General features: G+C 61.0%; 58 protein-coding genes and 3 pseudogenes (1 of these 61 running past the window's edge). 24 read left to right on the top strand and 37 right to left on the bottom strand.

Features of this window, described 5'->3' with window-relative positions; genetic code table 11:
* The 9 genes from DLM46_RS19925 to ansP form a co-directional block, all read right to left on the bottom strand.
* A protein-coding gene (locus DLM46_RS19925) for a hypothetical protein (protein WP_115102889.1) crosses the window boundary here: on the bottom strand, positions 1–170 show its 5' portion. It extends 82 nt beyond the left edge of the window; the window shows 170 of its 252 coding nt (coding positions 1–170); the start codon lies at positions 168–170; its stop codon lies off the left edge, out of view.
* Positions 171–344: 174 nt separating this feature from the next.
* Positions 345–839, bottom strand: a complete 495-nt coding sequence (locus DLM46_RS19920; RefSeq protein WP_115102886.1) for an SRPBCC family protein — start codon at positions 837–839, stop codon at positions 345–347.
* Positions 836–1174 carry an ArsR/SmtB family transcription factor gene (locus DLM46_RS19915; protein WP_115102884.1) on the bottom strand — a complete coding sequence of 113 codons (339 nt, stop codon included), beginning with the start codon at positions 1172–1174 and terminating at the stop codon, positions 836–838. Before DLM46_RS19915 ends, DLM46_RS19920 begins: the two co-directional genes overlap by 4 nt.
* Before the next feature lie 4 nt (positions 1175–1178).
* Positions 1179–1640: a VOC family protein gene (locus DLM46_RS19910; RefSeq protein ID WP_115102882.1), complete on the bottom strand. Its 462-nt coding sequence runs from the start codon at positions 1638–1640 to the stop codon at positions 1179–1181.
* Positions 1641–1826: 186 nt separating this feature from the next.
* Entirely contained in the window at positions 1827–2102 is a 276-nt protein-coding gene (locus DLM46_RS41125) for an ElaB/YgaM/YqjD family protein (RefSeq protein WP_115102879.1), read from the bottom strand.
* Positions 2103–2183: 81 nt separating this feature from the next.
* A complete protein-coding gene (locus DLM46_RS19900; protein ID WP_115102877.1) occupies positions 2184–3014 on the bottom strand; it encodes a transglutaminase family protein in 831 nt (276 codons plus the stop codon).
* Positions 3015–3022: 8 nt separating this feature from the next.
* The gene (locus DLM46_RS19895) at positions 3023–3964 is read right to left on the bottom strand and encodes an alpha-E domain-containing protein (RefSeq protein WP_115102875.1); all 942 of its coding nucleotides are present in this window, start codon (positions 3962–3964) and stop codon (positions 3023–3025) included.
* 129 nt (positions 3965–4093) lie between these two features.
* On the bottom strand, positions 4094–5509 hold the full coding sequence (locus DLM46_RS19890; RefSeq protein WP_115102872.1) for a circularly permuted type 2 ATP-grasp protein: 1416 nt from the start codon (positions 5507–5509) through the stop codon (positions 4094–4096).
* A gap of 70 nt (positions 5510–5579) precedes the next feature.
* Positions 5580–7076 carry an L-asparagine permease gene (gene ansP / locus DLM46_RS19885; protein WP_115102870.1) on the bottom strand — a complete coding sequence of 499 codons (1497 nt, stop codon included), beginning with the start codon at positions 7074–7076 and terminating at the stop codon, positions 5580–5582.
* A 465-nt stretch (positions 7077–7541) separates the two neighbouring features.
* On the opposite strand from ansP, the gene DLM46_RS19880 reads away from it, so the two are divergent.
* From DLM46_RS19880 to DLM46_RS19865, 4 genes are all read left to right on the top strand, one after another.
* A complete protein-coding gene (locus DLM46_RS19880; RefSeq protein ID WP_115102867.1) occupies positions 7542–8495 on the top strand; it encodes a LysR substrate-binding domain-containing protein in 954 nt (317 codons plus the stop codon).
* Positions 8496–9138: 643 nt separating this feature from the next.
* Positions 9139–9510 carry a YciI family protein gene (locus DLM46_RS19875; protein ID WP_115102865.1) on the top strand — a complete coding sequence of 124 codons (372 nt, stop codon included), beginning with the start codon at positions 9139–9141 and terminating at the stop codon, positions 9508–9510.
* Positions 9507–10775: an RNA polymerase sigma factor gene (locus DLM46_RS19870; RefSeq protein WP_115102863.1), complete on the top strand. Its 1269-nt coding sequence runs from the start codon at positions 9507–9509 to the stop codon at positions 10773–10775. The genes DLM46_RS19875 and DLM46_RS19870 overlap by 4 nt, the downstream gene beginning before the upstream one ends.
* A gap of 242 nt (positions 10776–11017) precedes the next feature.
* A complete protein-coding gene (locus DLM46_RS19865; RefSeq protein WP_115102860.1) occupies positions 11018–11476 on the top strand; it encodes an MEKHLA domain-containing protein in 459 nt (152 codons plus the stop codon).
* Between the two features lie 527 nt (positions 11477–12003).
* On the opposite strand, the gene DLM46_RS19860 is transcribed toward DLM46_RS19865, so the two are convergent.
* On the bottom strand, positions 12004–12138 hold the full coding sequence (locus DLM46_RS19860; RefSeq protein WP_115103172.1) for an entericidin A/B family lipoprotein: 135 nt from the start codon (positions 12136–12138) through the stop codon (positions 12004–12006).
* A 334-nt stretch (positions 12139–12472) separates the two neighbouring features.
* On the opposite strand from DLM46_RS19860, the gene DLM46_RS19855 reads away from it, so the two are divergent.
* Positions 12473–13147 carry an SOS response-associated peptidase gene (locus tag DLM46_RS19855; protein ID WP_165848019.1) on the top strand — a complete coding sequence of 225 codons (675 nt, stop codon included), beginning with the start codon at positions 12473–12475 and terminating at the stop codon, positions 13145–13147.
* 124 nt (positions 13148–13271) lie between these two features.
* On the opposite strand, the pseudogene DLM46_RS40390 reads toward DLM46_RS19855, so the two are convergent.
* The 4 genes and pseudogenes from DLM46_RS40390 to DLM46_RS19840 all read right to left on the bottom strand — a co-directional run.
* Positions 13272–13469 (bottom strand): annotated as a pseudogene (locus tag DLM46_RS40390) (Crp/Fnr family transcriptional regulator); the annotation flags it as partial.
* On the bottom strand, positions 13421–14836 hold the full coding sequence (gene gor, locus DLM46_RS19850) for a glutathione-disulfide reductase (RefSeq protein WP_115102855.1): 1416 nt from the start codon (positions 14834–14836) through the stop codon (positions 13421–13423). The pseudogene DLM46_RS40390 and the gene gor, both read right to left, overlap by 49 nt.
* A gap of 53 nt (positions 14837–14889) precedes the next feature.
* Positions 14890–16287, bottom strand: coding sequence for a phospholipase D-like domain-containing protein (locus DLM46_RS19845; protein ID WP_244306303.1), 1398 nt, complete (start codon positions 16285–16287; stop codon positions 14890–14892).
* Positions 16288–16599: 312 nt separating this feature from the next.
* Complete coding sequence (locus tag DLM46_RS19840) at positions 16600–17535, bottom strand: hypothetical protein (protein ID WP_115102853.1); 936 nt, start codon at positions 17533–17535, stop codon at positions 16600–16602.
* Between the two features lie 545 nt (positions 17536–18080).
* Here DLM46_RS19840 and DLM46_RS19830 point away from each other — a divergent pair.
* From DLM46_RS19830 to DLM46_RS19810, 5 genes and pseudogenes are all read left to right on the top strand, one after another.
* Positions 18081–19418: pseudogene (locus tag DLM46_RS19830) on the top strand (cation:proton antiporter).
* A 165-nt stretch (positions 19419–19583) separates the two neighbouring features.
* Positions 19584–19979, top strand: a complete 396-nt coding sequence (locus DLM46_RS19825) for a type II toxin-antitoxin system HicB family antitoxin (RefSeq protein WP_115103170.1) — start codon at positions 19584–19586, stop codon at positions 19977–19979.
* Positions 19980–20295: 316 nt separating this feature from the next.
* Positions 20296–20544: a hypothetical protein gene (locus DLM46_RS19820; protein WP_244306302.1), complete on the top strand. Its 249-nt coding sequence runs from the start codon at positions 20296–20298 to the stop codon at positions 20542–20544.
* Positions 20545–20605: 61 nt separating this feature from the next.
* Positions 20606–20752, top strand: coding sequence for a DUF3096 domain-containing protein (locus DLM46_RS19815; RefSeq protein ID WP_115102851.1), 147 nt, complete (start codon positions 20606–20608; stop codon positions 20750–20752).
* Between the two features lie 204 nt (positions 20753–20956).
* A complete protein-coding gene (locus tag DLM46_RS19810) occupies positions 20957–21730 on the top strand; it encodes a PRC-barrel domain-containing protein (protein WP_115102848.1) in 774 nt (257 codons plus the stop codon).
* Between the two features lie 147 nt (positions 21731–21877).
* On the opposite strand, the gene DLM46_RS19805 is transcribed toward DLM46_RS19810, so the two are convergent.
* The 4 genes from DLM46_RS19805 to DLM46_RS19790 form a co-directional block, all read right to left on the bottom strand.
* Positions 21878–23116: a DUF2252 domain-containing protein gene (locus DLM46_RS19805; protein ID WP_115103169.1), complete on the bottom strand. Its 1239-nt coding sequence runs from the start codon at positions 23114–23116 to the stop codon at positions 21878–21880.
* Positions 23117–23251: 135 nt separating this feature from the next.
* The gene (locus DLM46_RS19800) at positions 23252–23407 is read right to left on the bottom strand and encodes a DUF3309 family protein (protein ID WP_115102845.1); all 156 of its coding nucleotides are present in this window, start codon (positions 23405–23407) and stop codon (positions 23252–23254) included.
* A gap of 335 nt (positions 23408–23742) precedes the next feature.
* Positions 23743–24141 (bottom strand): hypothetical protein, encoded by a 399-nt coding sequence (locus DLM46_RS19795; RefSeq protein ID WP_115103168.1) that lies wholly within the window; start codon positions 24139–24141, stop codon positions 23743–23745.
* A gap of 71 nt (positions 24142–24212) precedes the next feature.
* On the bottom strand, positions 24213–24695 hold the full coding sequence (locus DLM46_RS19790) for a Spy/CpxP family protein refolding chaperone (RefSeq protein WP_244306301.1): 483 nt from the start codon (positions 24693–24695) through the stop codon (positions 24213–24215).
* 312 nt (positions 24696–25007) lie between these two features.
* On the opposite strand from DLM46_RS19790, the gene DLM46_RS19785 reads away from it, so the two are divergent.
* Entirely contained in the window at positions 25008–25223 is a 216-nt protein-coding gene (locus DLM46_RS19785; RefSeq protein WP_115102841.1) for a glycine zipper 2TM domain-containing protein, read from the top strand.
* Positions 25224–25492: 269 nt separating this feature from the next.
* Complete coding sequence (locus DLM46_RS19780; protein ID WP_115102839.1) at positions 25493–25669, top strand: CsbD family protein; 177 nt, start codon at positions 25493–25495, stop codon at positions 25667–25669.
* A gap of 91 nt (positions 25670–25760) precedes the next feature.
* Here the strand turns inward: DLM46_RS19780 and DLM46_RS19775 are convergent, their stop codons facing one another.
* Positions 25761–26957 carry a DesA family fatty acid desaturase gene (locus DLM46_RS19775; RefSeq protein ID WP_115103167.1) on the bottom strand — a complete coding sequence of 399 codons (1197 nt, stop codon included), beginning with the start codon at positions 26955–26957 and terminating at the stop codon, positions 25761–25763.
* A 577-nt stretch (positions 26958–27534) separates the two neighbouring features.
* Between DLM46_RS19775 and DLM46_RS19770 the strand changes: the two genes are divergently transcribed.
* Entirely contained in the window at positions 27535–27981 is a 447-nt protein-coding gene (locus DLM46_RS19770) for a hypothetical protein (RefSeq protein WP_115102836.1), read from the top strand.
* 580 nt (positions 27982–28561) lie between these two features.
* Here DLM46_RS19770 and DLM46_RS19765 read toward each other — a convergent pair.
* Positions 28562–29149, bottom strand: coding sequence for a BPSL1445 family SYLF domain-containing lipoprotein (locus DLM46_RS19765; RefSeq protein ID WP_115103166.1), 588 nt, complete (start codon positions 29147–29149; stop codon positions 28562–28564).
* 493 nt (positions 29150–29642) lie between these two features.
* Between DLM46_RS19765 and DLM46_RS19760 the strand changes: the two genes are divergently transcribed.
* The 4 genes from DLM46_RS19760 to DLM46_RS19745 all read left to right on the top strand — a co-directional run bounded on the left by DLM46_RS19760 (position 29643) and on the right by DLM46_RS19745 (position 31867).
* Entirely contained in the window at positions 29643–30149 is a 507-nt protein-coding gene (locus tag DLM46_RS19760) for a phasin family protein (protein ID WP_115102833.1), read from the top strand.
* Positions 30150–30415: 266 nt separating this feature from the next.
* Entirely contained in the window at positions 30416–30688 is a 273-nt protein-coding gene (locus DLM46_RS19755; RefSeq protein ID WP_115102831.1) for a hypothetical protein, read from the top strand.
* Between the two features lie 170 nt (positions 30689–30858).
* On the top strand, positions 30859–31071 hold the full coding sequence (locus tag DLM46_RS19750; protein ID WP_115102828.1) for a hypothetical protein: 213 nt from the start codon (positions 30859–30861) through the stop codon (positions 31069–31071).
* 448 nt (positions 31072–31519) lie between these two features.
* Positions 31520–31867, top strand: coding sequence for a hypothetical protein (locus DLM46_RS19745; RefSeq protein WP_115102826.1), 348 nt, complete (start codon positions 31520–31522; stop codon positions 31865–31867).
* Positions 31868–31875: 8 nt separating this feature from the next.
* Here DLM46_RS19745 and DLM46_RS39500 read toward each other — a convergent pair whose 3' ends face one another.
* From DLM46_RS39500 to DLM46_RS19720, 5 genes are all read right to left on the bottom strand, one after another.
* Positions 31876–32031 (bottom strand): hypothetical protein, encoded by a 156-nt coding sequence (locus DLM46_RS39500; protein WP_165848018.1) that lies wholly within the window; start codon positions 32029–32031, stop codon positions 31876–31878.
* 268 nt (positions 32032–32299) lie between these two features.
* Positions 32300–33973: a phosphoglucomutase (alpha-D-glucose-1,6-bisphosphate-dependent) gene (gene pgm / locus DLM46_RS19735; RefSeq protein ID WP_115102822.1), complete on the bottom strand. Its 1674-nt coding sequence runs from the start codon at positions 33971–33973 to the stop codon at positions 32300–32302.
* 299 nt (positions 33974–34272) lie between these two features.
* Positions 34273–34992 carry a Crp/Fnr family transcriptional regulator gene (locus DLM46_RS19730; protein WP_115102821.1) on the bottom strand — a complete coding sequence of 240 codons (720 nt, stop codon included), beginning with the start codon at positions 34990–34992 and terminating at the stop codon, positions 34273–34275.
* Positions 34993–35236: 244 nt separating this feature from the next.
* Entirely contained in the window at positions 35237–35458 is a 222-nt protein-coding gene (locus DLM46_RS19725; protein WP_115102818.1) for a hypothetical protein, read from the bottom strand.
* A 170-nt stretch (positions 35459–35628) separates the two neighbouring features.
* A complete protein-coding gene (locus tag DLM46_RS19720) occupies positions 35629–36000 on the bottom strand; it encodes a hypothetical protein (protein ID WP_208866305.1) in 372 nt (123 codons plus the stop codon).
* 517 nt (positions 36001–36517) lie between these two features.
* Here DLM46_RS19720 and DLM46_RS19715 point away from each other — a divergent pair.
* Complete coding sequence (locus DLM46_RS19715) at positions 36518–37204, top strand: Crp/Fnr family transcriptional regulator (protein ID WP_425274006.1); 687 nt, start codon at positions 36518–36520, stop codon at positions 37202–37204.
* A gap of 79 nt (positions 37205–37283) precedes the next feature.
* On the opposite strand, the pseudogene DLM46_RS19710 reads toward DLM46_RS19715, so the two are convergent.
* The 5 genes and pseudogenes from DLM46_RS19710 to DLM46_RS19690 all read right to left on the bottom strand — a co-directional run.
* Positions 37284–37730 (bottom strand): annotated as a pseudogene (locus DLM46_RS19710) (NADP-dependent oxidoreductase); the annotation flags it as partial.
* A gap of 24 nt (positions 37731–37754) precedes the next feature.
* Positions 37755–38096 (bottom strand): hypothetical protein, encoded by a 342-nt coding sequence (locus tag DLM46_RS19705; RefSeq protein WP_115102813.1) that lies wholly within the window; start codon positions 38094–38096, stop codon positions 37755–37757.
* 3 nt (positions 38097–38099) lie between these two features.
* Positions 38100–38897, bottom strand: coding sequence for an alpha/beta hydrolase (locus DLM46_RS19700; RefSeq protein ID WP_115102811.1), 798 nt, complete (start codon positions 38895–38897; stop codon positions 38100–38102).
* A gap of 28 nt (positions 38898–38925) precedes the next feature.
* Entirely contained in the window at positions 38926–39213 is a 288-nt protein-coding gene (locus DLM46_RS19695) for a GYD domain-containing protein (RefSeq protein ID WP_115102808.1), read from the bottom strand.
* A gap of 153 nt (positions 39214–39366) precedes the next feature.
* Positions 39367–39693: a hypothetical protein gene (locus DLM46_RS19690; protein WP_115103165.1), complete on the bottom strand. Its 327-nt coding sequence runs from the start codon at positions 39691–39693 to the stop codon at positions 39367–39369.
* A gap of 298 nt (positions 39694–39991) precedes the next feature.
* On the opposite strand from DLM46_RS19690, the gene DLM46_RS19685 reads away from it, so the two are divergent.
* Positions 39992–40411, top strand: coding sequence for a DUF1810 domain-containing protein (locus DLM46_RS19685; protein ID WP_115102806.1), 420 nt, complete (start codon positions 39992–39994; stop codon positions 40409–40411).
* A 71-nt stretch (positions 40412–40482) separates the two neighbouring features.
* On the opposite strand, the gene DLM46_RS19680 is transcribed toward DLM46_RS19685, so the two are convergent.
* Both DLM46_RS19680 and DLM46_RS19675 read right to left on the bottom strand, forming a co-directional pair.
* Positions 40483–41526, bottom strand: coding sequence for a Vgb family protein (locus tag DLM46_RS19680; RefSeq protein WP_115102803.1), 1044 nt, complete (start codon positions 41524–41526; stop codon positions 40483–40485).
* Positions 41527–41693: 167 nt separating this feature from the next.
* Positions 41694–42632, bottom strand: coding sequence for a LysR family transcriptional regulator (locus DLM46_RS19675; protein ID WP_115102801.1), 939 nt, complete (start codon positions 42630–42632; stop codon positions 41694–41696).
* A gap of 132 nt (positions 42633–42764) precedes the next feature.
* Here DLM46_RS19675 and DLM46_RS19670 point away from each other — a divergent pair, with 132 nt between their 5' ends.
* From DLM46_RS19670 to DLM46_RS19660, 3 genes are all read left to right on the top strand, one after another.
* A complete protein-coding gene (locus DLM46_RS19670) occupies positions 42765–43619 on the top strand; it encodes a class I SAM-dependent methyltransferase (RefSeq protein ID WP_115102798.1) in 855 nt (284 codons plus the stop codon).
* Complete coding sequence (locus DLM46_RS19665) at positions 43616–44452, top strand: MFS transporter (RefSeq protein WP_115102796.1); 837 nt, start codon at positions 43616–43618, stop codon at positions 44450–44452. The genes DLM46_RS19670 and DLM46_RS19665 overlap by 4 nt, the downstream gene beginning before the upstream one ends.
* A 192-nt stretch (positions 44453–44644) precedes the next feature.
* A complete protein-coding gene (locus DLM46_RS19660) occupies positions 44645–45148 on the top strand; it encodes a hypothetical protein (RefSeq protein ID WP_115102793.1) in 504 nt (167 codons plus the stop codon).
* A gap of 237 nt (positions 45149–45385) precedes the next feature.
* On the opposite strand, the gene DLM46_RS19655 is transcribed toward DLM46_RS19660, so the two are convergent.
* The 3 genes from DLM46_RS19655 to DLM46_RS19645 all read right to left on the bottom strand — a co-directional run bounded on the left by DLM46_RS19655 (position 45386) and on the right by DLM46_RS19645 (position 48510).
* Positions 45386–46522 (bottom strand): MFS transporter, encoded by a 1137-nt coding sequence (locus tag DLM46_RS19655; protein ID WP_115102791.1) that lies wholly within the window; start codon positions 46520–46522, stop codon positions 45386–45388.
* A gap of 42 nt (positions 46523–46564) precedes the next feature.
* A complete protein-coding gene (locus tag DLM46_RS19650; protein WP_115102788.1) occupies positions 46565–47344 on the bottom strand; it encodes a DeoR/GlpR family DNA-binding transcription regulator in 780 nt (259 codons plus the stop codon).
* A gap of 158 nt (positions 47345–47502) precedes the next feature.
* Positions 47503–48510, bottom strand: a complete 1008-nt coding sequence (locus DLM46_RS19645; protein WP_208866304.1) for a phosphatase PAP2 family protein — start codon at positions 48508–48510, stop codon at positions 47503–47505.
* Between the two features lie 242 nt (positions 48511–48752).
* Between DLM46_RS19645 and DLM46_RS19640 the strand changes: the two genes are divergently transcribed.
* Positions 48753–50150 (top strand): sulfite oxidase, encoded by a 1398-nt coding sequence (locus DLM46_RS19640; RefSeq protein ID WP_165848016.1) that lies wholly within the window; start codon positions 48753–48755, stop codon positions 50148–50150.
* A gap of 140 nt (positions 50151–50290) precedes the next feature.
* Here the strand turns inward: DLM46_RS19640 and DLM46_RS19635 are convergent, their stop codons facing one another.
* Positions 50291–50728 (bottom strand): MerR family transcriptional regulator, encoded by a 438-nt coding sequence (locus DLM46_RS19635; protein ID WP_115102781.1) that lies wholly within the window; start codon positions 50726–50728, stop codon positions 50291–50293.
* Between the two features lie 70 nt (positions 50729–50798).
* On the opposite strand from DLM46_RS19635, the gene DLM46_RS19630 reads away from it, so the two are divergent.
* Positions 50799–52034, top strand: a complete 1236-nt coding sequence (locus DLM46_RS19630) for an NADH:flavin oxidoreductase/NADH oxidase family protein (protein WP_165848015.1) — start codon at positions 50799–50801, stop codon at positions 52032–52034.
* 146 nt (positions 52035–52180) lie between these two features.
* Here DLM46_RS19630 and DLM46_RS19625 read toward each other — a convergent pair whose 3' ends face one another.
* On the bottom strand, positions 52181–54328 hold the full coding sequence (locus DLM46_RS19625; RefSeq protein ID WP_165848014.1) for a S53 family peptidase: 2148 nt from the start codon (positions 54326–54328) through the stop codon (positions 52181–52183).
* Between the last annotated feature and the right edge of the window lie 675 nt (positions 54329–55003).

Raw genomic sequence — 55003 nt, 5'->3', positions numbered from 1 at the left:
GTGGCGACAAGTTCATCGAAGCGAATGCTCTGCCCGACCAGGTGGGCATCGGCACCGTGGCGACAGATGTACGCCGAGTAATGCCACAAGGTGGCTGGAGCCGGCGGACCGTATGCAAGGATCGGCAGGACCCAGACTTCGTACCCGTCGTGTTCGATTTTGTCCCACATGACAGTCTCCATCCAGAACTTGAAGGAATCGTAGCATGAGCGAGAACAGCAAAATCGAATGGACCGACCACATGTTCAATCCATGCGTTCAGAATCACCCACCGCGCCAGCGCCACGCTCACGGCGTGAGTGGCAACTGCCATCGCGACGCGCCGACGCTGGTTCCGGCCGCGCTCATGGTGCGCAGCCTTGCAACGCCGCCGCACGCATCGACGCCAGCAAGGCCTGCCACCATTCGCCGTGCCGCAGCAGAAAGACGCGATCGGGGAAATGATGGCGCGCCACATGGTCTTTCGGCACCGTGTCCCAGCCTCGATGCTCGACTGTCACGCGCGTTTCGTCGCCGATCGCTTCGAATCGCACCTCCACATGCGTGTGCTGCGCATCGGTGAAGCTGGCCTGAGCCCAGCCGAACGCCAACAGCCGGCCCGGCTCCCAGGCCGTCACGCGGCCGATCTCGAACACGCTGCCGTCCGGCTGCGTTTCGATCAGACGGCCAGGCTCGCCGGGCGCGAGGGGCAGTTCAAACGACAGCACGCCCGCGCCTTGCGGCGTGAACTGAAACAGCCCGTTCGGCCGCCACCATGTGCCGATCTCGCGCGTGAATACGTCGAACGCGCGTAGCGGCGAGACCGCGACGCGTAACGACACCTGCACGCGCGAACTCATGCTTGCCGCTCCGCATGCGCCTTGAACGACAGCAATTGCGCGGACCACATGGCTTCGGTCTGTTCGAGCCAGGCCTTCAGTTCGCTCATCGGCGCCGACCTCAATACGTAGAGGCGCACACGCGCGTCGACGCCGTCGTGCGATTCTTCGATCAACTCGCTCGAACGCAAGACCCGCAAATGCCGGCTCATCGCTTGCGGGCTCAGGCCGGCGGCTTGCGCGAGTTCACCGGCGCGCATCGGCTGCCGGCTGAGCAGATCGACCACCTGACGCCGGCTCGGATCGGCTAACGCGGCCAGAGTGCGATCAAGCGATGCGCTGACAGACAGTCCCATGCGCTCACACCCATCCTTCGATCTTCAGGCCGCTCACCTGCTCGGCTTCCTCGCGCGACACCCTGCGCACGGTTTGGCCGAAGCTCCAGACGTGCCCTTCCGGATCGCGCGCCGCATACACACGGTCGCCATAGAACTGATCCGCCGGCTCGCGCGTGATGACGGCCCCCGCGGCGCGCGCCCGTGCGCAATGCTCGTCGATGCCTGCGTGCAACTGCACATGGATCGACTGCGTGTTCTTGCCGCCGATCGAGGCTGGACTCGCCGCATCGTCCGACCACTCGCGGCAGACCATCAGGTAGCTGTCGCCGAAACGCATTTCCGAGTGACCCAACTGGCCATCGCTGTCCGTGACGACCATCTGACGCTCGAAACCGAAGGCCTTCTCGAGCCAATCAAGCGCGGCAAACGGGTCCTGGTAGTACACCGACGAACCCAGCGAAGGACGATGAAACGAATCGCTCATGACAGTCTCCTTTTGTAAACCTACTGGTTGATATTTAACATAGTAGTTAAACAAATGGAAAAAGCAAGCTGAACGGCGTCGCGAATCTCAAGACGCACCGAACCCTGCAGCCGGAGGTGCCGAATCCGGCTCCCTTCAGTTGCATCGAGGCCCAGCCGTGTCTCTATGTGCCGGTGACCCGGCGAACTATTTTCGACCGATCAACAAACCGATCAGCACGCCGATACCCAAGGCCACGCCGGCCGTCGTCCATGGACGGTCATGAGCATAGTCGTTGGCAGCCCGAGCAGACTTGCGCCCCGTCTCGACGACGATGACCTGCGCATCGGCCGCCTTCTGTCGCGCGCGCTTAAGACGCGCGCGCACCTTGCCGGACGCCGGCTCCGCGTCCACGCTGGAAGCGTGTGCAACGTCTTCCGACGAGCCATTGATATCGCTCACTGCGCTACCGAAATTTGACATACTGCCTCTCTGCAAGCGTGGTTAAGAACATCTACGCATACCTCACCAGCGCAACCGCTGATAAGGCGTTACATCAGTCCGTCAGCTTTGACTCTGGCGCTGGCTTTGACCTTGGGCCGGCAAAACGCTGATCTCGACAGCCAGCGTCTCAGCACCCTGGCCGGTGCGAATCCCGGATACGGGCATCGCGTCGCGATAGTCGAGGCCGGTGGCGATGCGCACATAGCGCTCGTCCGGACACGTGTTGTTGGCCGCATCGAAGCCGACCCAACCGAGTCCGTCGAGATACGCCTCCGCCCAGGCGTGGCTCGCCGTCTGCTTCGCGACACCGTCCATCAGGAGATAGCCCGAGACGTAGCGGGCCGGCACATGGAGCGCTCGCGCCACGGCGATAAAGACGTGCGCGTGGTCCTGACAGACCCCCTGGCGGTTGAGCAAAGCCGTCTCTGCGTCCGTGCTCACCTCGGTCGTGCCGGGCTCATAAGCGATCCGGTCGTGGATCGTACTCATCAACGCATGCATCGACTGAAGCTGCGCGCCTTCGGCGCGCAGGTCGGCAGCCAGTGCTTTGACTTGCTCGCCGGCCCGGGTCAGCGGCGTCTCGCGCTCGAAGATCCAGGGCGGCGCAACGCCGTCGTCCGTGCCGAAGATTCCAGCCCGGTCCTCCGTGTCGACCGTGCCCGCCGCCACGATGACAATCTCGCGCGCGTTGCGTTCGTACCGCACGAAATCGACACGGTTACCCAGACCGTCCACGTAAGAGATGTTCGGCTCGACGCCGTCGACCGTGACCTGCCAGTCGATAACGGTCTGCCCGGGACAAGACTGCGGACGCAACCTCAGGCGTTGCAACGCGTAAGGAACCGGCTGATCGTACTGATATTGCGATGTGTGGCGAATAGCGATACGCATGGCCGGTCTCAATCGAAGTTGTAGGTTTCGGCGATTTCAAAACCAAGCCGGTTGTTCTGCCCGATGAAGCCCTCGAGAAACTCGTGCAGACCCTGTGCAAAGATCTGCTTGACCGTGTTGTCCCGGAGCGTGGCGAGCGTAATGTCGGCGGTCTTGTGACAAGCGTGCGTGACGCCATAGTCTTGCGCCAGATACTCGAGGTTCTCGACGATGTTCAGGTAGCAGAAGTTCAGCGAGCGCGGCATGCGGCCGTTGAGGATCAGATAGTCGGCGATATTGGTCGGCTTGTACTGGACGTCGTAGACCCAACGGTAGGATCGATGCGCGTCGACCGAGCGCAGGATCGATTCCCACTGGTAATTGTCGAGCGTCGTGCCCACATAGGACACCGCGGGCAGCAACAGGTGGTATTTGACGTCGAGAATGCGTGCGGTATTGTCGGCGCGCTCGATGAAGGTGCCGATACGGGCGAAATCGAAAATCTCGTTTCTGAGCATCGTGCCGTGAAAGGTGCCGCGAATCAGAGCGGCCTGGCGCTTGATCTGATCGAGCACGACCGGCAATTCACTCGCCGCCACAGGCGTTGCCAGCACCCGCTTGACCACCATCCAGGCTTCGTTCACGCTCTCCCACGCCTCGCGGGTGAGCGCCGTGCGCACCATGCGTGCATTCGAGCGCGCCGCCTCGATGCACGACAGGACGCTCGACGGATTGTGATTGTCGCGCAGCAGATAGTCGGAAACGGTGTCGGCGGTATAGGTGTCGTGTTTCTCCCGGAAGCCCTCTTCCGTGCCGGAGGTCACCACCACGGACGACCACGTTGCCTGCACGTCGGAGGTCCGGGTCAGCGCCATACGCAGCCCAGCGTCGACGATCCGTGCAATGTTTTCCGCGCGTTCGATATAGCGATGCATCCAGTAGAGCCCGCTTGCTGTGCGTCCAAGAAGCATGTCCTGTCCAACTCCAGTGTCTGTTTTTTGCGATGCGCCAGCCCTGTATCAGGCTGACGGTCTTCCGGGTTCTTGCGCGTCCAGTCTCTTCGAGCGGACTTCGGACGATCTGCGGCCCTCGGCCGAACCTCAATCGGCCAGCACCCAGGTATCCTTGGTGCCGCCGCCCTGGCTCGAATTGACCACCAGCGAGCCTTCCTTCAAGGCGACGCGCGTCAAGCCGCCGGGCGTGATGCGAATCCGGTCCGACACGAGCACAAAGGGCCGAAGATCCACGTGGCGCGGCGCGAGACCCATTTCGGTCAGGATCGGCGTGGTTGAGAGCGCCAGGGTCGGTTGCGCGATGTAGTTGGTCGGACGGGTTTTGAGCTTGGCAGCGAAATCCTCCCGCTCCTTCTTCGACGCGGCGGGCCCGACCAGCATGCCGTAGCCGCCTGATCCGTGGACTTCCTTCACCACCAGTTCGTCGAGATGGTCCAGCACGTATTTCAGGCTGCCCGGTTCGGAACAGCGCCAGGTCGGCACGTTCTCCAGGATCGATTTGCGGCCCGTGTAGAACTCGACGATTTCCGGCATATAGGAATAGATCGCCTTGTCGTCGGCGATGCCGGTGCCCGGTGCGTTGGCGATCGTGATGTTGCCCGCACGGTAGACGTCCATGATGCCGGCGACGCCAAGCACGGAATCGGGCCGGAAAGTCAGCGGATCGAGGAAGGCGTCGTCGAGCCGGCGATACAGCACGTCGATGGCGCGGAACCCTTCGGTTGTGCGCATCGCCACGCGGCCGTCCACGACCTGGAGATCGCTGCCCTCGACCAGATGAACCCCCATCTGGTCGGCGAGGAACGCATGCTCATAGTAGGCGGAGTTGTGGATGCCGGGCGTCAGCACCGCGATGGTCGGATTCTCCTGGTTGCCACCAGGCGGGCACACGGCGGCAAGCGACTCGCGCAGCAGTTGCGGATAGGCTTCGACCGGCCGCACCTTGACCTGCTGGAACAGCTCAGGGAAAAGCTGCATCATCGTCTCGCGGTTCTCCAGCATGTAGGAGACACCGGAGGGTGTGCGGGCATTGTCTTCCAGCACATAGAACTCGTTTTCGGCCGTGCGCACAATGTCCACGCCGATGATATGCGTGTACACATTGCCCGGCGGCCGGAAGCCGATCATCTCCGGCAGGAAGGCCTCGTTCTGGGCAATCAGTTCCTTCGGGATACGCCCGGCGCGCACGATCTCCTGACGATGATAGATATCGTCGAGAAAGGCGTTGAGGGCTATCACGCGCTGTTCAATGCCTTGCGACAGGCGCGTCCATTCCTGACTGGAAATGATGCGCGGGATGATGTCGAACGGAATCAGACGCTCGGCGGCCTCTTCCTCGCCGTACACGGCAAACGTAATGCCCGTCTTGCGGAAGACGCTTTCCGCGTCATCCGCTTTCTGCGCGAGATTCGCAGGATTCTGCGCATCGAGCCATTGCTTGAGCAGTTCATAAGGCGCGCGGACCCCGTCAGCGGACGTCAGCATCTCATCGAATGGCTTCACTTCAGTTCTCCGTCGTTGTCGCTGTTGTCGCTGTTGTTGTCGATGCAATTGGGAGGAGCGGCACGCCGAGTTAGCCTGCGTTGTCCTCGAGCACGCTCTGGGTCAGGGTGACCGACGGGATCGTCGGCTTCAGTAGCGTACGGGCGCGGCGGCGCACCCCGTACCACCCGGCGACCAGGATCAGGGCCACGACCGGAATCGAGACAACCGTCCACGTACCGTTCGGATAGTCGAATGCCATCAGTACCAGCACGCCGACCAGAAACGCCAGCGTCAGCCAGGACGTCACCGGCGCGCCGGGCATTCTGAACGTCACCGGCTCAGCCTCACCACGGGCCACCGCCTGGCGGAACTTCATCTGGCAAACCACGATGAATCCCCAGGTGCTGAGAATGCCGAGCGACGCCACATTGAGCACGATTTCGAACACGCTCGACGGCACGAAATAGTTCAGCACGACGCCCACGACGTAGATCGCCACCGTCACCAGAATGCCGGCGTACGGAACCGACTGCGAGCTCATGCGGGAAAGGAAATGCGGCGCGGACCCGCCCATCGACAGCGCACGCAACACCCGCCCGGTCGAATACAGCCCGGAGTTCAGGCTCGACAGCGCCGCCGACAGCACGACGACATTCATGACCGAGCCGACTCCCGGCACGCCGAGTGCCGCGAAGAACGTGACGAACGGGCTCTGCCCCGCCTTGTAGGCACTCCACGGCAACAGACAGACCAGCAACACAACTGCGCCCACATAGAACACGGCGATGCGCCAGATCACGCTGTTGATGGCGCGCGGCAGCACCTTGTGCGCGTCCTTGCATTCGCCCGCAGCCGTGCCGACCAGCTCGACGCCGGCGAACGCGAACACGACGCCCTGCACGAGCACCAGCGCGGGCAGCAAACCATGCGGGAACAGCCCACCGTTCTCGCTGATCAGATGCACCCCCGTGGTGTGCCCGCCAACGTGCACCCCTGTACCCAGAATGATCGAACCGATCACAAGGAACAGCGAGATCGCAGCAACCTTGATGAGCGCGAACCAGAATTCCATTTCAGCAAACCATTTCACGCCGATCAGGTTCATTGCCGCGACGATACACAGCGCAACCAGCGCGAATATCCATTGCGGCACGGACGAGAACGCGGCCCAGTAATGCATGTACAGCGCGACGGCAGTGATGTCGACGATGCCGGTCATCGCCCAGTTCAGGAAGTACATCCAACCGGCGACATAGGAGGCTTTTTCACCAAGGAACTCTCGGGCGTACGATACGAAGCTGCCGCTGCTCGGCCGATGCATCACCAGCTCACCCAGCGCGCGCAGGATCAGAAACGAGAACACGCCACAGATCAGATAGACGACGGCAAGCGAAGGACCCGCTATTTGCAGGCGTGCGCCCGCGCCGAGAAACAGGCCCGTGCCGATCGCCCCGCCGATGGCAATCATCTGAACCTGACGATTACCCAACGTTTTGTGATATCCCGCTTCGTGCGATGCCAGCCAGCTTTTCTTATCCACTTCACCAGTGGATGTTTGGGGATTTGGGTTACGCAGTGTGGACATAATCAATTCAATCCTTTAAATGCGAGCACTTGACTTCGTAATCCCGGGGACATATACCGAGCGGCTTATGCGCGATGGCGTATCGACTAAGCTACAAATCAACAGCGGGCATCGCGGAATCGTCGTTCGGTCTGGTGCACCGGACTGGTGTTCCTTTCAGGAAATTTCAAACGCCCGGGCATCGCGGGTGACCCGGCGACCCTTGCCTGCGAACACGCATCCGTGCGATCACCGATGTTTAAGCCTTTCGAGACCAAAGGCGGTTTTTTGTTAAGTCAACAGTTCGTTTTGCATGGGCAGACAGACGAAAGGTATGTAGCCCAATTTATGGGGGCAACGCTCATGCATATTTCGACTAACACCTATCGAAAAAAAACATCGGTATTCTTGCAATGAGTAACGGTAGGCTAGCGTTGCCGCGTCGCACAGACGCGGCTGTCGATTTACCCAACACAAGTGATAAATATGGAAGCAAAGTGGTTGGAAGACTTTCTCAGCCTCTCAGATACGAAGAGTTTCTCCCGGTCGGCGCGCAGCCGGCACCTCACCCAATCAGCTTTCAGTAGACGAATTGTGGCGCTCGAAACGTGGATGGGCACGAAGCTCGTCGATCGCAGCGTCAATCCGATCACCCTCACGCCAGCCGGACGGATGTTTCGCAGTCTCGCGGCGGACATCCTGCGCAGCATGCATGCGGCGCGCAATCTGGTGGGCGGGTATGAACAGTTCGCCGAAAACGACCATGTGGTTCATTTTGCTGTTGCCCATACCCTTGTCTTCACGCTTTTCCCTGACTGGCTCAAGCGCCTGACCAGCGAGTTCGGTCACATCATGGCCCGAGTTCAGGCGGTCAACGTGCCCGAGGGTGTGCAACATCTCGTGGCAGGCGACTGCGACCTGCTGATCGGCTATCACCACCCGCAATTGCCGATCGCTCTCGATCCCAATCACTTTCCGTTCCTGACACTCGGTGTCGAGCGCATCGTGCCTGTCTCGGCAGTAGGCAAGGACGGCAAGCCGCTCTTCGAACTTCCTGGCAAGAGCAGCAGACCGCTGCCCCTGCTTGCCTATTCATCCGGCGCATTCCTTGGCAACGTCGTCGAAATGCTCTTGATGAACGCGACGGAGCCGTACGCCCTGTTCCGCTGCTTCGAAACCCACATGTCAGAGGCATTAAAAGGCATGGTCGTGGCCGGCCACGGGATCGGCTGGCTTCCCGAGAGCTGTATCGTCAAAGAGTTAAGCGAAGGAAATCTGGTTCGAGCAGGCTCGGACGTCTGGGCAACCGAGCTGGAGATACGCCTGTACCGCCCGGTCAAAGAGCGGGGCCAGGCAGCCGAACAGCTTTGGGCTTTCATCAGCAACCAGTTGGTCGAGCCGAGAATTGACAGATTACCGGACATCATGACTGCGGCGTGAGCCGCGATCGCAACGGGTCGCCTTAAAACTCGGCGAATACGAAACGCTCATCTGCGACGCGCAAACTGCGCGATTCGTGGCATGGCGCCAATTTGCCGGACTCGCCCAAAATCCGTCGACCGTTTTCTGAGCGGTAAACCCGAGCGGTAAACCCCGATGTCATCGCTGCTCCTCAAGCTCAGCAACTGGACAGCGCCGAAGTTTCGTCCCCGGAACGGACCGCGGGCCGGGTGCCACCCAATCGACAGCTTCAAGCTGTAGTCATCTGCTCTTTCGAGTCACTCGGCAGGTCATCGACCGTGCGACCGCTGGAAAAGTCGGGCGCTTCTTCTCGAACCTTTGTGAGTGTCGAGACTGGGACCGTTGAAAGTCGGATTTCTTCGCCGAGATTGTTGCGATACCTGCGGGAACCGGACTTTAATGGAGTCTGCAATGGTGCGATGAACTTGATAGCCGCGCAGAGGGGACGGCGGGCTCGCCCGAATTGACCGCGCGCAGGGTCCTCTACGGGGGCGAACGATTAAGGCGGGTGCGCCGTCCGCGATTTTTTCGACGCCGCCTGTCCGTCAGCGTTCGGCTCGAGCGTCATTGTGATGGCGGCCCGATGTAATTCACCCGCCTTAACCCCATGACGGAGGCTCACATGCAATACCTGTTGATGATCTATTCGGAAGAAAACCGCTGGAACCAGATGACCGACAGCGAGCGGCAGCAAGGGGCTGCCGCCTATCAGGCGTACACCGAATCGTTGAAGAAAGCGGAGGCGCTGGCGGGCGCCAACCGGCTGCAGCACACGAGCACGGCCACCACGGTGCGGCTCGTCGACGGCAAGCCGCAGGTGCTTGACGGACCGTTTTCCGATTCGAAGGAGCAGCTCGCCGGCTACTACCTGATCGACGTGCCCAACCTGGACGCGGCGATCTCGTGGGCGTCGCGTTGTCCCGGCGCGGGACACGGCATCATGGAGGTGCGTCCGGTCTGGACCGCCCCCAGCGATGCGCCATCTGCTGCATGAATCCGTCCGGCGGCGGCCGTCCCGCTGACGGCGCCGCGCGTTCGATTGCCGAGGCGGTCGCTCGCCGCAGTTACGGCAAGCTCGTCGCGCTGCTGGCGATGCGCACGCGCGACGTCGCCGCGGCCGAGGACGCGCTGGCCGACGCGTTTGCGGCCGCGCTCGCAGACTGGCCGGAGCGCGGCTGCCCCGCGAATCCCGAAGCGTGGCTGATGACGGTTGCGCGCCGCCGGGCGCTCGATGGCGCGCGTCATCGCCGTGTCGGCGACGAAGTGGCGAACCAGCTCGCGATGCTCGCCGACGAGATCGACGAGCGCGAAGCAGGCAGGTTGCCCGACCGGCGGCTTGCGCTGCTGTTCGCGTGCACGCACCCTGCGCTCGAGGCCGCGATTCGCACACCGCTGATGCTGCAGGTGGTGCTGGGGCTCGAAGCGAAGACGATTGCGTCCGCGTTCCTGATGTCGCCCGCCGCAATGAGCAAGCGCCTCGTGCGGGCGAAGAACAAGATTCGCGAAGCGGGCATTCCGTTCAGCGTGCCGGAACGCGAGGAGTTGCCCGGCCGGCTCGATGCGGTGCTGGAAGCGGTCTATGCGGCGTATGCGGAAGGATGGACCGATCCGGTCGGCGGCGATACCTGGCGGCGCGATCTCGCCGGTGAGGCGCTGTTTCTTGCACAACTGCTCGTCGAGCTGCTGCCCGAGGAGCCGGAGACGCTGGGTCTGCTCGCGCTGATGCTGTATGCGCAGGCGCGGCGCGATGCGCGACGCGATGCGGCCGGCGACTACGTGCCGCTGTCGGCTCAGGATCCGGCGACATGGGACGCGCCGATGATCGACGCAGCCAACGCACTGCTGCGGCGCGCGAGCGCATTCAACGCAATCGGACGCTTTCAGCTCGAGGCCGCGCTGCAGTCGGCGCACATCCACCGCTGCCTGTCGCATCGCCCGAACTGGGACGAGGTCGTGCAGCTCTACGATGCGCTGCTCGCGATTGCAGCGTCGCCGGTGGTCGCGGTGAACCGCGCGCTCGCGCTGGCGGAACGGGACGGCCCGCAAGCGGCGCTCGACGCGCTCGAGCCGTATGCGGACGATCCGCGGCTGGCCGACTACCAGCCGTACTGGGCCGCGCGCGCCGATCTGCTCGCGCGTGCCGGCGCGACGGCCGAAGCGCTCGGTGCGTACGATCTCGCAATCGGACTCGAGCGCGATCCGGCCGTGCGCCGGTTCCTGCAGCGCAAGCGCATCGAGCTGTCATCGGCAGGAAGTTAGATTGGCGCCTTGCGTTTGCCACGCGGAGTTGCGCGGTCCGGACCGTTCCCAGCGGAATTGGGTTGAGTCCGTATGATTCCAACCTCCGTTCTGTAGAACGCTCATGGAACTGGTTCTGTCGGCCACGGCTGGCCGCCAAAAAACCAGGAACCTCCGCAGGAACCTTCGCCTGCCGATGCTGTATCGTGAGAGCCTCCGCCGTCGCGCAGACAGACCCCACGATCTCCGTCGAGATGTCTCAGATGATCCCACTCCACCGCGATCCAGCCTTCTATCAGCTCCTTGCCGACAGCTACGCCCAGCTGCTTGGCAGCCCCCTGGTGCCGCCGGCCATGCCCGTGGCCGAAGCTACCGAATGGCTCTATGAGCGTGCCCCGTTCGCGGTACTCGCGCACAACACCGATCCCGACCCGCTCTTTATTTACGGCAACAAGGCCGCGCAGCGCCGCTTTGGATATAGCTGGGATGAAATCACCCGACTGCCGTCCCGACTCTCAGCTGAGGCCCCGAATCGCGAAGAGCGGCAGCAATTCCTCGCGCGCGTACAGCGGCTCGGCTACGAGGCGGGCTACAAGGGGGTGCGTGTCACCAAGTCAGGCCAACGCTTCATCATCGAGGAAGCCACGCTGTGGCAACTTCTCGACGCGGACGGCAAACTTCACGGTCAGGCGGTTGTCATCCCGCGCACACGCGACATCTGATCGCGCATATCAATCGTTTATGCGTGCGCCCTACGGAGGTAATAAGTGGTGGCGATACGCGCGATAGAAAGTACGCTGCTTCCATCGGTGCGTCGCCCGCGAAGTCATCGTCATCGACAGCAATATGTACGAGCAAGGCAACAAATTCAGGCGAATGTAGCGCGGCCTCAATTTGACTTACCGCCTCGGTAGACGACTGACATGAGGCGATGAGCAGTTGGCGCGTTTCATGTTCGGATAGCATCGGTTTCTCTTGAGAAGCAGTCCATCGGCAAAACGACAGGGAGAAGAAGTTGAAGGAAGCGCAGGATCGGCGACATTACACCGGGTGACATTCACATCCTTCTTGCCCAAGGCGGCGATGCGGATACCTCGGCAATCGAGCTCACGGCAAAATAAGACGATCACCGCGCGCAATTGAAAACGCGGCACCATCACGGCGCCGCGTCTGCTGCGATGATTGGCAGCGAATGGGCTTGTTACCCTCGGCTCTTGACTTCGTTGGCGCGCTCCCTTAGCTGGCTCCCTTACTTGGACTCTTGTGCCTCATTCTTGATCGCCTGGCCGCCCTTCGAAATGTCCTGGCCTGCGCCCGCCATCGTGCTGCAGCCGGCGAGAACTGCGGTACCAGCAATCAGCATCCATACAATCAATCGAATCATCATCTTCCCCTTGTTCAAATCAGGATCGGAGCAGATTAATTTTAGGCGATTTTGCTGTCGGTCCTGTCTGCTTCGCCTGTCGGCATCGACTGACGCGGCATCGTGACATCGATCTGAGTGTCGCCGCTCGCAATCGCAGCGTCCTGGACGCAAACCGAAAAGCGGGACAGCGACTCTGATTGCGGCGCGCCGCGTCGTCGCGCCAGGAAAGCAGACACCCATTGGCCGGCCAGCTTGATGGAAATATGACACCGTACAGACGACAGTTTCAGATAGTGCGATGCTTGAACGATGCGCTTTTGAAGCCCTCTGTGTCCACGTCAGGGAGAACATTATGTGCGTTCGCTATGTCCGAACCGGCTCCGGACCCGGATATGTCGCCCCTTTTTCGACCGACAACGGCCAATCCCTCGAACGACTCGACATCTATTCGCCGACGTGGAACGCCGCGCCGGGCACGCGACAGCTCGTCATTTACCCCGACTGCATCATTCGTAGTCTCAATTGGGGCTGTCGTCCACCCGGGTTCGTGCCCCTGCGTCTCCCCAAAATCGTCACCTCACGCGCGGAGAATGTCGCATACAGCCCGTTTCTGAAAGCGCTCTGGCGCTCGGGCCGTGTGATTGTGCCTGCGGACTCCTGGTACGAGTGGATCGGGACAGACGACGGTGTGAGGCAACCCTATGCGATATTGCCGAAAAGGTCGGGGCCACTGTTCCTCGCCGGAGTGGCCAACCTGCAACCGGACAATGAAGCACACGATGATGACGGGTTCATCGTCATCACATCAGCGGCCAGATCAGGCCTGTTCGATGTGCATGGCAGGAGTCCACTGATATTCGCGGTCGACGCCGCCCGCAAGTGGCTGGACCCAGCGGCATCCGCTCGGGAGATCGAAGATATCGCGCGCAACGGGGCAGTGCCCGCCGAAGAATTCGAGTGGTTTCAGGTTAGTCCGGCAGTCAACCGCGTTGGGAACGACGGCGCGGAATTAGTCAAACCAGTTTGACAGGCGCGTCGCCAAGAGAAAACAGACTGCCCGGGCGGTTGCGTTGACGCGCAGTTAGCGTGGCGAAGTCGTCCGGGTTTCGCTCACCGACTCACTATCGCCAATGCACACGAACGGCGCTCTCTTATAGCGCCGCTAAATTAGGTAAGAGCCTGTCGAACTCGCGCCTCACCACGGCATGGCATTCGCACTCGCGCTTTTCGAGCCCTGGCCGCTCCGACGCCGCGATATGGCTGCAGCGATGGTCACGAATCGGTCAGGCATCCTGCAGTTTCATCGCGGTGTCTGTAACCCCGGATCGCCGGACACCGGGCATGTTGGCAAAGCGGGCGGCGCCCACGGGGCCCTCATCGTCACGAATTCCTCGGCCGAGGTCGGGTGAACGCCGACCGTCATGTCGAACTGCGCCTTGCTCGCGCCCATCTTCACCGCGATCGCGACGCCCTGGATGATTTCGGCCGCATCGCGTCCCACCATGTGCGCGCCCACCACTCGCTGGCTCGCGCGCTCGACGACCAGCTTCATAAAGGAGCGCTCGTCGCGCCCGCTCAGCGTGTGGCGCATCGGCCGGTACGACGTTTTGTACAGGTCGAGCTCGCCGAACGCAGCGCGCGCCTCGGCCTCGGTCATGCCCACGGTGCCGACTTCCGGCTGGCTGAATACCGCCGATGGCACGTTGTCGTGATCGGCCGGGGTTGGCCGTCCGCCGAACAGCGTCGCCGCCAGCGCGGCACCTTCATTGATCGCGACGGGCGTCAACGGCACCCGGTTGGTTACGTCTCCGATCGCGTGGATCGACTCGACGCTGGTCCTCGAAAACGCGTCGACCACCACCGCGCCCTTGGGATCGAGCGCGACGCCGGCGGCCTCCAGTCCGAGGCCGCCCGTGTTCGGCGCGCGGCCGGTCGCGAACAGCACCGCGTCATAGTCACCGCGGCCACTGGAATCGAGCGTCGCGTGTAACGTGCCGTCGGCCGCCTTCTCAAGTGCGAGCACGCTGGTCCGGTTCCGGATCGCGATGCCTTTTTTCGCCATCTCGTCCGCCAGCATCTGCCGCACGTCGTCGTCGAACCCGCGCAGGATCTGCTCGCCGCGATACAGCAAGTCGACCTGCGAGCCGAGCCCATTGAAGATGCCGGCGAACTCGACCGCGATGTAGCCACCGCCGACAACGGCGATGCGCCGCGGCAGCTCGCGCATTTCAAGCGCTTCGTTCGACGTGATGGCGTGCTCGACGCCCGGAATCGACGGCAGTGCCGGCCATGCACCGGTCGCGACGACGATATGGCGGGCAGTAATGCGGCGCCCGTCCTGCGTGATCACCACGGTGTGCGGATCGGCAATGACGGCGCGGCTTGGGCAGAGCGTGACACCGGCGTTCTCCAGCATCCCGACGTAGGCCGCGTTGAGCCGGTCAATCTCGCGGTTCTTGCGCTCGATCAGCGTTTCCCACGAAAAGCCTCTCGTCTCGACTTGCCATCCATAACCGGCGGCATCGACCAGGTCCTCGCCGTAGCGGGACGCGTAGACCAGCAGTTTCTTCGGCACGCAGCCGCGGATCACGCAGGTTCCGCCAACGCGGCTTTGCTCCGCGACCGCCACTTTGGCACCGCTGGCGGCAACCATCCAGGACAGCCGGACGCCGCCCGATCCCGCGCCAATGACAAACAAGTCGTAATCGAAGTCCATGGCAATCCTTGGTGATGGGATCGGCTTCGCGATCAGGAACGCGCCTTGCACAGCTAAAGAAGCTGCCCCCACAATCGGGCGGTCCACTCCTTCAGGCGCAGCAGCAAGGATCGATGCTTCCAGCTCGCCACGTCGATCTCATCGGATCCCGCCATGTCCTCCGTAAATGCAGCTTCCATTTGCCGTGCGAAGGTCCGGCCTAGCATGACGGCGTTGATCTCATCGTTGTCCAGCGCGCTGCGCCAATCCAGGTTGCTGGAGCCGACGCACGACCAGACGCCATCCACGATCGCCGTTTTGGCGTGCAGAAGGGCACCACGTCTCTCGTAGATCTTCACGCCCGCTTCCAGCAGATCTTCGTAGTGCGAGCGGCCCGCATAAAACGCGGATGCCGAATCGGAGTGGCTGGGCAGAATCAGCCGGACGTCGACGCCTCGCTTTGCCGCATCGACCAGCGCTCTGACGAGTTGCGGGTCGGGGACGAAGTAGGCGTTGGTCAAGTACACGTACTTTTCCGCATCGCTGATCGCCGCGATGAGCGTCAGATAAATGAGACTGAACGGATCGTCGGGCGTACTGCCGACGGCGCGAACGATCTCGCTGCCCTGAGGCAACAGATCGGGAAAATAGTGCCGCTGGGCCAACGGTTTTCCGTTCTGCGTGTTCCAGGTTTGAATGAACAGTTTCTGGAATTCGGCGACGACCGGGCCGCTGATTTGCACGTCAGTGTCGCGCCACCCGCGCGCCCCGCCTGACTTGTCTGTCGAGTCCGACCGCCCCCTGACGGAAGAGTCGCTCGAATAGACGCTGCTGATGTTGATGCCGCCAAGAAATGCCGTGCGCCCGTCGACGATCAAGAGCTTGCGGTGATCGCGATGGTTCAGCGCCCAAGGTTTGCGCGTCGCCAACGGATTTACTGGATTGAATTCCAGCACCTGTACACCGGCCGCCCGCAACCGATCGAAATAGGTGCTGGCCGTGCCGAGTGCGCCGACGCTGTCGTAGATCAGGTTAACCTGGACACCACGGGACTGCTGGGCGATCAGCAGATCGGCGAATTGTCGCCCCACTTCGCTGTCGTCGATGCCGAAGGTCTCAAGGTTGATATGGTCTTTCGCCGCGGCCATGACGGCGAACATGGCTCGGTAGGTCGCCGGCCCATCCTGCAATAAGCTGACCTCGTTGCCGACTATGAGTGGACTGCCGCCGATGTCTTGTTCGAGCGCGATCTGCTTGTCCAGAAGATCGGTGTCGCCGGCGTTGTGCTTGAGATTGGAGACGATGGCCGAGCTGCGCTTCGCCGATAGCGGGCCCCAGGCGTTTTCAAATCGCGCGGCCTGGGTGGCGTAGCGGCCGGTCAGGAACTGGGTGTCGGGCAGGCTTGCGCAACCGGCTCCGATCGACAGGCAGCAGGCCGCTGTCGCAACCCGTTTCAGCGCACGAATCATCATCGGCGTCCCCGAAAAACAGGATCGGCGGCACGGCGCGGCGAACGCAGCGGCCGGATTCCCCCACGCGGTGGCGCTTGCGCGGCGTATCCCGAGTACACCGATCACGATCCGGCCGGTTCGCCGGGCGCCAGGGCATGCGCCACCATCCCGCCAAATAGGCGTGCACGCAAAAGGATTCGAGTAGCCTGGTGTCGTTGCGTGACCCAAAAAAGCGCCGTGCTCACGATCCTCATGTTTGCGCGCGTATTTCCATATCGAATCGCGTTGCGCCCAAGCCCAGCGTCGGCGTGTCGCTCCGGCTCGATTCCCCAACTACTGCTTCGTCTGCTGCCGCTGGTATTCGTCATATTTCATCTGCATATACTGCTGCTGATCCATTTCGTGCAGCTGTCGCGGATATTGCTCGCTGGCGTCGAACCAGTTGCTCAACCGTTGCTCCAGCCGTTTGTCGGGCGGGCTCGACAGCGCGCCGAGATAGGCATCGATGGCCAGGTAGTAGCGCATGGTGTTGCGCTCCACGAGACCGCGCACCCCGCTGACGTATTCCGGCTGTGCCGCTGACGGATCAGCGATTTCGGTGAAGCCGACCTTGCCGCGTCCGAAGGTGGCCAGATAAGCTTTCATGGCAAGACGCCCGATCACGCCGTAGCTGTAGGCATAGGTCAGATGCAGGAACGTGCGGTCGCCGTTGAGGGCCACCGCTTCCAGAACGATCCGATAATCCCGGGTGTTCAACGGTCCGCTGTCGGCGTGGAGCTTCACCTGCAAGTATCCCGTGCTGGTGGTCGCTGCGTCGTAATCGAATTGCACGCGGTAAGTGGTCCCGATTTCTTCGGCGACTTCCTTTTTGCTGACGTTCACGATCAGCGTGTTGCCGTTGCTGCCGCCGGAGGCATGGCAATACTTGATATTGGGATGCAGGATCAACGCCTCGCACCAGTTCACCGGGCCTAGCGACGGGTCATTGAGTGCGCCGTCGACAGTCGGGAATGGGTAGTCCATCACGGCGTAGATTTCGCCTTTGAGCGTGGATGGCGACTCCTCCGACTCAAGATACAGCCGTCGTTGAAACTGGTTATGGTCGAGCCTTGGAATCAGGCTCTGATACGTCTCGAGCAGCCTGTCAGCATCGTCCGACCCATTCGCCGCCAGGCTCTGGTACAGCAGACAGCATGCCACCAGAATGGCCTGTATTCGCCCCCGCCTGCTTCGCTGGCCGGTGGCTGGATTTCTGGCAGGCGCGCTCATCAACTTGCTCCGGCTGGTCTCTCCAGATGGGTGCGGCCTGTCGTGGACAGTCACCTCGTCCGTCGTTGCGTGTCGACATGTCGTCGCGCGTCGCGGCAGCACACGGCATCGCCACCCCGGTCAATTCATAATAGGACCCGTGTGGCGGAGAAAACACTAGGGCTTCATCGGATCTTTGGTCGAAAGCGGTCGGTCTGAGCCGATGATTGACATGCCGAGCGCAGCGAATGCCAATTCGCGTCCATCCAAGCGAACAGAAAGGGCGCGCTCAACGCCTGAAGGAACTCGCTGCCGGGCTGTATTGAAAGGACGTGCCCGCAACGCAGTGAGCAGCAAATCTCAGGCCGCATAGGCTGCGCGTCGGTGAGCCTGGACGCGGCTATCTTCCAGGGCACCCCCGCCGAGGCTATACCTCGATGATTACCTTCAACGCTTGCGTATGCGCCGCGTGTGCAAAGATCTCATAAGCATCGAGGATATCGTCGAGCCCGGTTGGCGTGTCGAGTGCTAGTGTAGTGCCACTTCACAACTTCGGGATATCTGCCGTGGTCGACGCGATATGGTGCCTCATTGTGGGCAGCCTACTGATGTTCATGGGCCTCGTCGGGTCGACACTCAAGCGGCTGCCGCTCAGTGCGGCCATGGTCTACCTGGGGATCGGCTTCGTGCTCGGGCCGACAGGCGTCGGCCTGTTGTCGTTGCGTTTGCCGGATGACGTAACCCACCTGCGCATGATTGCGGAAGTTGGCATCCTCGTGTCGCTCTTCGCAATCGGCTTGCGACTACGCGTGCCGCCGTTGGACCCGAGGTGGGCACTGCCGCTTCGGTTGGGCGTCGTCGCGACGATGTTCACAGTGGCATCGCTCGCCCTGTTTGGTGTTCTGGCGTTTCATCTGAGCATCGGCGCAGCAGTCCTCCGGGGGCGATGATGGCGCCCACCGATCCCGTGCTGGCGCATGACGTCGGCGTGCGGGATGCCGGGGATGTCGAGCTTGTGCGCTTTACGCTATCCGGAGAGGGTGGACTGAACGATGGGACGGCCTATCCGTTCGCGTTGCTCGGTCTTCTGCTGTGTGGCACAGCAGAGCATAGCGGTGCGCCGGGCATTTCATGGGCCTTCGTCGGGAGCGGCGCGTGGGGAGTCATCGGAGGAATCGGCGGCGGCTGGCTGCTCGGCGTCGCCACAGCCCGGTTCGTTGCTTTCATGCGCAGCCGTTATGGTCAGGCGCTCGGCCTCGAGGGTTTCTTCACGCTTGGCTTGATTGCCTTGTCGTACGGCGTCGCACTGATCACGCACGGATACGGCTTCCTGGCCGTCTTCGCGGCCGGCGTCGCGATGCGGCGAGTCGAACATCAGTCGAGTGGCGACAAGTCGTCGAAAGAGGCCGTAGGGACTGTCGATACGCAAGACGTCGAAGCGACGGCCACTGATCCCGACCGGGCGCATGCGTTCATTGCGGAATCGGTGATGGGATTCACCATCGAACTGGAGCACATCGCAGAAGTTGCCTTGATGCTGCTGATTGGCTGTCTCGTCTCACAGTACTGGGTTGCCGTGCTCACGTGGCGCAGCGCGGCTGTGGTCACCACATTGCTGATAGTCATACGACCGCTGGCCACCCAGATCTCGCTGCTCGGTTCTTCCGTCACGCACGCAGCGGTGGCTCATCGGCTGGCTCGGTATCCGCGGTGTCGGGTCCGTGTACTACCTGATGCTTGCACTTGAGCACGGACCGCGCGCGGAGCTGGCCCCCGTTATTCCATGGGTGCTGGCAACAATTTCCGCATCCGTGGTGTTGCATGGCATCTCGGCCACGCCGCTCATGCGCCGCTATGGTCGAGGTACTGCTCGCGTTCAGGAAGACATCGACGCACGGTTCTAGCAACGTGGCTAACCGCTACAGTGAGAAAGTGGTTGCGCATTCGTACATTGCGCGTCTAATGAGACATACGAACACAGCGGACTGACGCCCACTCGCCCAGGAAACAACCGCGGCGCGAAGGCATTGGACAGAGATCCGCAGTGCTCAGTTCAGATGGAGCAGATCATGCAATATCCGCTGTATGTCCGTCGCGACCACAATGACACTCTTTACGCCAGCTTCCCGGATTTTCCTGGCGCCGACGCGACCGGTGCATCACTGGCAGAACTGGAGCGCAATGCACTGGAAGCAGTAGAACGGATGTATGACCGCAGTGAGCAAGTCATCCCCGCACCCACAGCTGATACATCGGAACTGCGCACGCTTGAAATGGACGACGGCGAGGGAATCTGGGTATTCGTGGACATCAATCTGGCGCGTGTGACTTCGAAGTCCGTCAACCTTCAGTTCAGTCTGCTGGAGAGCCTTTTGCGGCGGGTCGATGCTGCGGCGAAGGATCGTCATATGACGCGCTCTGCGTTTATGACGCTGGCTGCCGTACATGAGTTGGCGAAACGATAACGATTGCAACCGTCTTCCGGCGCCCCGATCGCGCTCGATGAAATCCGGTCGGCCACATCGCTACCCGCGCTCGCGCCGGGCGATAGTGGAACAGCGCACTTGCGCGCGTCGCGGATGAAGCGGCACCTAAAACCGCCAGCGCCAGGGCATTGCTCAGACAATTCCCGTGAAAGAACGCGAAGCCAGTCGGAACGATCGTCTACCCGGTCACGACGCACGAATTGAAACCCGTTGCACGTTTTGTACGGTTTCGTACCGCATTCGCGTCCGCCTGCGCGTAGCGTCAGGGACATCCAGGAACAACCTGGGGAAAATCATGCAAGGACGAACATTCATATGGGGTACGCCGGGATCGATCCTGGCTATTGGCCTCGCGGTCTCGGGCTGCATGACGACCGGAACAACCGATGCCTGTGGCCACCAGGTCGACAAGCGTCACACCATCGATGCGGGCGTCGACTCGACCCTTGCACGCCTTTACACCACAGCCAACGGCTCGCGTGAACTGTTGATGGCCTGCGTGACGCTCGAAGGCACGAAGGTCACGAGGCTCAAGACGCAGTAACGAGCGACGCAGGCGGGGCAAGTTTGTGTCTGTTTTTCGATTTCAATCTTACGGAGGGGGCATGCACATTCTCACGAACGCGGGCCCGCTGGTTTCGCTGATTGCCGGCATTCTGATTCTCGTGGTGCCTCGCCTGCTGAATTACATCGTTGCGATCTACCTGATCGTGATCGGGCTGCTCGGGCTGTTCGGGGGACATCTCCACTGACCCGAAACCACCCATAAAAAACACGTTTCGAACGTCGGTCTTTTTAAACGGCGGTTTCAGGTCATCAAGGCATCTATCACCCTGGCGCGCAGGCTAACCCGCGCATGCCATAGAGACCAATTACTGGCACCCGGCGAGATCCCTGCACGCGCAAAATTGGAAGCGAGCGCATTGACCGCCGGAGGCTGAGAAGGAGTATCGAACATGTTGCGAAGCATAAAGAGTCTTCATGGATGCGCCGTCGCGGCACGTGACGGCGACATCGGAAAGGTCGACGAGGTTTATTTCGATGACGAAGCTTGGGGAGTGCGCTATCTCGTGGTCGACACGGGAAACTGGATGCGTGAGCGGCAGGTACTGATCTCACCGTATTCGGTCAAACACATGGACCGGGAATCAGGTACCGTCCACGTGCATCTTACGCGGCAACAGGTACTGGACTGTCCGAACATCGATACGCATAAGCCGGTGTCGCGTCAGCACGAAACCGAGTACCTCCTTTACTATGGCTATCCGACGTACTGGGGTGGTCCAAACCTGTGGGGAATGGGCGCCTACCCCGCATTCGACGTACAGGACGTCTCGCCAGATCCAGCACCGGAGGCACTCCCGTGCCCCGACCTGAACGTACATCAGGCGCCCGCGGACGTCCATCTGCACAGCACAAATGCCGTAGAGGGCTATCACATCGAGGTGGCCGACGGCAGCATAGGCCACGTCTCCGGTTTCATCTTCGACGATGTTACCTGGGCCATTCGCTATCTGACCGTCGATACGCGGAACTGGTGGCCCGGTGGCAAGGAGGTGCTGGTGGCAACGCGCTGGATCGACCTGATCGACTGGGTTGGTTCGACCGTTTCTACCAGACTCAGTCGCGACGCGATCAAGAACAGCCCTGAGTACGACGACTCCGTTCCGCTCAACCGCGATTACGAAAAGCGACTCCACGATCTCCATGGCAGGGACGGATATTGGTAAGGATAGTGCGACATCACGGCGTATTCGCGCGTGAACACAGCCGCCAGGGTCAGTGTGATCGCGGCGCGATGATCGCGTCAGGCGGCATGCGCGGTCATCACACAGAGGGTCGGTAGCCATGCCTATCTGTAGGGTGTGTTGTGCGCCCTATCTTGTAGCGGAGTCCATTGCATATCTGCGGCAGTGCTCGAGATAGCCCCGTTCGTGCCGACCCACAAGTTCGACGATACTGGTCCACAGCCAAGACGGGGCATCGAGCGTTTTTGAGCGATTGCGCTGCAGTTCCAGCCGCCAACTCGCGCACGTTGACGCGTCCATTTGCCTGGCGTGGGCCCTTCCGACGACCAGCGCCAGGAATCTTGCGACTTTCATTGCTTCGTCACGCGTGAGTTGGTTGATTTCCACTTTCAGGTCTTGAGGAAGCAGTTCGCGCAGGACCACCGACCGGTCGAGAAAGCGTGACGCGCGCATGCGTTCGCCCAGGAATGGCGCCAGGTGGCGCGCTCCCTCGACGATGCGTTCGCCGTTGTCTCGCGGCATCTTGACCGCCGGGTATCGAGGAGCGGCAGCCTGGATGGCTTCTTTGATGTCCATCAGACAGAGGTCATTCCCGCTGGAAGAGTCACGTCCGATGTCGAGCAGTACCGCAACGCGCAAGCGGCCCAGTGAACTGCAGCCTTTTACCCAGTAAGCGGCATCAAGCACCTCGACCGACGCGCCCTCGTCGCGCGAACGCAATAAGGTAGCTAGGCGTGCAACGGCCTCATCTGCAAACAACTGCTTGACCGCGCGTTTTTCTTCGCTGGACAGGGGCCAGAATATCTTGCCCAAAGGAATCGTTGGCTTTGTGTTCTCGATGCGTTCCCTGGCCAGATTTTTCCACGTCCGCTTCCATGCCTGTCTCATCATTACCCGGGCACACTCCGGACTTTCAATGGTTCCGTCGGCATCCTCACGCGCGTTGCCGAAGGCGCGCTCGTAGCCTTCCATCATCTGTTCCATCATGGTCGCGACAATCACACCCGACAAATCGGACCCACGGGCTGCGGTCGCCAGCGACAATCCGAGGCGGATTAGGTCATGAACGGGGTTGCCGACAACCGTTTGGTCCAGGTCGCGAATCTGTATCTCGACGTGTCCCCGCGTGCTCGCGATAGGCCCCAGATTGCCTACGTGACAGTCGCCGCAAATCCAGATCGGAGGTCCTTCGGGTAACGTGTGACTCTCAAGGCTGTCAAGCCATTCGTAAAATCTGGTGGTATTGCCCCGGACATAGGCATGTGCTGACCGCGCCATCTTCAAGTTCCGGAGCGCAATGAGTGCTGCCGGCCGCCCGCGTGCGGGCGTCGGTCTGTAAGCGGCCTTCACGCCAGATCGAGTGGCCATGGCACCCATGCCTCGTAGTCGTCGGCAAACTCACGCAATGCCTTCAGGGACTCCCTGGTCGCGTTCGGCAATCGCTGATGGGACGGCCCGGCAACGGCTACCCGCGAAGGGATCATCCAGACAGGTTTTTTGCACCTATATCCTGCCCAGAAGCAGCAACGCAAGCACAACGACCAACACAACGCCTAACAGGCCGCTGGGCATATAACCCCACGAACGGCTGTGCTGCCAGGTCGGTATCGCACCGAGCAACACGAGCACCAGCACGACTATCAATATTGTTCCCAACATGGAACTTCTCCTTTCGACTCCGTGTTTCGACAAGCGCCGTCGGCGCTCTCTCGCCAGGTGCCCGGAACCTTCACGCCTTTCGCGAGATATCTCCGCAACGTTCAATTTCATGCAAGCGCGCATACGCACTACTCGGGACGGACCTGCCCCGTAGCGTAAGGATGAGCTCGATTTTCCCAGCAGTCGGTACGGTCGTGTACATCGAGATATCCTGATGACGGCCTCGCGTTCGCGAACACCGCGTGCCTGCGTGAAGCCCCGGGGACTGGTGCCGCTCAGTCAAGTGCGACCGCGCGGCGGTCGGCCGGAAAATCGCTTTCGGGCAGTCATGCGTTCTACCGGAACTGGAGCGGTATAAACAGAGTTATGCCTGGTGCCGACTCGGGAGCGTAGACCACAGGTGGTGGCGCATATACATAGCCCTGGTTGCCGTAGTAGTCGCCGCGACGGTAGTCATTGCTGGGGTGTTGATAAGCCTGACGATTGCCGTGATCCCACTGACGTCCCTGGTTCTGCCGGGAACCGTTTTCCATGCCATGTTGCTGTCGATGGCCGTGGTTACGCTGATAGCCCTCATTCGCTCCGCGCTGCTGTTGGTCTTCGCGATTGCCGTCGCCTTCGCCAAAGGCTGGCGCCATGGACATGCCGCCGATGGCCAATGCCAGCCCCACAGCCGTCATGATTCTGGTCCTCATCGAGCCCATGCACGCGGCTCGCACTCCTTGGGTTTTCATGATGTTCTCCTGTCTGCGTTCCGGGACCTGACTGCGGTGCCAGTCCGCTTCCCGTTGCGGGTGTCCCAAGATCACCCCTTCTTTGCGGAGTGGTGATGGTCAGTCTGGAAAATCAGATCGGCATTCTTCTTCTGGACGTCGGACATGCTGTCGTACAACGCCTGAAACGCCGGAGTGAGCTTTCTGATGCCGTCCGCATGGGCGTCGGCGATCTGGCCATAGGACTTGAGATCGTCGACAGCGCTCATGCTGTTGGCATGACTGGTCCGCGCCTGTCTGAGCGAGTCCATCGTGCTCGCATTGTCGCGCATGACCTGCGTGACCTTTTGCCAGAGTTCTTCCTGCGTCGCGGTGATCTGAAGCCTGGCGTGAAGTCCACTGATGCGCGTATCGATCCGGTCGTGGGCCGCAACGGCCATCACGCTTGCAGGTGGTTGAGTCTGGGTGGGGGAGGCAGCGCTCGCAGGGTTGGCGAAGGCCGTTATTGCGAGAAAAACCGCTATCGCGAGCGCCGGTGCAGTTCGCAGTTGGGATGGGGGGCCAACGAGTCTCATGATCGATCTCCAAAGGAATTCGATGGACTCACTAGGGGACTACCGTCATTGAGGGCGAGCTCGATCGAACAGGTCATCTGTGCGCCGACTCCCGACCGGCGTCTGTCCGGTGCCGGACACTTGCGCGCTGCAGACGTTCTTCCGAAAGTTGCACTGCTACGCCTGATTCGATCCGGTGTACGGTGGCGGACCGATTGTGACTTTCCGTTCAGATAGCATCGTATTGGCTGCTGCAGGCGATAAGGCTTTGCATCCTGACTGCCATCGGGCCGGCCGCGCCAGATCGCCTCATTGGCGAACGGGAGAAACAACATGAGAACCACGCACGCTTTTTTGATGAACACGACAATCCTGATCGTCGTGATTGGCATGATGGGGTGTGGTGATATGTCCCGGCGAGGCACGGATACCGTGATCGGCGCCGGGGTTGGGGGCGTCGCAGGCGCTGTGCTGACCGGCGGGAGTGCCTTGGGCACGGTTGGCGGAGCTGCCGTCGGTGGCGTCGTTGGGAATCAGGTCGGGAAATAGATGCGCCTTCGCGCCAATATGCAACAGCGCTTTTGGGCAACGCAGGCATGCTTGAACCAGATGCCACCGCACGTAGGACGCGGAGGATGGACGCGAGGCAGATCTTTCGATCCAACCGTGTGTGCCGACGGCGTGAGACGGCTTCACCGCCGTGTTCAGCCGCAGAAAAAACACTCAGGAGCGACTTGCGATGGATTGCTTCCGTACCGACTGCCAAGCCCATCGACGTCATGCTGTTCCGATCGAAGCAACGCTGAAGGAGACAGGTGATGAACAAGGACCAGATACAGGGTTGGATTAGAGAAATCGCCGGCAAGCTACGGACAGCCCTCGGCAAGACCATCGGAAACCGGACGGTCACGTGGAGGGGGCGCGTCGAGCAGCTCATAGGCAAGACGCAGGCATCGTATGGCGATGCCAAGGCGCGTCTCAGGAAACGCTCATAAACCACTGATGCACCGCTCGGCGTAGTACGTTGTTGAGCGGCGCATCCGGCTCCGCATGTCAGGATCGTTGTCCGGGCTAATACACCTTACGTCAAGCATACTGGCGAAGGCGCAATGAAAATTCCTCGAGTGCATTGATCCCGCTATGCTCCGCACGGCGACACCATTCCTGCAACTGGTACAGCAACTGCTCGCGCGATCTATTCGACCGTTCCCAGATTGCCGACAGATCGTCGCGCAACTCGACGTAGGTGCGCAGCTTCTGGTTGCGGTTGTATATTTCTGTCAGCTGCCTTTGCCACCGATTGCCTTGCGCTGCGTATGCGCCGCGAAACCACGTCCTTACACCGCGCATAAGCAGGAACCTTTCATGGCGGCTGATGTGTCCCATACGCTCCAGTTCCTGCCGGAACGCGCGTTCGGCCGTTCTTGCGTAGTTCGCCATCACCTCGTAGCGGTTGCGAAGGATGGCTTGCACCGTCTCGTCGTCGAGCACCATCTTGCCTTTGACCAGATGCGGTGTCGGCGCCACTTTCCTTACCTTCGCCAATCCCAGTGCAGAGAGGATGCGAATGTACATCCAGCCGATATCGAACTCGTACCACCTGCTCGACAGCCTGGCGGATGTCACATAGGCGTGGTGGTTGTTGTGAAGCTCCTCCCCACCGATAAGAATGCCCAACGGAATAACGTTCGTACTCGCATCGGCAGAACCGAAGTTGCGATAGCCTAGAAAATGTCCTACGCCATTGACAACGCCGCCCGCCCAGAACGGAATCCACATCATCTGCACGGCCCAGACCGATACACCGACGACACCGAAGAGTGCAACATCAATCACCACTAGCAGGCTGACGCCCAGATTCGGGTACCTCGCATAGATATTCCGTTCGATCCAGTCGTTCGGCGTGCCGTGGCCGAACCGACGCAGCGTTTCTTCGTTCTTCGCTTCGACGCGATAAAGTTCAGCGCCCCCCAGCAGCACCTTCCAGATGCCACGTATTTGCGGGCTGTGTGGATCTTCAGCGGTCTCGCACTTCGCGTGGTGCTTACGGTGAACCGCCGCCCACGGTCCAGTCAGCATGCCCGTCGTCATCCACAACCAGAAACGAAAAAAGTGGCTGGCGACGGGATGCAGGTCAAGCGCGCGGTGTGCCTGGCAGCGGTGGAGGTAAACCGTCACGCTGACAATCGTGACGTGTGTCAATACCAGTGTCGCCAGTAGAATCTGCCACCACAACAGGGAAAGAAGGCCGTGGGAGAAGAATGCAAGTGAAGTAGTAAACAAATGGACCTCCTTGATAGAGGCAATCTCAAGCACATCGGGATGACGCGTGGCAACCACCCGTAAACTCACAAGGGTTCCGTATGCCCTCAGATGCTCCGCTGCGCAGCGGATTCAGACCGAGCCGACTTCCAGAAATCGAGCAACGCGAATACAAACGCAACGAAAAGAAACAGCGTTAGTGGGTTCATATTTTTATCCCATCCGAGACGGATTACAGCCATTGTGCCGGGCGAAATCGGGCGTGATTGTCGCATCTACGTCTGAATCGCCTCACTGAGTCGAGGCCAGACGATCGCTTACACGATATATGCGACTGCGGGGAATGTCGGTACGGTCCCGTACCGGGGGGGAAAGCGTCCACACAATGGCGAGTGTGCCTTCATCGGGAACTGCTGGCCGCTGCTGCCTGTCGTGATGGACAATTGTCGTCCCAGAGGCGACGTCTGAGCGCAGCACACCCGATCGAACAGGCACAGCGGCCGGGCATATCGAGTCAAGGACATGGGCCGCTAGCGTACAGACATCCCCCGTCTGACATGAGAAGGTGGGTTGGCATAGAACCTGTTGCACCACCATCATGACCAAGGCCGCCCTCTACACGCTAACCATAGCTACTGCAATTGGCACGGGGCTTACTCCAGTGCCGTGCTGCGCCTACGCGCTCGATGCGCAACTCGACTGCAAATCGAACGCGCACGCGTTCATCGCCCCGCTCCTGACCGATCAATATATCGATCCGAAGCCAATGCGTGTCGAAGCGAACTCGGTCAACGCATTTCGACCGGCGCACGGTAGCAACCTGACGGCTTTCGGGTTTCGTGTCTACGCTGTTCTCGGCTACAAACACGGCGACAAGATGTTCAAGCAGGGAAGCGGTCAGCCCATTACGGACTCAGCGTATGGCGCGGTAGTAGCTGGATCCGCCGAGGACGTAGAAACGCGCGTACGCGAGGCCGGCAGCGACGCTGTCGTCCGGCAAGTCATCCCGCTCCTGCTCACGGTCATCTTCTGCAACCGACAATGACGCGCTAAGCGCCTTCAGAATCGCGGGTTCTGGTCAAAGCGCCGATTTTTCCGTCCCGATCGTTCCTTGCAGTCGCCGCATCCTGCTGCTTCGGAGCGATGGTCATGCTTTCGATCGCTCCGGTAGCTACGGCTGCCGCGTTGGCACGTTGCCGGCGGCACCACGGTTGTCAGACGCCGGTTCGGACACTCCTCGACCTGACCCACGGCCCTGACGCGCACTGGCGTCGCTCGAAGCGTTGTTGTTCTTCGCCGCGGCATCTGCCGGCGGACGATTTACGGCTTGTGATTGAAGCAGTTTTTTAATCCGGTCGTTCGGCTCGGCATGGCCCGTCCAAGCGAGGCAACATGTGCATATCATCGCAAGCGTCAGCATCCATCTGGTCATTAGCGTCTCCTCACGCGCGGCGAACCGTTTGGCGGTCAGTACGCAGGCGGCCAATGCCCTTGGCTCGATATCGCAATCGAAAGCAACCCTTGCAAAAGCTGTAAGTTTCGCAACATGTTCGATACTCCCTTCTGCTTCGAGCCGCCGGCGACAGCCGCCCGCGTTGCCGAAGGACAACGCAGGTAGGGTCGCGTTACAGCGTCTTGAGCCGGCTGACCTTCGTGCCCTCGAGCGTTGCCCCGGCCATCAGCCCCGAATTGGTCAACACAAATGCATCCACCTGTCCGGTTGCCGTGGTCGTGTCGACATTGCCATTCGCGCCGACCTTCAGCAACGCAACCGACGCGTCGCCGCCCGCCGACCAGCCTTCGCTGCTGCGGAATTTTTCGAGCGCTTGATCCGTCATGAACAGGAACACGATCGCTCTCGACTGCGCACCGATTTGCCATCCGATCGACCCCGTTGCCGTGCTGTAGTACCCGACCGTGTGTCCGCCGACACGCAGCGCCCCCTCTCCATACTGACCGCCAATGCCGAAGCCTGCGTCGATGACCGACGGGAATACCAGCACCCCACGCGCCTTGCCGACCAGTTCGCGCGATCCGTTAGCCGCGTTGTACAGGCGTCCCAACGTCGAGTCCACGCCAGCATCAATGCTGTGGCGCTTGTCCATCTGCTGACTACTGGCATCGGATGAGCCCGTCATCGTGCAGCCCGACATCGCTAACGCGACCGCGAGAATCGACCCGGGTGTACTCAAGATAAATGACCGTCGAAGCATGTTGACCTCCGTTTGTTCGATAATGTCCCCGACACTACGCGAGGTCGAATCCGAATGCAGTACGTCAGCGTACAAACTGCCGACCGGCGCTCACCCATTGTGCCTACAAACGACACGGGGGCATCTGAACAGCGCCAGTCCATTCGGATTCCGATTCAAATTGACGATGGGCAGATGATCCAGAGGGGGACTGACTTGCGCTCTATCTTACGAATCGTTTTGGTCCTGCCGCCGATCGGCGAGAAACAAGGCGGCACTTTCATACGATCATGGATCGATACTGCATGTGTCGCTGGTGCAAAGCACCGGCTTCAATCAGTACTTCGACAGGAATCTGTTTCACGGAATCGCTGTACATTCCACCGGAAAGGTATACAGTCATCAATGTTGCGTCGCAGCAAATCACGCTGGGCGCGCAGACCTGCAGGTCTTTAGCGAGACACTCGCCTCCGAAATCCCTTGGACGCATGTGCCGGGTCGATTAGGAGCATTTATGAACAATCGCGCCATTGAACAAACCGCCGATTTCGGCCTACACTCGTTCCCCGCACTGTTTGATTTCCAGCGCGATGTACTCGAGAGCCTGCGGAAGCTGACTGAGTTGAATCTGGCGGCGCTGAAAGCCACCGTAAACGAAGGGAAAAGTGCCGTGTCATCGTGGCAATTCAGTCTGACCCCGGTCGCGGGGGCAGCCTTGTCGCAGCAGCAGTTTGTTGAGCGGGCCTTGTCCTACGCGCATCATGTCAAGGATATCGATACGCAGTTCCAGGCCGCACTGATAAAGGCGGGTAAGGCCCTGCGCGATCAATACGCTGACGCGTGGACCCGGTTCGGCTCGAACATGGGCAACGGTGCGCCGTTTGGTGCGGACGCCGCAGTGGGCGCAATGCAATCTGTCATTGCTACGCTGGAAAAAGCAATCGACGAAACGCCCGAGTACGTCAAGCGCACGACTGGCGCTGGCAGCACCGACCGTACCGCGGTAACTGACATCGCCTAGCCCATCGCAACTGCCGCCTGGGCGGCACAATCCCGGGTGGCACAACAACAACGACCCACACAAGCGGGTCGTCTGGCGGACTCACCGCCTGAATGGAAGGCTGGCGAAACGCCAGCCTTTTCTCCCCTACGCCGTTGTGAATCTATCTGCTTTGCAATGGTATTGAGCGCACCGTGAAGCAATCCGGTGCAACTGGCCACCCGACTCGTCGTCGGAACCTGGGCACCGCTCAACGACGGTCCGCTTCCTCTCAGGAGCACGTCATCATGTCTATCCCTACCGCTTTGTACCGAGGGTACGAACTACGCGCGTATTCCCACCAGGTATTCCCGCCTTATAGCAACCCTTTCGCCAAGGGTCCCAGACGCTTTTCTTCGATCGTGCGGATCGTCACGATTCCGTCCAGCGGCAAGGATGCGCGGCTCTATTCGACTGTGTTTGGTGCAGCAAGTCCGGCCAGCGCTGGCGATGCCCTCGAACTCGCGATGCAGTTCGGTAAAGACATCGTCGATGGCAAGGTTCAGGCAGCGGTACTCTGAGCATCCTCATTCAGCGGAGCAGAGTTGCACCGTGGCTCAGCATGGAGCCAGTCAAACTTCGATCTCAAGCATCTAAACCAATACACATCATGTACGGTAACGTGCAGACAACGACACGAAGTCGACGTACAGTCTGCGTGAGGCATCGACCAGCCTCTCCAGGGAACACAATGTCGCACCACGAGTTTGCAAAAGATCTGACGCACCTCGAATACGTTCTCCCGTTAATTCACCGGAGCAATTCGCTTTCAGTAACGTACTGGCGACATCGCATCACGTCGCTGGTGGCGCAGCAGGCCCTGCTTCCAGATGGAACCAAACGCGTGACCCGGCTACTCAATCTGCTCAACGAGTTCGAGCGCGAGACGACTCGCCGCGGATAGCACCAGCCCCCCGGTCACCGTACACGAAAGCGCTGCGCGAACGCCACCAGACCATTAGGACACCACCGGGTACGGAACCGTACCGACTTCAATCCAGGGTGCGAGCACTCTATCTACACGCGTCGCGACACTTGCGTTTCAACGTGTCCGATACGGTCTCTGATTGCCGGTCTGAGCGCGTGCATCCTCGTCCCGGTCGGCGTCGGCGGCGAATACCACGGGGGCAGCGACTACCACGAGGCTCACGACCATTACTAGGCATGCCACATAGCGTCGCCGACCTCATAGCAAATAGTCGTGAAGTCTGGCGTGCCCCCTGCCACCTCGCGCATGCCCGCATGGAATGAGAAAGGAGCGCAGATCGGAGCGTCCGTAGCTTCAGGGCGTGCCTTTCGTTGCGCCCCTATCACTACACTCAACCTTTTCAACGACTACATGAGGTGCGCACATGATCAAGAAAGCGACGTATCTCGTCAGCATCTTCATTGGCGAACCGACTGAGCAGCATGCCAAAATCAAGGACATCGCAGCGCAGGTTTCCGGCGGGGAATATGAATTCTTGCATCTTCACCGAATGGGCGTCTTCCTGGTTCTCAACACCAACCGCGATGCCGGCCAGCTAGCGAAGTCATTTTCACAGGCAACCGCACCGGACGATCGGATATTTGTCTGTGAACTTGGCCAGGACTTTCACGCGCTTGGGTTGAGCAAAGCGACGTATTGGTTGTCGAACCATCTGGTCACAAAGCCGCAAACGCTATCTGCCAGGCAGGGCAATCCATTTACCGACGCTTGATTCCGGGACTACAGACCGTAGCGCTCGCGCAACCTGCCCCACTCTCTCTGCCTGGCCGCCCGGCGAGCACGCGGCTCGCGCGCGGGCGGCTGGCTATACCGATACAGCGAGACGCCAAACATCAGTGCCATCCCGATTGCGATTCCCCACATTGCGTACGTCATAGCGTGTCCTTCAGACGGTGCCCAGTTCATACCGTCGCGACAAAGAATAAGCGCGTATTGCGACAGCGTGATGCCAGTGGAAAGGATCCCTTTGTCAGCACTTCACTCCGGAGTTCTCGCTGCGCGCGGGGCAGGCCGATAGCGCCACTTGCTCGCTGCCGGATCGATCAGAGTTGCATCCTGTTTGCGCTTCTCCGCCCGCGCCTCATCCGCCAGGCCATATCCGTCAACGCCCGACGCGCCGGTCGAGCTTCTTGCGCGTCTTCCCTCACGGCTGAGCGCCGTCATGGGTTGTCGCGTATTCCGCAAGCACGCCATCGACCATCGCCTGGGCCTCGTCAACGATGCGCGTCAGGTGATCTTCACCCAGGAAGCTCTCCGCGTAGATCTTGTAGATATCTTCGGTTCCTGACGGACGCGCGGCGAACCAGCCGTTCTTCGTGATTACCTTGATGCCGCCAATCGCGGCGTGATTGCCTGGCGCCCGGTCAAGCACCTGCTCGATCCTTTCGCCGGCCAGTTCGGTGTGAGGAAACTGCGCAGGTGAAAGCCGCCCCAGCTGCTCACGCTGCTGCGCCGTGGCCGCAGCTTGCACGCGACGTTCAACCGGGTCGCCCAGCCTCTGGGTAAGATCCCGGTAGATTTCAGCGGGGTCCCGCCCGGCGCGTATCGTGATCTCAGCCGACAGCAACGCGGGTACGATGCCATCCTTGTCGGTTGTCCACGCCGTGCCGTCGAGCCGCAGACAGCTGGCGCCCGCGCTCTCCTCCCCGCAGAAGCCAAGCGAGCCGTCGAGCAACCCGTCGACAAACCATTTGAATCCAACCGGCACTTCGTAAAGCGCACGACCGAGCTTCTCGCTCACGCGATCGATCATCTGGCTGCTGACAACGGTCTTGCCCACCGCCGCATGGGCGCGCCACCGCGGGCGATGAGAATACAGATAGTCGATAAGGACCGTGAGATAGTGATTCGGCGGCAGCAGCCCGGCGTGCCGGGTGACGACGCCATGGCGATCGTGATCGGTGTCGCACGCAAAAGCCACGTCGAAGCGATCCTTCTGGTCGATCAGCGTTTGCATCGCATACGGCGACGACGGATCCATACGAATCTGTCCATCCCAATCGACGCTCATGAAGCGGAAGGTTGGATCGACGTCGTCGTTGACCACGCTCAAATTCAGGCCATAGCGCTCGGCAATCGGCCCCCAGTAGTGCACACCCGCGCCACCAAGCGGGTCGACTCCCAGGAGGACCGGCGCGCCACGCACCACATCCATATCGATGACGCTGACGAGATCGCCCACGTAAGCGTTGAGGAAGTCATGCCGGTGCGTCGTCGTGGCGCGCAGCGCCTTCGATAAACACATACGCAGCACGCCATCAAGCTTGCTTTCGAGAAATCCGTTCGCTGACGCTTCGATCCAGCCGGTCACGGCCTCGTCGGCGGGGCCGCCACTCGGCGGGTTGTATTTGAAACCACCGCTTTCCGGTGGATTGTGCGACGGCGTCACCACGATGCCGTCCGCCAGTCCCGCGGTGCGGCCGCGGTTGTACGCGACGATGGCGTGCGACACTGCCGGCGTGGGCGTGTATTCGCTGTTTTGCGCAATCATGAGCTCAACGCCGTTGGCGGCCAGCACCTCGAGCGCATTCGCGTAAGCCGGTTCAGACAGCGCATGCGTGTCGATGCCGATAAACAGCGGGCCGTCGATACCCTGCTGCCGCCGATAACGGCAGATCGCCTGCGTGATGGCAAGCACATGCCACTCATTGAAGCTGCGCGCGAACGCCGAGCCGCGATGCCCGGAGGTGCCGAACGCGACCCGCTGCGCCGGGATCGCGGGGTCCGGCCTTTCGGTGTAGTACGACGTGACAAGCCGGGGGACGTTGACCAGCATCGCATGGGGTGCCGGCTTACCAGCGAGAGGACTGATGTTCATCGCGGTGTCCAATGGTAGTCGAGCTTCATCATGGCGACACCCGGGTTCGCCTGCGTCTATATTTCTCAGGTCAACTCTCTCCCCCATGACAGGCATGTGTCTGTACGGTATCAGGCAAAGATAGATCTTTAGTTAAGCAGAATGTATGCGTAACGACGGCCGATCGGCATCAACCCAATTCTCGCGGTGAAGATCGACAGTCCGTCAGGGCGTCGCGTGCAGCGGGCCGTTGACGTCCGCATCGACAGCCGCATCATTGAGCGAGGTTGGGCGGCGCTGCCGCGCAAATGACGCGTTACCTATAGCGCTCTCAGGTCGGGCAACAGGCGGTCGAATTCCCGCTTCACCACGCCGTAGCATTCGCACACGCGCTTTTCGAGCCCCGGTCGATCCAGCACTTCGATGTGACCATAGCTGTAGCGGATCAGGCCTGCATCCTGCAACTTCATCGCCGCTTCGGTGACGCCGGGCCGGCGCACGCCAAGCATGTTGGCAATCAGTTCCTGGGTCATCGTCAGTTCGTTGGACGGCAGGCGGTCGATGCTCAGCAGCAACCAGCGGCACAACTGCTTATCGATCGAATGATGCCGGTTGCACACCGCGGTCTGCGCCATCTGCGTGATGAGCGCCTGGGTATAGCGCAACAGCAGCCGTTGCATTGGGCCGGCGCGATGGAACTCCTCCTTCAGGATGCGGGCCTCCAGCCGGTACGCCTTCCCCGCGCTCTGAACGACCGCCCGGCTTGGCGTGGTTTCGCCACCCATGAAGAGGGCAATGCCGATCACTCCCTCATTGCCGACGATCGCAATCTCGCCGGACGCGCCGTCTTCCATCACATACAGCAGCGAAACGATTGCGGTGGACGGGAAATAGACATGGTCGAGGCGGTCGCCCGATTCGTAGACGACCTGTCCCAGCGGCATCTCCACCTGTACCAGATGTGGTCCGATGCGCGACCACTCTGCTTCAGGCAAGACCGCGAGCAGGTGGTTGTCATGAGGTTGATTGGTGTCCGACATGAGACACTCCCCGATATCCTGAAAGAAGCGGCGTCGTATTAGTAAGATTGCGACTAACATGATGTGGTGTCAGGCGCAGTTGTATGACCGTTCCGAACGGCCTATTGCATCACCACGCGCGGTGGCCCGCAGCAGGCTCCACCCCACATTGGAATTATAGGTGGCACACCCATGGCGGTACATTTGGACCCGATCTCACGCGAGAAATCCAAACGTAGCAAGGCCGTGACATAGGGCAATCGGTTCAGGCGTTGTAGCGCAGCGCTCCCGTTTCGCGCTGGAGTTCGATGATTCGCTCGATGATTACGGTCAGCTGCTGGCGCTCCAATGGGATGAGACCGTCGCGCTCCAGCAGAACTTCCAGCCGTTCGCGCCAACGAGCCAACGGTACCGCCTTGTTCGGAACGACGCGCGAAATGAACCTTTCGAGATCACGCAAGTTGTCTTCAATGTCCGTGCAGATCATGGCATCTCCCCTTCGGCGGCCCCGTACGTCACCGCAGGAAGTCTATCTGACGAAGGGGTGTGCACTCTGCCCGGTACCGTACTTCACTTTGATCGAAGGCCGTCCTGCTTGATCGCTCAAGCGGCTTCAATTGCACGAACCGATTCATGTGAATCACTTGAGGCTGACTTTCAGGATTTTTCCAGCACTTGCGTTTCGATGTCGCGCGGCAAATGAGGTGCCAATTGCGTCCGCAGCTCGAGGTCGAACTCAGGAATGACCACCCGGAAAATCTTCAGCAACTGTCCGGCGCACCGGCGTGCATCGTCCGGCGCATTCGCGTCCATCGCGTCAAAGAGGTTCACGAAGACCGACAGAAACGCGTCGGACATAGGTGTTTCGCGGGAGTGTTCTCGCAGGTAGGTACAGTAACCGAACACGTGCTTGATGAATTCAACCTGATGGGCGGCAAACTGATCGTCGTCGAGCGATGGGGAAATGACGGCCAGCGGCCTGTTGGAGAGCGCGGAAGGGAGACGGAGATACGAAGGTGAATCGCTCATGCGGCTATCCCATGGAATGCACGAGCGCGGCATGAATGCCAGAGGCGTGAACCCAGCATCACGACAAGAGGGTGCGTATGCTATAAATGTCGAACAAATTTGACACATTGGCCCAGCAGCGAGTATTTCATGGCGGCCAATCCATGTCAAATAAATTTGACATCATTTCGGCTATCACACGATGCAGTTCGATTGGTATGAGTTGTTCGATGAGCTGAAACGCCGAGGCCAGTTCGGCAGCGATGCGCAACTGGCCGAGGGTTTGGGGCTCACGCGCTCGCAAATCTCAGCGTGGCGGACCGGCAAGAGCGACCTCGGGACCCTGACCAAAATCAAGATCCTGGATGCGCTGGGCCACGACACGCTGCGCTCAGCGATACTGAGTCTCTTGCCCGAGAAAAATCGCGAAGAGCAGATCGGGCTTCATGAACACCTCATTGCGAGAGTCAACGGGCGAGATGACGCGCTCGAAAAGGAGCGCGAGGACGCCCGCGAAACGAACGGCTCCCCGGCGAACCTGAATCGTCTGCTGGCCGCATTGCCGCCCGACGAGCGCGGCCGTATCGAGCCCCACCTGTCGCTGGTGACCATGCCGCTGGGCCAGGTGGTTTATGAATCAGGCGACCATCTCAGCCATGTCTATCTTCCAACCACCGCCATCATCTCCATGCTGTATGTCATGGAAAACGGTGCGTCCGCGGAGATTGCCGTGGTGGGTCGAGACGGACTGCTGGGTGTCGCGCTCTTTATGGGCGGCGAGACCATGCCGAACCGCGCGATTGTGCAGAGCGCAGGCGAGGCGTTTCGTCTGAGCGGCCAGATCGTGAAGGATGAGTTCGCTCGCGGCGGCGCCATACAGCGCCTTTTCCTGCGATACACGCAAGCGCTGATTACACAGATGGCACAAACCGCCGTTTGCAACCGGCATCATTCGATAGCCCAGCAGTTCTGCCGCTGGCTGCTCCTGAGCCTCGATCGCCTGGAGTCGAATGATGTGCACATGACGCAGGAACTGATTGCGAACATGTTGGGCGTGCGCAGAGCCGGCGTGACGGAGACGGCGAGAAAACTGCAGGATGACGGGGTCATCCGTTACAACCGAGGGCTGATCGAGGTCTTGAACCGACGCGCCCTGGAAGTGCAGGTTTGCGAGTGCTACAAGGTGGTCAAACGCGAGAGTGACAGGCTCCTGGGCGAGTCGTGAATGATCCAGCCGGACTAGGCGTCACTGTACGCTGTGCTGCTGAGCTTCCTCGTCGACACCGCCGGACGTCGCATCAGTGCGGACCGGCGATCCCAATGGGTTTGCCACCCGGCTTGAGCACTCGCAGCGACCTCTCGAGGGCATTTCCGCCCTGCGTATCCAGTACCACGTCGTAGTCCTTCAGGATGGCCGCAAAGTCGTCTTTCTTGTAATCGATGACGATATCCGCACCGAGTTGCTTCACCAATTCGGCGTTCCCCGCGCTCGCTGTCGTCGCGACGGTCGCGCCCACATGCTTCGCCAGTTGAATGGCGAAGGTACCAACGCCGCCCGAGCCGGCATGTATGAGCACTTTCTGCCCTTTCTTCAGTTGCCCTTTTTCGATCAGCGCCTGCCAGGCGGTCAATCCCACCAGCGGGATTGAAGCCGCTTCTTCCATGGTGAATGCTGTGGGCTTGAGGGCCACGCCGTCTTCCTTGACCGCAATGAATTCCGCGAAAGTGCCGATGCGATCCTTGTGCGGTCGCGGAGAATCGTCGCGCTGTGGCGATCACCGCCCGGTCAGCATCCGGAGGATTTTCTGTACGATGCGCTCATGCTGCTCCAGCGCCTCATCGAGTGTACCTGCTCCATAGCTCTTGTTGTCTCGCGCTTGCATTCCGGCGATACGCGTCACGAACAACAGGGCCTCCCCGGTACTCGTTTCGGACACACCGCAGAAGCGGGTCGTGATCGTCACGCCGGATTCTTCCAGCAACGTGCGGCGGAAGATCAGCTCGTTCTCAGAGATCCAGCGCGACCACTCGCTGCGGTCGAACACCTCGACAGGCCTGTTCTTCTCATCGAGGACGTAGAATCGTTCCCGCCTCGGCGGGACAGAGCGGGATTTCATATTTCAATGGGAAGGCGCGAGCAGAAAGCCGATCGCCTGCTGCCACCAGGTATCGTCGACGTGCCCAATCCAGTCGTTATGTTCAGCCGCCTTCACGACCATCAGTTGTTTCGGATTGGCCAGCGCGTTGTAGAGCGCCTCGCCGAAGCGCGCGGGGACGATGCTGTCGCTTTCCGCAACCACGACGAGAACAGGGCGGTCGAACGACGCCAGGTGTGTCACGCTGTCGTATCGGTCGCGCAGCAGCCATTTCACGGGGAGCCACGGATAGTGGTAAGCGGCGACGTGCTCGAGCCGATCCCATGGCGTGATGAGCAGCAAGCCGGCGGTCTTGTCGCGTTCGCGCGAGCCGGCCGAGGCCACAACGCCGGCCCCGAGCGATTCACCGATGAGTAGCAGCGGCGTGCCGTAGAGGCGATGCGCAAGCGCGATGGTCTGCTGGGCATCGGCCACCAGACTCTCTTCGCCCAGTGCGCCGTCGCGTGGCCCGTAGCCAGGATATTCGGCGAGGATCACGCGTAGCCTAAGCCGGGTGAGCGCCGCGGCGTAGAACGAACGATGTCCGGCGTGGCCCCCATTGCCGTGAAAGACGATGGCCGTGCCGTACGCCTTTCCGGCCGGCTCGGCCACGAGGCCCCGAAACGCCTCAGGTGTCGGCCAGGCGCGAAGTCCGTCGGACGCGAGGTCCTCGATTGCGGCCTTCTCAGGGAAGTAGATAAAACGATCCTGCAAGATGGCGACTCCTGCGAACACGGTCAGACACGCGACGGTGAGACGCAGCATCAACCCGGTGAATTTCATCGCCTCGAGCCCGATCCATCAATCTCCGCTATAGTGCCGCGATGAACTCGTTCCACGGCGTCGCTTGCAGGGTCTCGGTGGCGGCGTGTCCGTAGCCGCGGATGATCAACGCCGCCCGCTCGAGCTGTTTCAGATCGTTCGACTCAACAACGTCCACGACGTCGAAGCGCCCGAGTGTCAGATAGCTGTCCTTCCAGGCGACGGCAGGGCATTCGGCCTTGATCTTCTCGGCCACTGTGGAGGCGAGTAGCTTCAGGTCCTTGGGATCCTTGAACGCGTCAGGAGCGAGACGGCTTAGGATGACGTACGTAGCCATGACATACCTCCGTGCAAAAAATTGCTCCGCAATCGGGCACGGCAGTCACGCGGAAGCAAACGGCCGCGCGTCGAGCAGATGCGTTGCTGCGCGTCTTGATGGCGCCGAAGTGTAAATAGCCCCGGCGGGGTTGGACCGGGGCCGTCGGGTAGGTCAGTGCAGTTGTCGCTTCAGGTCAGAAAGTTCCGAATGCATCGAACTGACTGCATCCATGATCCTGGCATCGAGACCGCCGGCCTTTTGGCAAGCGCGCTCTGCACGATCACCGATCCGTTCGAGATCATCGACGCACTGCCGGATTCGATCCTCATCCTTGGACGACATGACCTTCTTTGCCGATTTGCATTCCTTATCGAGCTCATCCACCCAGTTCATCAAGTCCTTTGGAATCGCCGCGTCGGAATGGCAGGTCCGTGATGCCTCGCTGACGGTTTGCTGCAGATGAGTAAAGCGCTTTTGGATTTCACTGGCTTGCAACATGATGCCCCCTTTCTTGAACATCAGTTCCAGATGAATTCGGGCAGCAGATGACGGCGTGTTGCCCGTGCCATGGCCATTCGCCTGCTTCAATCGGCTGCCAGCGACGTTGCATTGCGTCAAAGCAGCACCCGAGCACGCGAAAGACGCTTTTCTAGTGTAGGCCATCGTCGTGCGCCTTCTCCGATGTGTCCCCGAGGCCCGGGCGTTGGGCTATCAACGATCAGTTCCCTGCGACTGTGGCTTCGGCCGCCGATGCGCTATCGTTAAAAAGGCAACGCCAGCATCAACGGAATACGAAATGGACGATCTATATGACCTTCAGCGCTTTGTCGACGCCCAAGATCCGGTGTACGCACAGGTATGCGATGAATTAAGGGCTGGACGCAAGCGAAGCCACTGGATGTGGTTCGTATTTCCGCAAATCCAGGGCCTCGGGGCAAGCGCAATGGCGCAGCGGTTCGCGATCTCGTCGTTGGCCGAGGCCGAAGCCTATCTGCGCCACCCGCTGCTCGGCCCACGGTTGCGAGAATCGACGCGACTGGTCAACCTCGTCAACGAGCGCTCCATAGAGGAAATTTTCGGCTATCCGGATTACCTGAAGTTTCGATCGTCGATCAGCCTGTTCGCGCGCGCCACGAGCGACAACGACGTATTTGTGGAAGCTCTGCGCAAGTATTTCGGCGGTGAAGCCGATCCGCGCACTCTGCAGTTGCTCTAGACCGTTTCCGCGCTGGCCCTGCGCGCGTGGCGGAGCGAATCTCGGAGTTCCAGTGTCGGCACAGTGCGTCGTCAATTCCTGCTCGCATCGGCTGCGTGGGACCGGTAGAGCAGCAGATGATCGGTGCCGGATTCGGACAGCCAGACTTCGCCCGGGCGGCCCATCATCTCACGTACGTTCGCGTGCGGGCGCGGCAGCGACAACACTTCGAACCGCTCGGCACGCGGGTCAAAGCGCACTAGCGCGTTGGCGCTCCATTCACTGAGCCAGACGATATCCTGGTCGTCCACAAATATCGCGTACGCGTGCGGATCGTCGCCAGGCAGTCGCCATTCGCGCCATTGATGCGTCATGGGATCGAATACGCCGACTTTTCCTGCGTTCCACTCGCTGACCCAGACGCGCCCCTTCGAATCAGACCATACGCGGCGCGCGCCCTGATTCGACGTTGGCGGCTCGATGACCTGCGCCGCACCACTCGCGGGATCGATGCGACCGAGATAACTCCCCGCCAGTGACGCGAAATACAGGCTACCGTCCGGGGTCACGCAGATGCCGTAGGGCCCGGGCCCGCGCGGCGCATCGAAGACTCGCATGCGGGCGCGCTGCGGGTCCAGTTCGCCATAGATGCCGCTTTGCCCGGTAAACCACAGATGCCCTTGTTTGTCGAACACGGCGGTGTTCAGATTGGCAGCTGGCCGGTCCTTCGGCAGCGGAAAACGCGTGACGGCGAACGTCTTCGGATCGATGCGCACAATCGCGTTCTGTCCGCCGTCAGTCACCCAGGCCGCGCGATCGGGACCCACGATCACGCCGTGCGGCGCCGATCCGGCGCCGAGCGGAATCTTGTCGATCCTGCCGCTACGCGGGTCCAGCCGGCCGACCGCACCCTGCGCCTGGGCGGTGTACCACACGGCGCCGTCCGGCGCCGGTGCGACGTCATGCGGCGCACTGCCGGTCGGGACGGCGAAGGTCTCGAACGACGGCGCCTGCGCCTGCGCCGGGCAGATGGTGAGCGCGGCGCTCGCCAGCGCCGACGCAAACCACGGTGCCAGCCGTCCTTCGAGAATCTTGCTCACCGTTGCCACAACCCGTTTCCTCGCGATCGCCGACATGTTCGCCTCCGTCAGTGGTACCGAGCTGCGTACTGGTCGCGATGGTCCGTTGCCGCTAAACGATTCAGCTCATGAAAATTTTTCCTGGACAGGAGGGACCTTTGCCGCAAGGACGTCCATATGAAGGAAAACATCACCCTCCTCTGCGCAACCCGGCACGCCAATAGTCATCTTGTACCCGGGACTTTGTCATGGCTCGCCGGGTAGTTCTTCACATGATCGATGAACGCACGCAACTTCGGCATGATCTGCCGACGGCTTGGATAGTAGAGAAACACGCCCGGTATCACCGGCGCGAACGGCTCCAGCACGTGCACGAGTTTTCCCGCTCTGAGCCCTTCGGCGACCATCGGTTCAGGTAGCTGGGCAAGGCCTACAACTTCGATTGCCGCACCCAGCATGGTGGGAAAATCATGGGCGATGAGCGGGCCCGATACGACGATCTCGATCGGGCGGCCGTCGTCGTTGAATGACCAGGGCGCGAGCGCACCGTTGGATCGCCGCCATCGCAAACATGCATGTTCGCGCAGATCGTCGAGGCGTATCGGACGGCTGCGGTCTGCAAAATAGGCAGGGCTGCCGACGATGATAAGACGAAACGGAGGCGTCAACGGCACCGCGACCATGTCGGCGGCGACGAACTGGCCCAATCGGATGCCAGCGTCGAACCCTTGCGCCGCAAGATCGATCAGCGCCTCGCTTGCCGCGATCTCCACTTCGACCTCGGGATAAGCCCTGCAGAAGGATGCAATCAGTGGTTCCAACAGGATTGGCACCACCGCGCGCGGCACTGAAAGACGCAGCAATCCGGCGGGGCGCTGGCCGAGTCCGCGCGCAACCTCACTGGCGGCGACAAGCTCATCGAAGGCAGGCTTTGCGCGCGAAAGAAACCCTTCGCCGGCTTCGGTCAGACCGACACTACGCGTGGTGCGTATGAAGAGCGCTGCGCCGATGCGCTCTTCAAGTACACGCACCGCCTGGCTGACGGCCGACGGCGTCACCCCGAGCTCCGCGGCTGCCCGGCGAAAACTGCGATGCTGGGCAACGCTCAGGAACGCCTCCACGCCATCGAGCGCGCCCTGCCTGACTGTGAAGTTCTGCTTCATAGCCCGTCAACATTGTGATGAATAGTCGCTCGCGAGAGGCCATGGTACACCTACGCCTACGGATAAGGAGTCGCGCCGAAGGCAACTCGCAAGCCCTGAACAATCCGCTTAAGACCGTGGAGGAACCTCGCAATGAACGATGCACTTGATGGCGTGCGCGATCACTATCGCGCGACTGGCCTGACCGAGCGGCTGAAAGTCGCACTCGCGGTCTTTGGACCGGAGGATCAGCCGCTCACACCGCAGCAACTGGCCGCCCTCGACCAGTTTCACACCCGTGGGCTTGCTGCCACCGCCGAGCTTGCAAACTTGGCTGGGATCGGCGCCGGTATGTCGGTGCTGGACGTCGGTTCGGGTGTCGGCGGGCCGGCTCGTTTTCTGGCTGCAACCGAAGGCTGCCGGGTGACGGGTATCGACCTCAGCGAAGCGTTCGTGGATGCCGCTCGCTATCTCACCCAGCGGACCGGGCAAACCGAACAGGTGTCGTTTCATGCCGCCAGCGCTCTGGAACTTCCCTTCGACGACAGCCGTTTCGACGTCGTATTGCTGCAGCATGTGGCGATGAACATCGCCGATCGTACACGGCTTTACCGGGAGATTCGACGCGTGCTGAAGTCAGGCGGCAGGTTCGCGACGTTCGACGTCGTCGCCAACGGCAGCGAGCCGCACTACCCCGTTCCCTGGGCGCGAACCCCGGCGACGAGCTTTCTCCTGACGGTCGACGCAACGCACGAGGCAATCGAACAAGCCGGTTTCCGCACGCTGGTATCGCAAGACGACACCGAGGCCGCAAAGGCCTGGATTGCCCAACAGCGTGCGTCGGGGCCGCCGCCCTCGCCAAATCTCAGCGTAGTGCTGGGGCCGGACTTCGCGCAGCTTTTCACCAACCTGGGACGCAACCTCCTGGAAGGCCGAGTCGGTGTGCTCACTGCGGTGTTCGAGGCCTCGTCCACGAAGACCCGGATTCACATGGAGAACCGCTCATGACCGCCGCCGCTGTGCCTGCTGTCGTCCTGCCGCGTCCCGCGTGGCGCAGCCTGCTTTGGATCGTCCCGCCGACGGTCCTGTGGATTGCGTTGATCTACTGGCAGCCGATTATCCCGGCTAGCGGCGTCCCGACCACGGCCCACCAGCTGACGGCCCATGCGATTATCGCGCTCGGTTTGTGGCTCGGCGTCGAAAGTACCGACCTGAGCCCAAGCCAACGTCGCACGACCTGGCTGGCGGTCATGATCCCCTACACGCTTTGGTTCGCGCTCGCCTGGAGCGCGGCGATCAATGGCGTCTTTGACACCGCCGCCTCGCCCTCAACGGTGCCGATGCTGCCGTTGGCGATCTTCCTGCCGGTGATCATCGGCACGCCGCTGTTGCTGTTGTCGAAGCGGGTCGGGCAGCTGCTCGATGCGATGCCTGCGAGCTGGCTTGTCGCTCTTCAGCTTTACCGGGTATTCGGCAGCTGGGCTCTCGCTGCCTGGCTGCATGGGGCGCTGCCCGGCGTATTCGCATTGCCGGCGGGAATTGGCGATGCGTCGACCGGCCTGTTCGCCGTGCCGGCGGCAATCGCCGTAGCGAGCGGCACAGCTCAAGGGCGGAAGGCGGCAATCGCCTGGAACCTCTTCGGCCTCGCCGACTTCGCCGTCGCGATTGCCTTGGGGCTGGTCACCTCGCCCGGCCGGTTCCAGTTGATCGCGCCGAGCGTGCCGAGCATCGGCGCCGGCGCTTATCCGAATGTGCTGACCCCTGCTTTCGTGGTGCCAAGCTCGATCCTGCTGCACGCGCTGTCGCTGCGCCAGCTGATCCGACGACGACGCGCCGGCTGATCTCTTTCCTATCTTTCAATGCGCCAGGCAACACCTGACCGCAATCATCTTGCATGGGACCAGAGTAAGTGCTTTGCATTGGACCGGAGTAACGCGCTATGGGACCAGAGTAAGCGCTAAAGCGCCAACTCTGGTCGACACGCGAACTCCGGTCGACAGCTAAAGCGCCAACTCTGGTCGACAGGAGGCAACATGTCACCGGAAGTTCTCTTCCAATTGCATCTCGTTCTGGGGTACGTCGCCTGGCTGCTTTGCTTGCGCGTATACGTCTGGCCCAGGCTCAAGTCGATGGACCCACTCGAAGCGCAACGCGCCATCGCCACCTTGCACAGCTTCCGTTTCTTCGGGCTGGTCTTCATTCTGCCGGGCGTCGTCAGTCCCCTTCTGCCGGCCAGCTTCGCCGTGTTCGCCGCATACGGTGACTTCGCAACGGGAACTCTGGCGATGCTGGCGCTGCTCACAGCACGAATACGCCAACTCTTCTGGTTGTTCGTCGTAGCCTTCAATCTTGTGGGAGTAACCGACCTCATCCTCGATTACTACCACGCTACCCAGTCAGATCTTCCCGCGCGTGCGGGAGAGCTGGGCGCTATGTACGCGATTCCGATTATCTACGTGCCTGTGCTGATGATTACGCATGTTGCCGCCTTCTATCTGATGCTGCGCTCCCAGCCCAAGGCGGCTCGGAGTTATTGATGTTTCCGTACATCGTGACATTGCCAAAGCGTAGCCTGCTTCCGCCAGGCGGTGATGACCGAAGGACGTTGCTGCCCGCTCGCGAGCGTATTGCGCGCGGCAGCGTTCAATTCGGTGATGCTGCCCGGGCGGAATGCGAGGCGTCGCGATATCGGCCAGCCCCGCACGGGCCGTCAGCGCAGACTCACAGGCGCAAGGACCATAACGCAAATGGAAACCGGTTCTCGACCAGCATGCTTATGACCGGGAAGTTGTCACCATGCGAGCGCAACAAGGAACGAGACAGAGCAGCGCAGCCAATCCCCAGAATGCACCGGGTAATCCGACTCGATTAGCGACGAAGCCAACACCCGCCGGACCCACGAGATTTCCGGCATAGCCGGTAATCGTGATCGCCGCGACCGCGAGTGCGGACGGCATCGCGCGTTGCGCCCCTGCTTTGCGGAACAACACAGGTACGACATTGGATGCACCGAGGCCGACCAGCAGGAAGCCGGACATCGCGACCGCGGAAACCGGCGTAGTCAACAGGATGACGAAACCCACCGTCGCGAGAACGCCGCCCCAGAACATCACAGTGCGATCGCCTAGACGCGCCGTTATCGCGTCGCCACTCAAGCGGCCTACAGTCATCGCTATAGAGAACAGCATATAGCCCACTCCGCCGCGAGCGGCAGCCACTAACCCTTTTCCGGTGATGAGCAAGGCGCTCCAATCGAGCAGCGCGCCTTCGACCAGAAACGTGATGGCGGTGAGCGCGGCCAGCAACAGGACCACCCCACGCGGCATGACGAACAAAGGGGCGTCATTTTTCTGCGCGGTGTCGAGCAAGCGCGCTCGCGCAGTCGTGATTGCGGCAAACATCAGGACGGCACAGAGCACTGTGCTCGCGAGCGTTCCGATGTGCATTGAAAGTAGAAACGTCATCAACGTGGAGCCGATAAATCCACCCACACTGAATAACGCGTGAAACCCCGACATCAAATGGCGCGCTTCCATGCGTTCGACTTCGATCGCGTGGATATTCATTGCGACGTCTAGCGAGCCAAGAAACGCACCGAACGCAAGCAAGGCGATAGCAAGCGTAAGCGGTGTACTGACCACCGTCAGCAAGGGCAGGACTACCGCCAGTCCGATCCCTCCCGTTGCGATGACGGGTTTGCTCCCATATCGCGCGCTGATCGCACCCGTGAATAGCATGGAAATCACCGAGCCGAGGCCAATGCAAAGCAGAAGCATGCCGAGCACGCCGTCATTGGCGCCAATCCGATGCTGGGCGAATGGCACGAGCGGTGCCCAGCACGCGACGCCGAATCCGGCCACGAGGAATGCAAGACGCGTGGCAAGCCTGGCTGCCGGCTGATCTGAAGTCATTTCACTCAATATTCCCGGTTGCAGGGGTGATTTGCTGCCCGCCTATAGGTCGGCCGGCTTGGCCACCAGCACCTTCGGACCAGCCTTGGACAGGGAGGCATGCTCCGCGCGCGGCAGATCGTGTTCGACGACAACGCATTCGATCGTTCCGATGGCTGTAATCCGATGAGCTGCCCGGGTGGTGAACTTGTCAGTCGTCGCCAGAACCGCGCTGCGCGCGCTAGCAGCAAGGACCGCGCGTTTGAAGGTAGCGTCGGCGAGACCGAAGGCGCTGATACCGCCTTTTGACGATATGGCGCACGAACCAATGAAGCATCGGTCGATATTCATTTGCGAGACGCTCTGCACAGCACTGGCATCCACGCATCCGCCGACTGCCGGATCGACCGCTCCACCAATCATGATGAGTTGCAGATCAGAGCGGCGAAGCACGGCGGCGGCAATGTCGATGGAATTGGTGGCCACGATGAGTTCACTGTCTTCGGGCAGTACTTCAACGAGGGCGAGATTCGTGCTGCCGCTGTCCAGGAACACGAGTTCGCCTGGCTGGATCAGCACCACAGCTGCGCGAGCCAATGCCGCTTTCCTTTCACGCGCCTCATCCATCCGGGCTGCCATGGGAGCGGACGTGGGCGTGATGGGCAATGCGCCTCCGTAGACCCTGCGGCACAGTCCCTCGGCGGCGAGTGCGCGGAGATCGCGGCGGATCGCGTCTTCCGAAATATTGAATTCGACGGCAAGCGTAGCCGCTACAACCGGCTGGCCCTGGGCGAGCCGATGTGCAATCTCGTCGCGTCGTGCGAGGGGAATATTGTCGTTCATGGGCGCATCTTACCGTGCACAATCAAGAACGTAAACGTGCACAATCGTGCATTGACGGGCGGCGAGAATGTCATTCGCCCGTGGCACGGTGGGCGGCGCCAACCTATTTCATCCAGTGGGGGGCGATGAGCGCCTCCCCTCTACACCTCCCCGACCCACTACATCCCATGTATCAGGCCGTGCGCCAACACGCGCAGCTCCTGGAACTGTGTCGCCAACTCGAAACTGAGCACGAACGCGGCGCCATAAAACACGCCGGGATAGCGGTGCGCGAACGCCAGTATCGGTGCGGCGACGCGCGTGCGTATCGCCCTGGCGCTCATCACGGATGCGATGCCGATGCCGAGTGCCGCGCCGGCCAGCACGTCCGTCGGGTAGTGCACGCCAAGATAGATGCGCGGCAGGCCGATCAGCACCACGGCGTGCAATAGCGCATAGATCCCCACGGGCCGCGAGGCGAGGAAAATGCCCACAGCGACCGCGCACCACAGCATGGCGTGATCGCTCGGGAACGAACTCCACGTTCGCAGCACCGGCTCGTCTACGTCGGCCTGCGGAAAGAACGCACGCAACGCCGGTTCATACATCGGCCGCAGGCGAAACGGGAGGTAGTGCGCAAGCAGGCGGCCGGCCGCCAGCGCGATGAGGCCGCTCGCGATGGCGATCACGACGAGTTCGCGATGGTGTCGCCGGACGGCCTCGCCGCCAGGTCCTTCCGCACGTTCGGGCCTGAACCAGACCCACCACAGCAGTGCAACCAACACCACGCCCTTGGGCAAATACCCGTTCACGACCGCTTCGACTACATGGGTGAAGCCTTGAGAGGGAATGGCCACTTTACTTATGGACGCGATGGCCCACGTATCGATGACGTTCATTTGTCTCTGCTCCCCTATATGCGGCAATTGACAGAACGCATTCACACCAATCGCCCGTTCGCGGTTGCCAACAACCGCTGTTATGGCCGCCGCCACAGCCACCAGCACCGTCGTTTGTCGCCTCCGGGTTAACGTTAATTGGCATTCAAGTGCCGGGGTTGCCTCACTGGTGCAGCCATCGTCCGCCGACGGCCAGCTCACCGGCTGCTGGCCGCGACGGTCGACGAACAGCAGGCGAAGCGAGATGGGCAGATGACTCATATTGACCCGATTGCAATCCGTCGCCAATCGGGTCCGGGTGTCTCAAACGGGTCAACTTGGGCCCGTCGGCATCGGATCGCGAACACCGCGGAAAGGGACTGGTTGAGCGAACAGGCTTGCCTGTCAGTAGTGCGTGCGACTTCCGGTGAAGCAGTCAGCCGCTCGACATCTCGTTACGGTTTGCGGGCTCTTCGCGTTCGCCCTTTTCCGTGCTCGACTTCTGCCACCGGCCCGGCGTAAGCTAATTGAACCAAAGTCGGGGGGCAGTCATGGCACTGTTCGTCATACGACATCAGCACGCTGCCGAGCGTTGCCCTGCTCGGGATCCCTATGTCGGGGCCATGCTGTTGAATCACCTGAGCCGGCCCAATGTCAGGCAGTACGGGATCGAAATTCGCGGCGAGGCCGTCGTCCAAAACGAGCACACCTTGTACCTCATCGTCGAGGCCGATGATGAGGTCCGCTTGCGCGAGTTCATGAAGCCGTTCGAGATCGCCGGAAGTCTCGACGTTTATCCAGCGTCGACGTGCGCGCGCGTGGTCGCCAGCGGCGGCTGCGGCGCAGCGCTGCCGGTGAGCGAGATCGTGCCGGCTGTGGACCCCGAAGAAGCCTGCCAGACAGCCATCGAAGACGGCCTGATCGTCCATCGTGCGCATCCGCTCAACTGTGAGACGTCGATTCCGGCGCTGATCGGCGGCGTCGTGATGCCGAACGCGCATTTCTACGTGCGCAATCACTTCCAGATCCCGCGACTCGACTCGGCTGCCTTTCGTCTGACCGTCGGCGGTCTGGTCGATCGACCGCTTAGCCTCAGCTTGCGCGACCTTCACAACATGCGTTCGCAAACGCAAGTCGTCACGCTCGAGTGCGCCGGCAACGGCCGCACGAAGTTCCATCCCGCCGTCGATGGCGAGAAGTGGGAGCTGGGTGCGGTCAGCACCGCGGAGTGGACGGGCGTGCCGCTGGTGGAAGTTCTGGACCGGGCTGGCGTGTGCCCGGCGGCGCGGGAAGTGCTGTTCCGGGGCGCGGACGGCGGGACAGTGACGGATCTCCCGGGACCCATTCGCTTCGAACGCAGTCTTCAACTGGGTCATGCTCGCGATCCGGATCTGCTACTGGCCTATGCGATGAACGGTGAGCCACTGCCGATTCAGCACGGCCACCCCCTGCGCCTTGTCGTTCCGGGGTGGTATGCCGTCGCATCGGTCAAATGGCTGTCCGAAATCGAGATCATCGACAAGCCATTCGATGGCTACTACCAGGCCAACAAATACTGGTACGAATGGGAACGCAACGGCAGGGCCGTTCGTGAGCCGGTCACGCTGCAACAGGTGCGGGCTTTGATCACCGATCCGATGTCTGACCAGGAGGTGCGTCGCGGGGCGTTGGCGATCCGCGGCGTGGCCTGGTCCGGTGCCGCTCCGATTGCGCACGTTGAAGTCAGCGTGGGCGGCGGAAGCTGGCAGGAGGCCCATCTGATCAGCGAGCGCAAGCGTCACAGTTGGCAGTGGTGGGAACTGATCACCCGGACTAACGAGCCAGGTGTCGTTACGTTGCGCGCCCGCGCCACCGATCTTGCCGGCCGGAGTCAGCCGGAGTGCGCCGAGTGGAACCGGTTGGGATACGGTAACAACGCCATCGACGAGGTGCCGGTTCATATCGTCTGAACGCGCCACGATTACCGCAATCGTCCAATATCGTCTGCCGCCGGGCATCGACCTCGAGGCCTGCGAAGCGCATTTCCGCAAGATCGCGCCGTCCCTGTATCACGGGCGCGTACCTCTATCTCGGGCAGCCTCGCCGCGGGCTATCGACCGTTACGTTTTGATCGGCGCAACGGTTCCTGCTGCTGTGCCAGGAGCCGATCGGCCAACTCCGCTCCGTCGACACATTCCCCTGCAGCCCAAGCTTCCCTAAGCGTAGTGCGAAGCGTGCATAGCGTCTTTCGCTGCGCGCGCAAGGCGGTCATGAGTTGCTTGATCTCGTCGAGCCGCGTATCGAGTTTGTGCAGCAAATCTTCTTTCGGACAATCCTCGTGACTGCCCAGGGCCTCACGCAGGTTGTCGAGCGGGAAGCCCAGTTTCTGTGCCAACTGCAGCATGCGCAGGCGCCCGATGGCCATCTCGGAGTAGACGCGATAACCGTTGGCGCTGCGCTCCGGTGCGGGCAGCAAGCCGCTCTGCTCATAGAAGCGGATAGCAGACGGCGCGAGGCCGGTTTTTTCCGCCAGTTCGCCGATTCTCATAACGCTTGACCTTCAAGTTGACTTGAATCTTAGTATAGCGGCATTGCTCATCTTGCCCGCTGACTTCGCCATGACTACATCCCTGTTTACACCCGTGCAGTTGCCCAACGGCAGCTTGCTGCCCAACCGTCTAGCCAAAGCGGCGATGGAAGAAAATCTTGCCGACGCGGGGCAACGGCCTGGCGAGACCATCCATCGCTTATACCGCTCGTGGGCCGAAGGTGGCGCAGGTCTCATCGTCACCGGCAACGTGATGATCGACGGCCGGGCTCTGACCGGGCCTGGCGGGATCGTGCTCGAGGCCAATACGCCGCTTGCACCATTCACGCAATGGTCACGGGCGGCACGCAGCGGCGGCGCCCAGGTATGGATGCAGATCAATCATCCGGGCCGGCAGGTGCGGGCGGCGATGGGCGGCAAGGCGTGGGCGCCCTCGGCTGTCCCGTTGGCGCTCGGCAAACACAGCAAGCTGTTCGCGCAGCCGAGCGCCATGAGCGAGGACGAAATCAGCGAGACCATCGGCCGCTTTGCGGCGACAGCGCAAGCTGCCGAGCAAGCGGGGTTCACTGGCGTGGAAATTCACGCCGCCCACGGTTATTTGATCTCGCAGTTCCTGTCGCCACTGACCAATCGCCGCGCCGACCGTTGGGGAGGCGATCTTGCCAACCGTGCCCGTCTGTTGCTGGAAGTGGTGCGCGCGGTACGCGCAAGAGTCTCACCGGGTTTTTGCGTGGCCGTCAAACTGAACTCGGCTGACTTTCAGCGCGGTGGTTTTTCGGAGGATGACGCCCGGCAAGTCGTGCTGTGGCTGAATGAACTGTCGGTTGACCTGGTCGAGCTATCCGGGGGCAGCTATGAAAGCCCCGCGATGCAAGGCGACACCGCCGACGGCCACACCCTCGCGCGCGAAGCCTATTTCCTCGAGTTCGCGAGAGATCTGGCAGGCGTCGCCGCGATGCCTGTCATGACCACCGGCGGCATCCGGCGCCGCGCTGTGGCTGAGCAAGTGCTGAACAGTGGCGTCGCGGTCGTCGGCATGGCCACAGCGCTCGCCGTGATACCCGATCTGCCTGCGCGCTGGAGGGGTGGCTCTGATCTGGGTGCGCACATTCAGCCGATTGAGTGGCGCGACCGGGCACTCGCGGGACTCGCCCGCATGGCACTCGTCAAACGCCATCTGAGTACGCTCGGCGCAGGACGTAGGGCACCTGCCCAATACTCCGCGATCTTGACATTGATCCTCGATCAACTGCGGATGCGCCGGCTGACGCGGCGCTATCGGCAATGGAAGCAGGAGCACGCATGAAGCGTCAAATGGGTGACGTAGGGCCTCGCGAAACCTAGCCTATGAAAGAAGCGTGTTTGCAGCGCAGGTCTGGCTGGACATGAATTGTCACCTGCATGGCAGGTGACCGCCGGATCGACATGTCTCTTTCCTGGCCATCGAACCGGTCATCGTGGCCAGGCATTCACCAGATTGGTGACGTTGACTGTGCCGATGCCGGTAGCGAAGTCCCAGCCGACACCGGCGCCATAAGCTTTCGAGTAGCGGCTGTTGCTTGTGGAGAGGACACCATAACTGCCGCTCGGGCCATAGCAATTGTTCGTGCCCGAACAGTTCACGTCCATGTCGCCGAGCGTGACGTCATAGAAGATGCAGGTGCTGGCGACAGCGTTGCCGCGACTCGAGTTGCAGGTGATCGTCCCGCGCGCCGCATATTCGGTGGCCGCAAGGGTATAGAAGACCGGATCCGGATTACCCTGGCGGGCTCCAGTCTTCTGGTTCACCAAAGCCTGGAACCCGGCCCAGATGGGCGCGGCGAACGACGTTCCTCCGCCGCCGGACCACCCGCCCGGCGCTCCCGTGCAGGCGGCGCCTCCGTTCGCGATATCTGAATCGCAGACGATGTAGTAGTGACCCCAAACGCCGTTGGCCGCGAACAGGGAGACGTCAGGAAGGTCACGCACACCGTCGGCCGGATTGCCCAGCAGCACGAGCAGCGCTTGCCACGCCGGCTTGGCATAGCCGCGGCATGTCCCGCTCACGACTCCGCTCACCGAGGGCGTTCCCCCCGCACAGCCGCTGGGCCCGCCGCTGCCGCTCGATGTCGTCAGGTAATAGGCCTTGCCGGTCGCGCTGTTGCAAAAGCCGCTCGTGCCATAGGTCGCCGAGTAGCCGCTTGCGGCGGCAATCAGCACGCTGGCGCAGGAATCATTCCACGGAATTTCGGGCACGTAAGAGAGCGCCGAGCCGTAGGCCGCAGCATTGGTCCCGGTCCAATAAGAAGCGGTGATCCCGGCATAGGTATCGGCAAAATCGGTGCCGCCGACCGCGACGTTGTACGGCGTCGAGGCAAGGCCGCTGACCCCGATTCCGTGAGTCGCATTCGCGAGACCGGCATCGCAGCTCGCGGCCCCTTCGTCACCGGCGGAGACATAAACCGAGACGCCGCGGGCGACCGCCTGCTGGTAAGCGGCACTGTAAGCGGCGTTGCCCGCGGCGCCGTTTTTCGCCTCGCATTCGCCGTAGCTGATGCTGATGATCGCAGGCGGGTTGCTGCCGTTCACGAGGTTCTGGAGTGCGATCAGCCCGCCGAACGTGGTGCTGGTATCCGCGCAGGACGCAAGCACGATGGCGGCGCTTGGGGCCGCGGCACTGGCCCATTCCGCATCGAGCTCGGCTTCCCTCTCGGTACCGGCCACGACGCCGGGATTCAGGCAATTGTTAGCGCCGCTGGGCGGCGTCGGATGGATTTGCGTAAAGGAGCCGGACGTGTAGCCGGATAATCCGAAGGCCGAGCGGAATGTCGCCCAGTCCGCGGGATTGAACACATTGGTATTCTCGATCACTACGATCGTCTGTCCCTGGCCGGAGATGCCGGAACGAAACATCGGGTTCAGGTTGTAGATCGTCGCGAGATCGGCCGGAGCGACCGCGTGATAGGTCGCGTTGCCTCTGACGTACGTGTATTCGGGCCGGGACTTGAAATTCGCGTGCGGCGCGAAGTCGTTCAGCGACACGATCCCATTCACTACCTCGGAAAGCGCGGCAGGAATCCGCGGATTGTTCATATTCGCGATATGCGCGGCGCCGCCCACGTCGAGCCGATGGATCTCGGCCTTGAAGGCGTCGCGGATCTGTCCTGCGGTCCCGGAAAAGTCGATCACCATGCCGCTTGCCTGCACGCCGTTCACCGCGAGTCCATGCCTGGCAAGCCAGTTCCTGACCATGCTCACGTCGGCGTCCGCCGGACCGAAATTCACGCGGAATTGTTCGGCCGTGAGCCACTGGTGGAAATAGGACGACTTCGGATCATGAAGCAGATCGATGAAGCGCACGAGAGCGGCTTCTGTCTCGGCTGGGCGCTTCAGCAGCAGCTGCATGTGGTCGAGCACGAGCGTGTCGTCGACACGTCCGCGATCGTTCTCCGCACTGGCCTCGGGGCGGATATTGCCGGTCAGCTCGACGGTCTGTCGTTCGTCGACAACCTGAGTGACCAGTTGCCGGGTCGATTGCGCCATTGATTCGGATGACGTACCGCCCACGGCGATGAGCATTAGAACAAGTACCCGGAACCCTGATTGGAATCGCGTGGACATGTCGTCTCTCCCAACACGCCCTCGTAGCATCGGCCACCAGCTTTGCGCATCCGAATCTCAGCGGTAAGCCGTATTCGGAGCTTGTCGGGACAGCACCCCAATCATCCAGCCGAGAACAATTTCAACGGCCTTCCGGGGACATTGGGTGTAGGGACAGGTACGACTCGCGGGCTACCTCAAACCGCGCCAAACGCCGGATCGCTGCTACAGCCGCTCATCTTCGACCGCTGGTTCCCTCATCAGGGAGAGGAAGGCAGCATGCGACTCATCCTGGGTCCGGGTCAGTCACTCGATGGTAGAAGCAATTAAGCCGTTGTCAAGGTTTCACCGCCTCAAGCCAATCTGCGCAATCCAGCGAGCCGCAATTCAAGCGATTCCGACATTGCGCGGCAATGACGCTATTTGATTCATTCACCGCTCCGCGAACAATATTCACATTGGATATTTTCTGTCCGGAATGACACTCGCACAAGGATCCCCTGCTTTGACGCCTGCCTCCGCGTCAAAGCGAAAATGCGTTTGAATCGAGCGTTCTTATTCAAACGCATTCCTGACGAGCTATATTTACCGATAGGCATCGACTCGCCAAATATACGATTTGCGATTGGATTTCGAAGAAAGTTAGACCTATAGTACCGCTCAGACATGAACGTAAAAGACGTCATCGAGCAGTAT

Source organism: Paraburkholderia lacunae (assembly GCF_003353175.1).
GTDB lineage: Bacteria > Pseudomonadota > Gammaproteobacteria > Burkholderiales > Burkholderiaceae > Paraburkholderia > Paraburkholderia lacunae.
Note: the sequence above shows the minus strand (reverse complement) of the source record. Positions and strands in the feature narration are given on the sequence as shown.

Excerpts from the sequence above, each read along its gene's own strand:
- DLM46_RS19845 (WP_244306303.1), bottom strand. The coding sequence starts at position 16,287 with ATGATGATTCGTGCGCTGAAACGGGTTGCGACAGCGGCCTGCTGCCTG.
- DLM46_RS19805 (WP_115103169.1), bottom strand. The coding sequence starts at position 23,116 with ATGGCCACTCGATCTGGCGTGAAGGCCGCTTACAGACCGACGCCCGCA.
- DLM46_RS19695 (WP_115102808.1), bottom strand. The coding sequence starts at position 39,213 with ATGGCTACGTACGTCATCCTAAGCCGTCTCGCTCCTGACGCGTTCAAG.
- DLM46_RS19770 (WP_115102836.1), top strand. The coding sequence starts at position 27,535 with ATGACCAAGGCCGCCCTCTACACGCTAACCATAGCTACTGCAATTGGC.
- DLM46_RS19625 (WP_165848014.1), bottom strand. The coding sequence starts at position 54,328 with ATGTCCACGCGATTCCAATCAGGGTTCCGGGTACTTGTTCTAATGCTC.
- DLM46_RS19755 (WP_115102831.1), top strand. The coding sequence starts at position 30,416 with ATGTCTATCCCTACCGCTTTGTACCGAGGGTACGAACTACGCGCGTAT.
- DLM46_RS39500 (WP_165848018.1), bottom strand. The coding sequence starts at position 32,031 with ATGACGTACGCAATGTGGGGAATCGCAATCGGGATGGCACTGATGTTT.
- ansP (WP_115102870.1), bottom strand. The coding sequence starts at position 7,076 with ATGTCCACACTGCGTAACCCAAATCCCCAAACATCCACTGGTGAAGTG.
- DLM46_RS19910 (WP_115102882.1), bottom strand. The coding sequence starts at position 1,640 with ATGAGCGATTCGTTTCATCGTCCTTCGCTGGGTTCGTCGGTGTACTAC.
- DLM46_RS19750 (WP_115102828.1), top strand. The coding sequence starts at position 30,859 with ATGTCGCACCACGAGTTTGCAAAAGATCTGACGCACCTCGAATACGTT.
- DLM46_RS19815 (WP_115102851.1), top strand. The coding sequence starts at position 20,606 with ATGCACATTCTCACGAACGCGGGCCCGCTGGTTTCGCTGATTGCCGGC.
- DLM46_RS19840 (WP_115102853.1), bottom strand. The coding sequence starts at position 17,535 with ATGAGCGCGCCTGCCAGAAATCCAGCCACCGGCCAGCGAAGCAGGCGG.
- DLM46_RS19670 (WP_115102798.1), top strand. The coding sequence starts at position 42,765 with ATGAACGATGCACTTGATGGCGTGCGCGATCACTATCGCGCGACTGGC.
- DLM46_RS41125 (WP_115102879.1), bottom strand. The coding sequence starts at position 2,102 with ATGTCAAATTTCGGTAGCGCAGTGAGCGATATCAATGGCTCGTCGGAA.
- DLM46_RS19650 (WP_115102788.1), bottom strand. The coding sequence starts at position 47,344 with ATGAACGACAATATTCCCCTCGCACGACGCGACGAGATTGCACATCGG.
- DLM46_RS19690 (WP_115103165.1), bottom strand. The coding sequence starts at position 39,693 with ATGTTGCAAGCCAGTGAAATCCAAAAGCGCTTTACTCATCTGCAGCAA.
- DLM46_RS19920 (WP_115102886.1), bottom strand. The coding sequence starts at position 839 with ATGAGTTCGCGCGTGCAGGTGTCGTTACGCGTCGCGGTCTCGCCGCTA.
- DLM46_RS19665 (WP_115102796.1), top strand. The coding sequence starts at position 43,616 with ATGACCGCCGCCGCTGTGCCTGCTGTCGTCCTGCCGCGTCCCGCGTGG.
- DLM46_RS19780 (WP_115102839.1), top strand. The coding sequence starts at position 25,493 with ATGAACAAGGACCAGATACAGGGTTGGATTAGAGAAATCGCCGGCAAG.
- DLM46_RS19630 (WP_165848015.1), top strand. The coding sequence starts at position 50,799 with ATGACTACATCCCTGTTTACACCCGTGCAGTTGCCCAACGGCAGCTTG.
- DLM46_RS19860 (WP_115103172.1), bottom strand. The coding sequence starts at position 12,138 with ATGATTCGATTGATTGTATGGATGCTGATTGCTGGTACCGCAGTTCTC.
- DLM46_RS19915 (WP_115102884.1), bottom strand. The coding sequence starts at position 1,174 with ATGGGACTGTCTGTCAGCGCATCGCTTGATCGCACTCTGGCCGCGTTA.
- DLM46_RS19865 (WP_115102860.1), top strand. The coding sequence starts at position 11,018 with ATGATCCCACTCCACCGCGATCCAGCCTTCTATCAGCTCCTTGCCGAC.
- DLM46_RS19640 (WP_165848016.1), top strand. The coding sequence starts at position 48,753 with ATGGCACTGTTCGTCATACGACATCAGCACGCTGCCGAGCGTTGCCCT.
- DLM46_RS19725 (WP_115102818.1), bottom strand. The coding sequence starts at position 35,458 with ATGATCTGCACGGACATTGAAGACAACTTGCGTGATCTCGAAAGGTTC.
- gor (WP_115102855.1), bottom strand. The coding sequence starts at position 14,836 with ATGGACTTCGATTACGACTTGTTTGTCATTGGCGCGGGATCGGGCGGC.
- DLM46_RS19745 (WP_115102826.1), top strand. The coding sequence starts at position 31,520 with ATGATCAAGAAAGCGACGTATCTCGTCAGCATCTTCATTGGCGAACCG.
- DLM46_RS19685 (WP_115102806.1), top strand. The coding sequence starts at position 39,992 with ATGGACGATCTATATGACCTTCAGCGCTTTGTCGACGCCCAAGATCCG.
- DLM46_RS19825 (WP_115103170.1), top strand. The coding sequence starts at position 19,584 with ATGCAATATCCGCTGTATGTCCGTCGCGACCACAATGACACTCTTTAC.
- DLM46_RS19730 (WP_115102821.1), bottom strand. The coding sequence starts at position 34,992 with ATGTCGGACACCAATCAACCTCATGACAACCACCTGCTCGCGGTCTTG.
- DLM46_RS19705 (WP_115102813.1), bottom strand. The coding sequence starts at position 38,096 with ATGAAATCCCGCTCTGTCCCGCCGAGGCGGGAACGATTCTACGTCCTC.
- DLM46_RS19635 (WP_115102781.1), bottom strand. The coding sequence starts at position 50,728 with ATGAGAATCGGCGAACTGGCGGAAAAAACCGGCCTCGCGCCGTCTGCT.
- DLM46_RS19720 (WP_208866305.1), bottom strand. The coding sequence starts at position 36,000 with ATGAGCGATTCACCTTCGTATCTCCGTCTCCCTTCCGCGCTCTCCAAC.
- DLM46_RS19870 (WP_115102863.1), top strand. The coding sequence starts at position 9,507 with ATGAATCCGTCCGGCGGCGGCCGTCCCGCTGACGGCGCCGCGCGTTCG.
- DLM46_RS19790 (WP_244306301.1), bottom strand. The coding sequence starts at position 24,695 with ATGAGACTCGTTGGCCCCCCATCCCAACTGCGAACTGCACCGGCGCTC.
- pgm (WP_115102822.1), bottom strand. The coding sequence starts at position 33,973 with ATGAACATCAGTCCTCTCGCTGGTAAGCCGGCACCCCATGCGATGCTG.
- DLM46_RS19895 (WP_115102875.1), bottom strand. The coding sequence starts at position 3,964 with ATGCTTCTTGGACGCACAGCAAGCGGGCTCTACTGGATGCATCGCTAT.
- DLM46_RS19855 (WP_165848019.1), top strand. The coding sequence starts at position 12,473 with ATGTGCGTTCGCTATGTCCGAACCGGCTCCGGACCCGGATATGTCGCC.
- DLM46_RS19655 (WP_115102791.1), bottom strand. The coding sequence starts at position 46,522 with ATGACTTCAGATCAGCCGGCAGCCAGGCTTGCCACGCGTCTTGCATTC.
- DLM46_RS19765 (WP_115103166.1), bottom strand. The coding sequence starts at position 29,149 with ATGCTTCGACGGTCATTTATCTTGAGTACACCCGGGTCGATTCTCGCG.
- DLM46_RS19795 (WP_115103168.1), bottom strand. The coding sequence starts at position 24,141 with ATGAAAACCCAAGGAGTGCGAGCCGCGTGCATGGGCTCGATGAGGACC.
- DLM46_RS19785 (WP_115102841.1), top strand. The coding sequence starts at position 25,008 with ATGAGAACCACGCACGCTTTTTTGATGAACACGACAATCCTGATCGTC.
- DLM46_RS19820 (WP_244306302.1), top strand. The coding sequence starts at position 20,296 with ATGCAAGGACGAACATTCATATGGGGTACGCCGGGATCGATCCTGGCT.
- DLM46_RS19675 (WP_115102801.1), bottom strand. The coding sequence starts at position 42,632 with ATGAAGCAGAACTTCACAGTCAGGCAGGGCGCGCTCGATGGCGTGGAG.
- DLM46_RS19760 (WP_115102833.1), top strand. The coding sequence starts at position 29,643 with ATGAACAATCGCGCCATTGAACAAACCGCCGATTTCGGCCTACACTCG.
- DLM46_RS19660 (WP_115102793.1), top strand. The coding sequence starts at position 44,645 with ATGTCACCGGAAGTTCTCTTCCAATTGCATCTCGTTCTGGGGTACGTC.
- DLM46_RS19810 (WP_115102848.1), top strand. The coding sequence starts at position 20,957 with ATGTTGCGAAGCATAAAGAGTCTTCATGGATGCGCCGTCGCGGCACGT.
- DLM46_RS19800 (WP_115102845.1), bottom strand. The coding sequence starts at position 23,407 with ATGTTGGGAACAATATTGATAGTCGTGCTGGTGCTCGTGTTGCTCGGT.
- DLM46_RS19875 (WP_115102865.1), top strand. The coding sequence starts at position 9,139 with ATGCAATACCTGTTGATGATCTATTCGGAAGAAAACCGCTGGAACCAG.
- DLM46_RS19880 (WP_115102867.1), top strand. The coding sequence starts at position 7,542 with ATGGAAGCAAAGTGGTTGGAAGACTTTCTCAGCCTCTCAGATACGAAG.
- DLM46_RS19700 (WP_115102811.1), bottom strand. The coding sequence starts at position 38,897 with ATGAAATTCACCGGGTTGATGCTGCGTCTCACCGTCGCGTGTCTGACC.
- DLM46_RS19900 (WP_115102877.1), bottom strand. The coding sequence starts at position 3,014 with ATGCGTATCGCTATTCGCCACACATCGCAATATCAGTACGATCAGCCG.
- DLM46_RS19680 (WP_115102803.1), bottom strand. The coding sequence starts at position 41,526 with ATGTCGGCGATCGCGAGGAAACGGGTTGTGGCAACGGTGAGCAAGATT.